Origin of the sequence: Paraburkholderia sp. BL10I2N1 (genome assembly GCF_004361815.1) — a bacterium.
In the GTDB taxonomy this organism is placed as follows: Bacteria; Pseudomonadota; Gammaproteobacteria; order Burkholderiales; family Burkholderiaceae; genus Paraburkholderia.
Map to the genome: position 1 here is coordinate 1255102 of NZ_SNWA01000001.1, position 56675 is coordinate 1311776.

At 64.6% G+C, this 56675-nt stretch carries 56 protein-coding genes and 1 riboswitch (2 of these 57 only partly in view); of the genes, 22 read left to right on the forward strand and 34 right to left on the reverse strand.

Translation table 11 applies throughout. From position 1 onward, the window contains the following. From B0G77_RS05940 to B0G77_RS05970, 7 genes are all read right to left on the reverse strand, one after another. On the reverse strand, window positions 1-55 hold the beginning of the coding sequence (locus B0G77_RS05940) for an ABC transporter permease subunit (protein WP_133661272.1). The gene continues 956 nt to the left of window position 1, outside the view; 55 of the gene's 1011 nt are visible here — the first part of the coding sequence; its start codon is at window positions 53-55; its stop codon lies off the left edge, out of view. Between the two features lie 129 nt (window positions 56-184). Further along, window positions 185-1816 carry an ABC transporter substrate-binding protein gene (locus B0G77_RS05945; RefSeq protein ID WP_133661273.1) on the reverse strand — a complete coding sequence of 544 codons (1632 nt, stop codon included), beginning with the start codon at window positions 1814-1816 and terminating at the stop codon, window positions 185-187. A gap of 374 nt (window positions 1817-2190) precedes the next feature. Next, window positions 2191-3021 carry a methylenetetrahydrofolate reductase [NAD(P)H] gene (metF, locus tag B0G77_RS05950; protein WP_133661274.1) on the reverse strand — a complete coding sequence of 277 codons (831 nt, stop codon included), beginning with the start codon at window positions 3019-3021 and terminating at the stop codon, window positions 2191-2193. Window positions 3022-3054: 33 nt separating this feature from the next. Beyond that, entirely contained in the window at window positions 3055-3408 is a 354-nt protein-coding gene (locus B0G77_RS05955; protein ID WP_133661275.1) for a phage holin family protein, read from the reverse strand. A gap of 256 nt (window positions 3409-3664) precedes the next feature. Beyond that, window positions 3665-5086 carry an adenosylhomocysteinase gene (gene ahcY, locus B0G77_RS05960; RefSeq protein ID WP_133661276.1) on the reverse strand — a complete coding sequence of 474 codons (1422 nt, stop codon included), beginning with the start codon at window positions 5084-5086 and terminating at the stop codon, window positions 3665-3667. A 31-nt stretch (window positions 5087-5117) separates the two neighbouring features. Next, a riboswitch (S-adenosyl-L-homocysteine riboswitch) is annotated at window positions 5118-5251 on the reverse strand. A gap of 92 nt (window positions 5252-5343) precedes the next feature. Further along, window positions 5344-6066 carry an LrgB family protein gene (locus B0G77_RS05965; RefSeq protein WP_133661277.1) on the reverse strand — a complete coding sequence of 241 codons (723 nt, stop codon included), beginning with the start codon at window positions 6064-6066 and terminating at the stop codon, window positions 5344-5346. A 42-nt stretch (window positions 6067-6108) separates the two neighbouring features. Further along, complete coding sequence (locus B0G77_RS05970) at window positions 6109-6555, reverse strand: CidA/LrgA family protein (protein WP_133661278.1); 447 nt, start codon at window positions 6553-6555, stop codon at window positions 6109-6111. 114 nt (window positions 6556-6669) lie between these two features. Between B0G77_RS05970 and B0G77_RS05975 the strand changes: the two genes are divergently transcribed. From B0G77_RS05975 to B0G77_RS05985, 3 genes are all read left to right on the forward strand, one after another. After that, window positions 6670-7635 carry a LysR family transcriptional regulator gene (locus B0G77_RS05975; protein WP_133661279.1) on the forward strand — a complete coding sequence of 322 codons (966 nt, stop codon included), beginning with the start codon at window positions 6670-6672 and terminating at the stop codon, window positions 7633-7635. A 476-nt stretch (window positions 7636-8111) separates the two neighbouring features. After that, on the forward strand, window positions 8112-9788 hold the full coding sequence (locus B0G77_RS05980) for an isovaleryl-CoA dehydrogenase (RefSeq protein ID WP_133661280.1): 1677 nt from the start codon (window positions 8112-8114) through the stop codon (window positions 9786-9788). 83 nt (window positions 9789-9871) lie between these two features. Next, complete coding sequence (locus tag B0G77_RS05985; protein WP_133661281.1) at window positions 9872-11311, forward strand: coniferyl aldehyde dehydrogenase; 1440 nt, start codon at window positions 9872-9874, stop codon at window positions 11309-11311. A gap of 29 nt (window positions 11312-11340) precedes the next feature. Here the strand turns inward: B0G77_RS05985 and B0G77_RS05990 are convergent, their stop codons facing one another. The 5 genes from B0G77_RS05990 to fliE form a co-directional block, all read right to left on the reverse strand. Then, on the reverse strand, window positions 11341-11697 hold the full coding sequence (locus tag B0G77_RS05990) for an EscU/YscU/HrcU family type III secretion system export apparatus switch protein (protein WP_243750940.1): 357 nt from the start codon (window positions 11695-11697) through the stop codon (window positions 11341-11343). After that, window positions 11694-13142 carry a flagellar hook-length control protein FliK gene (locus B0G77_RS05995; RefSeq protein ID WP_133661282.1) on the reverse strand — a complete coding sequence of 483 codons (1449 nt, stop codon included), beginning with the start codon at window positions 13140-13142 and terminating at the stop codon, window positions 11694-11696. The genes B0G77_RS05990 and B0G77_RS05995 overlap by 4 nt, the downstream gene beginning before the upstream one ends. Before the next feature lie 79 nt (window positions 13143-13221). Next, on the reverse strand, window positions 13222-13551 hold the full coding sequence (locus B0G77_RS06000) for a flagellar protein FliT (protein ID WP_133661283.1): 330 nt from the start codon (window positions 13549-13551) through the stop codon (window positions 13222-13224). Beyond that, window positions 13548-13982, reverse strand: coding sequence for a flagellar export chaperone FliS (gene fliS, locus B0G77_RS06005; RefSeq protein ID WP_133661284.1), 435 nt, complete (start codon window positions 13980-13982; stop codon window positions 13548-13550). Before fliS ends, B0G77_RS06000 begins: the two co-directional genes overlap by 4 nt. Window positions 13983-14237: 255 nt before the next feature. After that, a complete protein-coding gene (fliE, locus tag B0G77_RS06010) occupies window positions 14238-14573 on the reverse strand; it encodes a flagellar hook-basal body complex protein FliE (RefSeq protein ID WP_133661285.1) in 336 nt (111 codons plus the stop codon). 236 nt (window positions 14574-14809) lie between these two features. Here fliE and fliF point away from each other — a divergent pair, with 236 nt between their 5' ends. The 13 genes from fliF (at window position 14810) to fliR (ending at window position 27291) form a co-directional block, all read left to right on the forward strand. Then, the gene (fliF, locus tag B0G77_RS06015; protein WP_133661286.1) at window positions 14810-16579 is read left to right on the forward strand and encodes a flagellar basal-body MS-ring/collar protein FliF; all 1770 of its coding nucleotides are present in this window, start codon (window positions 14810-14812) and stop codon (window positions 16577-16579) included. Further along, on the forward strand, window positions 16569-17564 hold the full coding sequence (gene fliG / locus B0G77_RS06020; protein WP_133661287.1) for a flagellar motor switch protein FliG: 996 nt from the start codon (window positions 16569-16571) through the stop codon (window positions 17562-17564). Before fliF ends, fliG begins: the two co-directional genes overlap by 11 nt. Continuing rightward, window positions 17557-18225 (forward strand): flagellar assembly protein FliH, encoded by a 669-nt coding sequence (fliH, locus tag B0G77_RS06025; RefSeq protein WP_133661288.1) that lies wholly within the window; start codon window positions 17557-17559, stop codon window positions 18223-18225. The genes fliG and fliH overlap by 8 nt, the downstream gene beginning before the upstream one ends. Next, on the forward strand, window positions 18219-19760 hold the full coding sequence (gene fliI, locus B0G77_RS06030) for a flagellar protein export ATPase FliI (protein WP_133661289.1): 1542 nt from the start codon (window positions 18219-18221) through the stop codon (window positions 19758-19760). Before fliH ends, fliI begins: the two co-directional genes overlap by 7 nt. Before the next feature lie 11 nt (window positions 19761-19771). Further along, window positions 19772-20221: a flagellar export protein FliJ gene (fliJ, locus tag B0G77_RS06035; protein ID WP_133661290.1), complete on the forward strand. Its 450-nt coding sequence runs from the start codon at window positions 19772-19774 to the stop codon at window positions 20219-20221. Window positions 20222-20275: 54 nt separating this feature from the next. Further along, window positions 20276-21802 (forward strand): flagellar hook-length control protein FliK, encoded by a 1527-nt coding sequence (locus tag B0G77_RS06040; protein ID WP_133661291.1) that lies wholly within the window; start codon window positions 20276-20278, stop codon window positions 21800-21802. 922 nt (window positions 21803-22724) lie between these two features. Further along, window positions 22725-23237 (forward strand): flagellar basal body-associated protein FliL, encoded by a 513-nt coding sequence (gene fliL, locus B0G77_RS06045; protein ID WP_133661292.1) that lies wholly within the window; start codon window positions 22725-22727, stop codon window positions 23235-23237. 55 nt (window positions 23238-23292) lie between these two features. Continuing rightward, window positions 23293-24291 (forward strand): flagellar motor switch protein FliM, encoded by a 999-nt coding sequence (gene fliM / locus B0G77_RS06050; protein WP_133661293.1) that lies wholly within the window; start codon window positions 23293-23295, stop codon window positions 24289-24291. Next, complete coding sequence (fliN, locus tag B0G77_RS06055; RefSeq protein ID WP_133661294.1) at window positions 24284-24751, forward strand: flagellar motor switch protein FliN; 468 nt, start codon at window positions 24284-24286, stop codon at window positions 24749-24751. Before fliM ends, fliN begins: the two co-directional genes overlap by 8 nt. Beyond that, complete coding sequence (gene fliO, locus B0G77_RS06060; RefSeq protein ID WP_133661295.1) at window positions 24748-25332, forward strand: flagellar biosynthetic protein FliO; 585 nt, start codon at window positions 24748-24750, stop codon at window positions 25330-25332. Before fliN ends, fliO begins: the two co-directional genes overlap by 4 nt. Continuing rightward, complete coding sequence (fliP, locus tag B0G77_RS06065) at window positions 25333-26190, forward strand: flagellar type III secretion system pore protein FliP (protein WP_133661296.1); 858 nt, start codon at window positions 25333-25335, stop codon at window positions 26188-26190. It begins immediately after the preceding gene. Window positions 26191-26215: 25 nt separating this feature from the next. Beyond that, window positions 26216-26485, forward strand: a complete 270-nt coding sequence (gene fliQ, locus B0G77_RS06070) for a flagellar biosynthesis protein FliQ (RefSeq protein ID WP_133661297.1) — start codon at window positions 26216-26218, stop codon at window positions 26483-26485. 23 nt (window positions 26486-26508) lie between these two features. Continuing rightward, window positions 26509-27291 (forward strand): flagellar biosynthetic protein FliR, encoded by a 783-nt coding sequence (gene fliR, locus B0G77_RS06075; RefSeq protein ID WP_133661298.1) that lies wholly within the window; start codon window positions 26509-26511, stop codon window positions 27289-27291. Between the two features lie 112 nt (window positions 27292-27403). Here fliR and flgL read toward each other — a convergent pair whose 3' ends face one another. From flgL to flgB, 12 genes are all read right to left on the reverse strand, one after another. Then, complete coding sequence (gene flgL, locus B0G77_RS06080; RefSeq protein ID WP_133661299.1) at window positions 27404-28624, reverse strand: flagellar hook-associated protein FlgL; 1221 nt, start codon at window positions 28622-28624, stop codon at window positions 27404-27406. Window positions 28625-28638: 14 nt separating this feature from the next. Continuing rightward, entirely contained in the window at window positions 28639-30639 is a 2001-nt protein-coding gene (gene flgK / locus B0G77_RS06085) for a flagellar hook-associated protein FlgK (RefSeq protein WP_133661300.1), read from the reverse strand. Between the two features lie 238 nt (window positions 30640-30877). Continuing rightward, a complete protein-coding gene (locus B0G77_RS06090) occupies window positions 30878-31642 on the reverse strand; it encodes a flagellar brake protein (protein ID WP_133661301.1) in 765 nt (254 codons plus the stop codon). 281 nt (window positions 31643-31923) lie between these two features. Next, window positions 31924-32850 carry a flagellar assembly peptidoglycan hydrolase FlgJ gene (gene flgJ, locus B0G77_RS06095; protein ID WP_133661302.1) on the reverse strand — a complete coding sequence of 309 codons (927 nt, stop codon included), beginning with the start codon at window positions 32848-32850 and terminating at the stop codon, window positions 31924-31926. A 9-nt stretch (window positions 32851-32859) separates the two neighbouring features. Next, on the reverse strand, window positions 32860-34077 hold the full coding sequence (locus B0G77_RS06100; protein ID WP_243750941.1) for a flagellar basal body P-ring protein FlgI: 1218 nt from the start codon (window positions 34075-34077) through the stop codon (window positions 32860-32862). A 2-nt stretch (window positions 34078-34079) separates the two neighbouring features. Continuing rightward, window positions 34080-34790, reverse strand: coding sequence for a flagellar basal body L-ring protein FlgH (flgH, locus tag B0G77_RS06105; RefSeq protein ID WP_133661303.1), 711 nt, complete (start codon window positions 34788-34790; stop codon window positions 34080-34082). A 38-nt stretch (window positions 34791-34828) separates the two neighbouring features. Next, a complete protein-coding gene (gene flgG / locus B0G77_RS06110) occupies window positions 34829-35617 on the reverse strand; it encodes a flagellar basal-body rod protein FlgG (RefSeq protein ID WP_133661304.1) in 789 nt (262 codons plus the stop codon). Window positions 35618-35658: 41 nt separating this feature from the next. Continuing rightward, window positions 35659-36417, reverse strand: coding sequence for a flagellar basal-body rod protein FlgF (flgF, locus tag B0G77_RS06115; protein WP_133661305.1), 759 nt, complete (start codon window positions 36415-36417; stop codon window positions 35659-35661). 23 nt (window positions 36418-36440) lie between these two features. Continuing rightward, complete coding sequence (locus B0G77_RS06120) at window positions 36441-37946, reverse strand: flagellar hook protein FlgE (protein WP_133661306.1); 1506 nt, start codon at window positions 37944-37946, stop codon at window positions 36441-36443. 33 nt (window positions 37947-37979) lie between these two features. Then, window positions 37980-38690 carry a flagellar hook assembly protein FlgD gene (gene flgD / locus B0G77_RS06125; protein WP_133661307.1) on the reverse strand — a complete coding sequence of 237 codons (711 nt, stop codon included), beginning with the start codon at window positions 38688-38690 and terminating at the stop codon, window positions 37980-37982. A gap of 11 nt (window positions 38691-38701) precedes the next feature. Then, a complete protein-coding gene (gene flgC / locus B0G77_RS06130) occupies window positions 38702-39127 on the reverse strand; it encodes a flagellar basal body rod protein FlgC (protein ID WP_133661308.1) in 426 nt (141 codons plus the stop codon). A 99-nt stretch (window positions 39128-39226) separates the two neighbouring features. Beyond that, window positions 39227-39718, reverse strand: coding sequence for a flagellar basal body rod protein FlgB (gene flgB / locus B0G77_RS06135; protein ID WP_133661309.1), 492 nt, complete (start codon window positions 39716-39718; stop codon window positions 39227-39229). A 233-nt stretch (window positions 39719-39951) separates the two neighbouring features. On the opposite strand from flgB, the gene flgA reads away from it, so the two are divergent. The 5 genes from flgA (at window position 39952) to B0G77_RS06160 (ending at window position 43359) form a co-directional block, all read left to right on the forward strand. Next, the gene (gene flgA / locus B0G77_RS06140; protein WP_133661310.1) at window positions 39952-41307 is read left to right on the forward strand and encodes a flagellar basal body P-ring formation chaperone FlgA; all 1356 of its coding nucleotides are present in this window, start codon (window positions 39952-39954) and stop codon (window positions 41305-41307) included. A 140-nt stretch (window positions 41308-41447) separates the two neighbouring features. Then, a complete protein-coding gene (gene flgM, locus B0G77_RS06145; RefSeq protein ID WP_133661311.1) occupies window positions 41448-41804 on the forward strand; it encodes a flagellar biosynthesis anti-sigma factor FlgM in 357 nt (118 codons plus the stop codon). 95 nt (window positions 41805-41899) lie between these two features. Beyond that, the gene (locus B0G77_RS06150) at window positions 41900-42349 is read left to right on the forward strand and encodes a flagellar protein FlgN (protein WP_133661312.1); all 450 of its coding nucleotides are present in this window, start codon (window positions 41900-41902) and stop codon (window positions 42347-42349) included. Between the two features lie 249 nt (window positions 42350-42598). Further along, window positions 42599-43075 (forward strand): hypothetical protein, encoded by a 477-nt coding sequence (locus B0G77_RS06155; RefSeq protein ID WP_133661313.1) that lies wholly within the window; start codon window positions 42599-42601, stop codon window positions 43073-43075. After that, complete coding sequence (locus B0G77_RS06160; protein ID WP_133661314.1) at window positions 43072-43359, forward strand: type II toxin-antitoxin system RelE/ParE family toxin; 288 nt, start codon at window positions 43072-43074, stop codon at window positions 43357-43359. The genes B0G77_RS06155 and B0G77_RS06160 overlap by 4 nt, the downstream gene beginning before the upstream one ends. A gap of 72 nt (window positions 43360-43431) precedes the next feature. Here B0G77_RS06160 and B0G77_RS06165 read toward each other — a convergent pair whose 3' ends face one another. From B0G77_RS06165 to flhF, 3 genes are read right to left on the reverse strand one after another with little or no spacing between them, the layout of a single operon-like run. Then, window positions 43432-44166 carry an RNA polymerase sigma factor FliA gene (locus tag B0G77_RS06165; protein WP_133661315.1) on the reverse strand — a complete coding sequence of 245 codons (735 nt, stop codon included), beginning with the start codon at window positions 44164-44166 and terminating at the stop codon, window positions 43432-43434. A gap of 30 nt (window positions 44167-44196) precedes the next feature. Beyond that, window positions 44197-45066, reverse strand: coding sequence for an AAA family ATPase (locus tag B0G77_RS06170; RefSeq protein WP_133661316.1), 870 nt, complete (start codon window positions 45064-45066; stop codon window positions 44197-44199). Then, the gene (gene flhF / locus B0G77_RS06175; RefSeq protein ID WP_243750942.1) at window positions 45059-47254 is read right to left on the reverse strand and encodes a flagellar biosynthesis protein FlhF; all 2196 of its coding nucleotides are present in this window, start codon (window positions 47252-47254) and stop codon (window positions 45059-45061) included. Before flhF ends, B0G77_RS06170 begins: the two co-directional genes overlap by 8 nt. A gap of 480 nt (window positions 47255-47734) precedes the next feature. Here flhF and B0G77_RS06180 point away from each other — a divergent pair, with 480 nt between their 5' ends. Then, window positions 47735-49036, forward strand: coding sequence for an IS110 family transposase (locus tag B0G77_RS06180; RefSeq protein ID WP_166656119.1), 1302 nt, complete (start codon window positions 47735-47737; stop codon window positions 49034-49036). A gap of 173 nt (window positions 49037-49209) precedes the next feature. Here B0G77_RS06180 and flhA read toward each other — a convergent pair whose 3' ends face one another. The 7 genes from flhA to B0G77_RS06215 form a co-directional block, all read right to left on the reverse strand. Beyond that, complete coding sequence (gene flhA / locus B0G77_RS06185) at window positions 49210-51306, reverse strand: flagellar biosynthesis protein FlhA (protein WP_133661318.1); 2097 nt, start codon at window positions 51304-51306, stop codon at window positions 49210-49212. Next, window positions 51303-52511 (reverse strand): flagellar biosynthesis protein FlhB, encoded by a 1209-nt coding sequence (gene flhB, locus B0G77_RS06190; protein WP_133661319.1) that lies wholly within the window; start codon window positions 52509-52511, stop codon window positions 51303-51305. The genes flhA and flhB overlap by 4 nt, the downstream gene beginning before the upstream one ends. A 178-nt stretch (window positions 52512-52689) precedes the next feature. Next, complete coding sequence (locus B0G77_RS06195) at window positions 52690-53943, reverse strand: DUF3443 domain-containing protein (protein ID WP_133661320.1); 1254 nt, start codon at window positions 53941-53943, stop codon at window positions 52690-52692. A 25-nt stretch (window positions 53944-53968) separates the two neighbouring features. After that, on the reverse strand, window positions 53969-54523 hold the full coding sequence (locus B0G77_RS06200) for a DUF2844 domain-containing protein (protein ID WP_133661321.1): 555 nt from the start codon (window positions 54521-54523) through the stop codon (window positions 53969-53971). A 157-nt stretch (window positions 54524-54680) separates the two neighbouring features. Further along, window positions 54681-55391: a protein phosphatase CheZ gene (gene cheZ / locus B0G77_RS06205; protein ID WP_133661322.1), complete on the reverse strand. Its 711-nt coding sequence runs from the start codon at window positions 55389-55391 to the stop codon at window positions 54681-54683. A gap of 1 nt (window position 55392) precedes the next feature. Next, window positions 55393-55788, reverse strand: a complete 396-nt coding sequence (cheY, locus tag B0G77_RS06210) for a chemotaxis response regulator CheY (RefSeq protein WP_133661323.1) — start codon at window positions 55786-55788, stop codon at window positions 55393-55395. A gap of 72 nt (window positions 55789-55860) precedes the next feature. After that, on the reverse strand, window positions 55861-56675 hold the 3' portion of the coding sequence (locus tag B0G77_RS06215) for a chemotaxis response regulator protein-glutamate methylesterase (protein ID WP_166656120.1). Its footprint extends 274 nt past the window's final position; the window shows 815 of its 1089 coding nt (coding positions 275-1089); its start codon lies off the right edge, out of view — the gene reads right to left on this strand; its stop codon occupies window positions 55861-55863.

The window sequence follows — 56675 nt, forward strand, 5'->3', positions numbered from 1 at the left end:
TGCCGATGAAAGTCGGTATCACCATTCCGATGCGACGCAAAACGAATCGGAACATGGTTCGTCCCTCTGGTCGTGACTCTTGGATGAATGGAAAAAACGCAACCGGCGACGAGGGCTCGTGACCCCGGTCGCCGGACCATTTCGACCAGTTTTCTAATGGTACGAAAAGCTTACTGCGTCAGTATTACTTCACGCTAACACCATCAAAGCGCGCATAGCCGAGCGGCTCGATGCGCATGTCGACAACCTTCTTGCTGACCGGTTGGTACACCGTCGAGTGAGCCATCGGCGAGAACGGCAGTTCCTGCGCGAAGATCTTCTGTGCTTCCACATAGTGCTCCGTGCGCTGGGCGACATCCGACGTCGTGCGGCCCTTCTGGATCAGCTCGTCGAACGGCTTGTAGCACCACTTCGAGAAGTTGTTGCCATTGACCGCTTCGCAGCCGAGCAGCGTGCCGAGCCAGTTATCCGGATCGCCATTGTCGCCAGTCCAGCCGATCAGCATCGTGTCGTCTTCGCCAGCGTGCGCGCGCTTGATGTACTCGCCCCACTCATACGTGACGATCTTCGCCTTCACGCCGATCTTGGCCCAGTCGGCCTGGATCATTTCGGCCATCAGCCGTGCGTTCGGGTTGTACGCGCGCTGCACGGGCATCGCCCACAGCGTGAGCTCGAAACCATTCGCATAACCGGCCTTCGCGAGCAGGTCCTTCGCCTTCGCCGGATCGTACGGCAGGCTCTTCAGATCCTTGTAGAACGACCATTGCGTCGGCGGCATCGGATTGGTCGCCGGCTGGCCTGCGCCCTGGTACACCGACTCGATGATCGCCTTCTTGTTGATCGCCATGTCGAGCGCCTGACGCACTTCGAGCTTGTCGACCGGCTTGTGCGTCACGTTGTACGCGAGATAGCCGAGGTTGAAGCCCGGTTGCGACGGCATCGCGATGTTCGGCTCAGCCTTCAGCGGCGCGATGTCGGCCGGACGCGGATAGCTCATCACCTGGCATTCGTCGCGCTTGATCTTCTGCACGCGCACGCCGGCGTCCGGCGTAATCGAGAAGATCAGCTTCGAGATCTGCACGGCGCCCGGCTTCCAGTAGTCCGGATTGCCGTCGAAACGGATCGTCGCGTCCTTCGTGTAGCTGCGGAAAATGAACGGGCCCGTGCCGACCGGAGACTGGTTGATGTCGGCAGCCTTGCCGGCCTTCAGCAACTGGTCCGCATATTCCGCCGACAGGATCGACGCATATTCCATCGCCAGATTCTGGATGAACGGGGCGTTGACTTCCTTCAGCGTGAACTTGACCGTGTACGGGTCGACCTTTTCGACGCTGGTGATCAGCTTGTCGAGGCCCATATCGGTGAAGTACGGGAACTGCACCGGGTACGCCTTGCGGAACGGCTGGTTCGGATCCAGCATGCGCTGGAACGAGAACACGACGTCGTCCGCGTTGAATTCGCGCGTCGGTTTGAAGAACGACGTGGTCTGGAACTTCACACCGTGGCGCAGATGGAACGTATAGGTCTTGCCATCAGCGGAAACATCCCACTTTTCGGCGAGGCCGGGTTCGACCTTGGTGCCGCCGCGTTCGAATTCGACGAGGCGGTTATAGACGGTGAACGTGTTGGCCGTGAAATCCACGCCCGTGGTGTATTGGGCCGGATCGAAACCCGCGGGACTGCCTTCTGAGCAGTAAACCAGGGTCTTGTTCGGAATCCCGGCTGCGCCCGCAATATTGGACACGGCCATCGATGCCGCTGCGGCAGCGACGAGCGTGGTCAGACGCGCGGCGCGCAACAGTTTGTTTTGCTTCATGTTTCCTCCAGGTTCGGAACCGGCTCCCGCCGGTGTAGCGCGATATTACTTGAGCAAGGCTCACCCGAACAAGCGGAGGAAATTCCCTGTGTTCACGATCGGAATCACCGCTTGACACCGGTTGCTGCACTGCCGCAGCAGCCGGCATGAAGATTAGTGTGCGCCTTCGGAACAATAAAGGTCATTTTTTCACTTCAGGCCGACCGCCCGGAATTGTGCCGGCCCAAACGGATCGATCTTGAACGCAGCGATTAGCCTCTGCGCGAGTGAGTCCAGCCACCATGTGGGCTGCTGCGGGCGACGTTTCACCGGGCCGCAGCAGTCAGTCAGGGCGCATCGAGCAGCCATTGCGGCGCGACCGTATGCCTGGGTGTCTAGACGCCCAGGCGTTCGCAGATGGCCTTGGTGGCCGCCGCGCCATTGAGCGTATAGAAGTGCAGGCCCGGCACTTTCGCATCGACGAGCCGCTGACACAGGTTCGTCACGACATCGAGGCCGAATGCGCGGATCGCATCGCGGTCGTCGCCGAAGCTTTCCAGCCTGCGCGCGACCCAGCGCGGTACTTCGGCGCCGCACATCTCGGAGAAACGCATCAGTTGCGAGAAGTTCGTGATCGGCATGATGCCGGGCACGATCGGCACATCGACGCCCAGCTTGCGTGCGTCGTCAACAAAACGGAAGTACGCGTCCGCATTGAAGAAATACTGCGTGATCGCCGAATTCGCGCCGGCCTTCACCTTGCGCGCGAAGTTCTCCAGATCGGCCTTCGGCGAACGCGACTGCGGATGGTATTCCGGATAGGCGGCCACTTCGATACGAAACCAGTCGCCAAACTCGGAGCGGATGAAGCTCACCAGATCCGACGCGTAACGAAGCTCGCCCACTTCGCCCATGCCGGAGGGCAGGTCGCCGCGCAGTGCGACGATATGGCGGATGCCATGCGAGCGGTACTCGTTGAGGATCGCGCGCAGGCTTTCCTTCGACGAACCGATGCACGACAGGTGAGGCGCGGCTTCGATGCCGTCCTTCGCGATGTCGAGCACGGTATCGAGCGTGCCCTGCTGCGTCGAGCCGCCCGCACCGAACGTGCAGGACACAAACTTGGGCTTGAGCGGGGTCAGTTGCGCGCGGGTGGCTCGCAGCTTGTCGACGGCTTCCTGCGTCTTCGGCGGGAAGAATTCGAATGAGAGTTCGATCGGGTTCATGATTTACCAGGGTTGCCCGTCTTCAGGACGCCGTCAGCCGATGCTGCGGTTACCGAAGATCAGCGCGGACAGCAGCCACGAGACTATGCTGTACAGGATCGAGCCGAAAAATGCCGACCAGAAACCCGACACCTCGAAGCCCTTCAGCAGCGACGCGCACAGCCAGAAGCACAGCGCGTTGACGACCAGAATGAACAGTCCGAGCGTGATGATCGTGACGGGCAGCGTGAGCAGGATCAGCACCGGTCGCAACACGGCGTTGATGAGCCCAAGCACCAGCGCAATGATCAGTGCCGTGCCGAAACTGCGGATGTGAATCGACGGCACCAGATACGTGATGATCAGCAGGGCGAGCGCATTGATCAGCCAGGTCAGCAGCACAGTCATGTAGAGCTCCTTGTCAACGGGAAGTCCGGGATGAAATCCGGACTGGGCGGATTCGTGGGTCGCGCGAGCCGTGCTCCATGCGTGGGGTTCAGCGCCCATCACGCAGCGCGTCTTTTACGATGCGCGCTGCGTAATGGGACGCCCGGGACGCCCGGGACGCCCGCCGGCCGCATGCGTTCGAACTGCATTCAGCACGCGGCGGGCGGCGGCGGACTGAACCGCCGCATCCGCCATGGCGGCCGGCGCTTCGGGCCGCTTAGTAGCGATAGTGGTTCGGCTTGAACGGACCGCTCTTGTCGACGCCGATGTAGCCAGCCTGTTCGTCGGACAGCACGGTCAGGTTTGCGCCGATACGCGCCAGATGCAGACGCGCGACCTTTTCGTCGAGCTGCTTCGGCAACACGTACACCTTGTTCTCGTACTTGTCGCCCTGCGTGAACAGTTCGATCTGCGCGAGCGTCTGGTTCGTGAACGAGTTCGACATCACGAACGACGGGTGGCCCGTCGCGCAACCGAGGTTCACGAGGCGGCCTTCAGCCAGCAGGATCACGCGCTTGCCGTCCGGGAAGATGATGTGATCGACCTGCGGCTTGATGTTGTCCCACGTGTACTGACGCGTCGATGCAACGTCGATTTCCGAGTCGAAGTGACCGATGTTGCAGACGATCGCGTTGTGGCGCATCGCCTTCATGTGGTCGTGGCCGATCACGTGGTAGTTGCCGGTCGCGGTCACGAAGATGTCAGCCTTGTCGGCGGCGTATTCCATCGTCACGACGCGGTAGCCTTCCATGGCAGCCTGCAGCGCGCAGATCGGATCGATTTCCGTGACCCACACCGTCGCGCCCAGACCGCGCAGCGACTGCGCACAGCCCTTGCCCACATCGCCGTAACCAGCAACAACCGCGATCTTGCCGGCGATCATCACGTCGGTCGCGCGCTTGATGCCGTCGACGAGCGATTCACGGCAGCCATACAGGTTGTCGAACTTCGACTTCGTCACCGAATCGTTGACGTTGATCGCCGGGAACGGCAGACGACCTTCCTTCTCCATCTGGTACAGGCGGTGCACGCCGGTCGTGGTTTCTTCGGTGACGCCCTGGATGTGCTTGAGGCGCGTCGAGTACCACACCGGATCGGCATCCAGATGACGGGCGATCGACTTGTACAGCGCCACTTCTTCCTCGTTGGTCGGCTTTGCGATCACCGAGCGGTCCTGCTCGGCCTTCGAGCCGAGGATCAGCAGCAACGTGGCGTCGCCGCCGTCGTCGAGGATCATGTTGGCGAATTCGCCGTTCGGCCATTCGAAGATGCGGTGCGAGTATTCCCAGTATTCGTCGAGCGTTTCGCCCTTGTATGCGAACACCGGCGTGCCGCCCTTGGCGATCGCCGCGGCGGCGTGGTCCTGGGTCGAGAAGATGTTGCACGATGCCCAGCGGACGTCGGCGCCGAGCGCCTTCAGTGTCTCGATCAGCACGCCGGTCTGGATCGTCATGTGCAGCGAGCCCGCCACGCGTGCGCCCTTCAGCGGTTGCTGCGCCTTGTACTCGTCACGGATCTGCACGAGGCCGGGCATTTCCGTCTCGGCGATGTTGAGTTCCTTGCGGCCCCAGTCGGCGAGCGACAGGTCGGCAACGATGAAGTCCTTGGAATCTTTGGAATCGTAAACTGCGGCGTTCATCACGCCCTCCTTTCTAAAATTGACTAGAAATTTGACGTGAGCGCGGTTCGATGCGGTGGATGGAAAGCGCGTGGCGCATTCTAGCCGTCCGATTGAAGCCTCCGAGCCTGGCGGGCGGCATGCGAACGCAGATTCGCTGTGCCCGTCGCAACGCTCCTCGAAGACGAACGGCGATTGTAGCAAATCGAGATGGATTCGGGATGTCTGAAATGCGGGGGGAACGCGTGGCTTATTGCGCTGCCGCAACCGACGCTTCGTCAGACTGGCAAAAAGCCCAGCGCCGGCGCGAGCAGCACCATCACGACACCAGCGATCATCATCGTCAGGCTGGCGACGACGCCCTCCTCGCTGCCCAGTTCGCGCGCCTTCGCCGTGCCCACACCGTGGGCCGCCGCGCCGAACAGCGCGCCGCGCGCGAGGCGCGTGCGCAGCGGCACGAGCGCCAGCACGATTTCGCCGAACAGCATCCCGCAGACGCCCGTCGCAATCACGAAGAGCGCCGTCAGGTCCTTCGGCGCGCCGATCTTGTCGGAGACTGCAAGAGCGAACGGCGTGGACACCGAGCGCGTCATCAGGCTGCGCTGAAGTTCAGGGGACAGGTGCAACAGCCTGGCCAGCGCAAGCGACCCGCCCACCGCGACGATGATCCCGACCGTCACGCCGACCGTCAGCGAAATCCAGTGCCGTTTCATCAGGTCGCGGTATTCGTAGATCGGCACCGCGAACGCGACCGTGGCGGGGCCGAGCAGCCACATCAACCAGCGCGTGTCCTCGAAATAGACCGGATACGGAATATGCGCGGCCAGCACGATCACTGCCAGCACCACCGGCACGGCGAGAAGCGGCGTCAGCCAGGGCCTCCTGAAGCGCGCGTACAGGCGCTTCGAGGCGAAATAGAGCGCGACCGTCAGCACGAGGCAGCCGGCCGCGATCAGCGGTGAAGCGTCATCAGCGAAAAGGGAGGAATAGAAGGCGTTCATGAGCGGGACTGTAGGCGTCACATCACGTCACATCACGCCACATCAGGCGCGAGCGGCGTGGCGCGTGACCAGCACGCGACGCAGCGCAAGACGGCGTTCGAGCCGCGCGGCCTGCTCGACGGCGAACGCCACCGCCACCATCACCATCAGCGTGCCCGCGACGACCACCACGGCGAGACGCCAGCCGTCTTCCTTGAAGAGGCCACCGTATTGCACCGCCGCGACCGCTGCGGGAATAAAGAAGAGCAGCATGTCGGACAGCAGCCAGTCGGCGCCGGCCTTGATCCAGCGCGACGGCAGGCCGCCGCAGAACAGCAGCGCGAGCAAGGCGGCGAGGCCGACCACGCCGCCCGGTACCGGCAATCCAAGCCGACGCACCAGCAAATCGGCGACGTACCATACGCCAGCCAGCGCAGTACTCTGGAGCGCGATCCGGGCGACACGGACCACGCCCGCGGACGCAGCTTGAGTCGAAAAACGTGTCGTCATGGCAATCCCCAGGTGGACTTTTGATGAAAGTGAGTATAGGTTGCACCGCAACATAAATATAATGACTTAACATCATTCACTTCATTCCAATCTGGAATCGAGGAGCCGTTGACCGTGGAACTGCGCGCCCTGCGTTATTTTGTTGAAGTCGTTCGTCAGCAAAGCTTCACCGTCGCGGCCGAGCAGATGTTCGTCACGCAGCCGACCATCAGCAAGATGGTGAAGTCGCTGGAAGACGAAATCGGCTCCCCGCTGCTGCTGCGCGATGGCCGCCAGATGGTCCTCACCGACGCCGGCCGGATCGTCTACCAGCGCGGTCAGGACGTGCTGGCCGCACACGCGCAGTTGCAGGCCGAGCTGAACGATCTCGGCACGCTAGGCAGCGGCGAAGTGACCATCGGTATTCCGCCGATGGGCGGCTCGCTTTTCACGCCCGCGATCGCCGCCTTCCGGCAGCGCTACCCGAAAATCGACCTGAAGCTGTTCGAGCAGGGTTCGCGGGCGATCGAAGCCGCACTGATCAGCGGTGAACTGGAACTGGGCGGCGTGCTGCTGCCCGTCGATCCGGAGATGATCGACGTGCTGCCGGTTACCCGCCAGGTGCTGTGGCTCGTCGCACGCCACGCTTCGCGCTGGGACGACCTGCGCGAGGTGCCGCTTGCAGTGCTCGCGATGGAGCCGTTCGTGTTTTACGGCGAAAGTCTCGCGCTCAACGACGTCGTGCTGAACGCCTGCCGGCAGGCCGGCTTCGCGCCGACCATCGTCGGACGCAGCGGACATTGGGATTTCATGGCGGCGCTGGTGCAGGCGGGCGTCGGCATCGCGCTCTTGCCCGCGCCTTACTGCCGGCGACTCGACGCGACGCAGTTCACCTGCCGGCCGGTCGTCGAACCGGAAATTCCGTGGGAAATGGCGATCGGCTGGCGGCGCAACGGCTATCTGTCGCACGCGGCACGCGCGTGGCTCGACGTCGCCCGCGAGACGCTGCCGGGCCAGGCCGGCAGCGATTTCATGCATGCGCCAATGCCCGATAATGCCGAACCAGCGGCGAGCCAGCTAGCCGATCACACGCCCAAATGAAACATGCCGCCCGGCTCAGGCCGACCGGCATGTTGACGAACAGGTTGCGTTCCGTGTGAGGGCCAACCTCGATCAGTGCGATCGAGGCATCGGGACAACTGTCCGCAAGCCGGCCTGCCCAGCGCACAGCCGCCTGAGCCCTGCACCGACAATGATGTAGTCGTATTGCATCCGCTCCTCCTTAGGCGGGTCGCGTTGTTCGCGAACCCTGTCTCGTGCACACTCGTCCACGTGTGCTGACGCGCATTGTAGGGACGCGATCGCGCGCGAAACGGCTTCGCATCAGAGCGATCCCTCTAAACGAAACCCGCGCCGCACCCTATGATAAAAAGTTGTCGCCTGCCTTCAGGCTGAGAGCGTGACCTTCAGACGTAGCGGAAAGCGTGGCGCAAAACGCGCCGCCCATCGTTGCGCGACACAGCAGGCGCCGATAAAACAAACCATGCCGGCGCGCATCCGGTGAATGGAGACAGCAGATGGAATCGCACTGCCCCGGCAAGACGCATGACGTGACCAACCAGGTCCCGCCGCTTGCGGACTACAACCTGTTCGAAAGCGATGCCGCTCTCGCCGCCGCTGTCGATCGCGACGGCGCGGGCTGGCACCGCGACGCATTGCAGCGCTACGGCGCCGCGCTCACGACGCCGGACATCCTCGCCCTCGCCGACCTCGCAAACCGTCACACGCCCGAACTCTTCACGCATTCACCGCGCGGCGAACGCATCGACGCGCTGGAGTTTCATCCTTCATGGCATACGTTGCTCGCGTTGCTGCGGCGCGAAGGGCTGCTTGCGCTGCCTTTTTCAGATCCGCAGCGCGGCGCGATGGCCGCGCGCTGCGCTGGCTACTATCTGCATGCGCAGCTTGAATCGGGTTCGCTGTGTCCGCTAACGATGACCTTCGCCAGCATTCCGGTGCTGCAACGTGAGCCCGCGCTTTTTGAAACGTTGCGCGACAAGCTCTACACCCGCCAGCACGATCCGCGCGACCTGCCGCTTGCGCAGAAAGCGTCGATGATGATCGGCATGGGAATGACCGAGAAACAGGGCGGCTCGGACGTGCGCAGCAACCAGACCCGCGCGTTCGCGGCGGGCAACGGCAGCGGTCGTGGCGCGCCATACCGGCTCGTCGGGCACAAATGGTTTTTCTCGGCGCCGCAGTGCGACGCGCATCTGGTGCTTGCGCGCACCGGCGATCACGAAGGCCTGTCGTGCTTCTTCGTGCCGCGCTTCGCGCCCGACGGCAGCAAAAACGCGGTGCAGATCCAGCGCCTCAAGAACAAGCTCGGCAACCGCTCCAACGCAAGCGGCGAAGTCGAATTTCTCGACGCATACGGCATGCTGATCGGCGACGAAGGACGCGGCGTGCCCACCATCATCGAGATGGCGAACTACACGCGGCTCGACTGCGTGATCGGCAGCGCGGGGCTCATGCGCGCCGCGCTCGTGCAGGCGATCCATCACGCGCGGCATCGCAGCGCATTCGGCCGGCATCTTGCCGACCAGCCGCTGATGCGCAACGTGCTGGCCGACCTCGCGCTCGAATCCGAAGCGGCGACTGTCCTGTTCATGCGCCTCGCTCGCGCCTTCGAAGACGCCGCGAACGCGCCCGAAGAGCGTGCGTGGCGGCGCATCGTCACACCGGCGGCGAAGTACTGGGTGTGCAAGCGCGCGCTCGAATTCACCGGCGAAGCGATGGAGGTCTGGGGCGGCAACGGCTACGTCGAAGAAGGCCCGATGGCGCGCTTCTATCGAGAAGCGCCGGTCAATTCGATCTGGGAAGGCTCGGGCAACGTGATGTGCCTCGACGTGCTGCGTGCGATGGAGCGCGAGCCCGAAGCGGCACAGGCGCTCTTCGCCGCGTGGCGCAGCACGGCGCAGGTGCATCCCGCTCTGGGGGCGGCGCTCGACCGGCTTGCCGCCGCACTCAGCAGCGCACCCGATCTGCGCGAGGCCGCAGCGCGCCGCATCGCCCAGTCGATCGTTCTCATCGCTCAGGCGACCTTGCTCGTTGAGCACGCACCGGCGCAAGCCGCGGATGCTTTCATCGCGACGCGGCTCGCCGACGGCTGCGGCGAAAGCGGGCGCGTATACGGCACGCTGCCGGCCGCGTTCGACCACGCGATGATCATCGCCCGCGCGTTTGCAGCTTGATCGTCCGCGTCGCGCGTAGTGTCGACGCAGGTTCAGATACGGCAAACGCGACCATACGCGTACTGACTCCAGGATGGGGGCTCATGAAAAACGATCTACCTGACGTGGCCGCGCTCGAAGCGCTGCTGCGCGAACAGCGGAACGCGTACCTGCGTGCGCCTTATCCGTCGTGGGAGACACGCGCCGCGCATCTGAGGGCGCTGCTCAGGATGCTGCTCGATCACCGCGACGCGCTGGCCGATGCCATCAGCGCGGATTTCGGCAATCGCGCGAAGCAGGAGGTGTTGCTCGCTGAATTCCTGCTCGTGAAGAATGAGATCGACGGCGCGCTGCGTCACGGCAGGCGCTGGATGAAGGCGCAGCGACGCAGCACCAACAAATGGCTGTTGCCGGCGCGTGTGAAAGTCGTGCCGCAGCCGCTTGGCGTAGTCGGCATCATCGCGCCGTGGAATTATCCCGTGCTGCTCGCCGCCGGTCCGCTCATCAGCGCGCTCACGGCAGGCAACCGCGCGATCATCAAGATGTCGGAGCTGACGCCGCGCACCTCGGCGCTCTTCGAGCAACTGATCGCACAGACCTTCGCGCGCGATCATGTGGCGGTCGTCAACGGCGACGCCGCGTTTGCCGCCGCCTTCAGCACGCAGCCATTCGATCACCTGCTCTTCACCGGTTCGACGCAGGTGGGCCGTCACGTCATGCGCGCCGCCGCCGACAACCTCACACCCGTCACGCTCGAACTGGGCGGTAAGTCGCCGGCGATCGTCGGACCGCACGCGCGCTTCGACTACGCGGTGGCGAACCTCGTCACCGGCAAGACGCTCAACGCGTGTCAAACCTGCGTGGCGCCTGACTATGTGCTGGTGCCGCGCGGCAAGGAGCAGGCGTTCATCGACCGCGCCCGCGTGCAGATGAAGAAGCTGTACCCCGACTTCGCCCGCAACCGCGATTACACGACGATCATCAGCGCGCGTCATTTCGAGCGCCTGCAGCGGCTCGCCGAGGAAGCGCAGGCGTGCGGCGCACAGCTGCATCCGCTAGCCGACCTTCCCGGCGCACCCGGGAGCGGGCTGTGCGATCCCGACACGCGCCGCTTTCCGCTCGTTGCCATAACGAACGCACCCGACGAATCGGCCCTGATGCAGGAGGAAATCTTTGGTCCGCTGCTGCCTGTCGTCCCCTACGACACACTCGATGACGCGATCGCCTACATCAACGCGCGGCCGAGGCCCCTCTCGCTCTATCTCTACGACGACGACGCCGCGACGATCGAACGCGTGACGCACGAAACGGTTGCGGGCGGCATGGCCGTCAACGAAACGCTGATGCATCTCGCGTGCGAGAGCCTGCCGTTTGGCGGCGTCGGCGCGAGCGGGATGGGCGCGTATCACGGCCACGAAGGCTTCGTGACGTTTTCGAAGATGAAACCCGTGTTGCAGCAGGCGCGCCTGAACGCGCGCGCCCTGGTCGCGCCGCCCTACGGCAGGGTGTTCAACGTGCTGATCAGGCTGATGATGCGGTTCTAGTCCGCGCAGGCCATGCCGCGCGGCCCGGGTTAGCGCGCCGCGCCGCCGCTTCCGCTTTCCGGTGTGCCCGATGTCGTTTCGACGACAGTTGCAGGCTCGGCGCCGGGCGCATCGTCGGCCGCGCCGCTTTCCAGCCGGTGCAGCCACGCCAGCAGTTCCGCGACCGCCTGATACAGCTGCGGCGGAATCCTCGTGTCGAGGTCGACCTGCATCAGCAACGACACCATCTCCGGCGCCTCGTGCACATACAGGCCGGCCTCTTTGGCCCGCTGCACGATCATGTCCGCGACGAGACCGTAGCCCTTCGCCACCACGCGCGGCGCAGCGTCGCCCAACTGCGAATCGTAGACGAGCGCCGCCGCGCTCCGGCGATGCGTGCGGCTCATGACAGGTCCCAGTCGTAATCTGTGGCGCCCTGCGTGCCGGCCCCCCCTCTATGCCGGGCGGCGGATGCGGCTGTCGCTTCGTCGCCGGCGGCGGCCGAGCGTGCATAGGCCGTTGTGGCCTGCGCCGCCGCTGCCGCCGCAGACGTCCCGACTGCCGGCGCACCACCGCCGATTTCGCGGATCGACAGCCCATTCAGTTCGATGCCGGCTGCGGCAAGCCGCTGGCGAAACGTTTCGCCTTGCGCCGCGAGCCGCGCCGCGCCGCCCGGGTTCGCCTGCACCCGCACCGCGAGTTGTGTGCCGGTGAGCGTCAGTTCGGCGTCGACGGTGCCGAGCGATGGCAGCGACAAGGTCAGCCGCGTGCGCCACGGATACGGCTCGTCCGTCTCGACACCCTTCCCGCCACGATGCCACTCGTCGCCTTCCTGCTGGATCGTCCAGTCGAGCCGCGCGCCGGGCCAGGCTTCGCCAGTCCAGCGGAATTCACCGGTGGCAAGCAGATCGAGTTGCTGCCGCACAAGCGGAACCGTCGCCGGATGAATCGCGGGCGCGGCAGACTGCTGCGGGGGTGCATCATGAGTGTCGAGGCCGAGCGGATCGCTGGCGGCCCCATGCACCGACGAGCGGGACGACGAGGAGCCTGAAAACGCCGTGTTGCCCACGGAATTGACTGTCGCAAAGCGTGCTGCCTGCGACTGCGGACCATCCGGCGCGCCTCGGACGTTCGCCGTACCAGCGGCAGCCGGATTCTGACCGAGTCCGGCTGCCGCCCTCGCCTGGGACCCCGCACCGCTTGACCATGGCTGCGCCGAAGCATCCGCATCGGCATTCCAGTCGAGCGGCAATTGCGCCGCCGCGTCGACCAGACGGTTTTGCGGCTCGCCGGCGAGCGACGCAGGCGTGCGCTGCCCCGACAGCCATTGCGCGAGATGCGATTCGTAGAACAGTCCGCTTTCGACGACCGTCTGCCTAAGTGCCGCAGCCAGCGCCACGACAGGCAGCGGCGAAGCCACCACGCTGGTCGCCGCCGCGCCTGCCGCCGCACTCATGGCCGCCCCGGCCTGCGGCGCTGTGCCTGCCGTTGCCGTTGCTGAAGCGTCGGTCGTCAGCGTATCGAAGAGCGGCAACGGCTCGGCCAGCGCGACATCCAGCGCCGGCGCCGCCGGCCACACCGGTATCTGGCCGACGACGGCAGGTGTCGCATCGCCACCAGAGCGCACGATGGCGTCAAGCGTCAGGGCGACGGCGGACAGCGCGGTCTGCGCGGAAGCGGGTGGAGTGGAAGATGTGTCAGGCAACGCCCCGCCACGGGCGACGGGCGTATCGACGCTCAGCGCGGAAGCGCCCGTCTGCGACGCCGTGGCATCAGCGCGCGCGCCGATCGAGAGCAGGCTGTCGACGCGGCTTGTCAGCACAGAAGCCACCGCCGTGTCGATTCCGTTCATGCCGATTCCTCTCGCGCACGATTCGCGCGTGTCCACCGGCGGCGGACTGGCCCCGATGATGCGGGTCGAAAAAACGCGCTCAGCGCGCCCGATAAAGTTCCTTCAGCACGCAGGCGGGACGGGACGCCGCGAACAACGCCGACAGCTTCGCCATGCGCGGATTCGCCAGGTCGCGGATAGCGGCGTCGTCGGCGAGAATCTGGCGGATCAGGTCAAACTTGCGCGCCCGTTCCCCATCGTCCAGCTTGACGCAGGCTTCCGCGCTCTTGAGCGCCTCAACCAGGTGGCGATACTCGTCCTGAAGCCCGACCAGATCGTTCCAGAGGGCGTTGCGGGCTGCCACCAACATGCGGCCGGAAATCACTGCGATCGCCTCGTAGCGGGCGAAATATTCTGCGTTCGAAGTCATCTCATGCTTTCCGCGGACGACTGTGTCGCCATCCGCGCGATCTCCGGGGCAATCCCCATCCAGGCTTCTTCGAGCGTGGCCAGCAAGCCGTCGACTTCGACGAGCATGGCCTCGCTCTGTTTCAGGTTGGCCTCGAACAGGCGCCGCGTCATGTATCTATAAAGCGCGTCCAGCCGCTCCGCGATTTCGCCGCCCACTTCCACGTTCAACGCCTCCTGCAAACCGCCCCCGATGATCTGGATCGCCTTGGTGATCGCCTCCCCGCGCGCCGCGATATTGCCCTGCTGCAGGTGCATGCGCGCCAGAGCGATGGCCTTCCGGGCGCCCTGATACAGCATCGCGATCAGACGATGCGGACTCGCGCCCATCACCCCGGTCTCGACTCCGACGCGTGCGTAGGCATTGGCTCCAGAGTGGGCTGCGGAAAACATCGGCGCTCCTCCTGTTTGATGCAGATTGCGGGTTGGTTAGCGGGCCGCTGGTGCGCGTTGCCGTGCATCAGCATGCATGCCTGTATCCCGGTTATCGGAAAGCTCGCGCAAAGCTTTAGCCCGCAGGAGGAATGGCTCAGTGCGTAACAGGGCGAGCGGCCGGCCTGGCGGCCCCCTGGGCCGCTGCACCCTGGTGGCGCAGGCGACTTGTGGCAACGCCGCCGCACACGCAAAAACGCGCAGCGCGCAACTGGCTCAAACGGCCGTCTGCATGATCTCGTTGTAGGCCGTGACGAGCTTGTTGCGCACCTGCAGGCCGAACTGGAAGCCGAGGTTGGCCTTCTGCATATCGACCATCACGTCGTTCAGCGACACGTTCGATGCGCCGATTTCGAACGCGTGCGCCTCGCCGAGGGAGGTTTGCTGGTCGTTGCTGATCTTGTCGATCGAGGTTTTCAGAGCCGAGGCAAAGCCGCCAGCCGTCGCCGCGCCGGAGCTGGACGCCGCCGGGGCGGTTCCGCCGGCAGCCTGCGCCGCCATTGACTGCATCTGCGCAAGCGCCGACGAAAGCGCATTCACGGGCAAAGTCATGTTGTCTCCATAAGAGGGAAAAGCGACGCGGCAAGGCCTGCCGATCTGGACGAAAGCATAGCAGCGGGCATTTTTCGAAAGACTTGAAAGTAGGGGTGAAACCCCGCTCTATTCGACCAATCAGGTTGCATCCTGGTGGGGATAATCCCTAACGTGAAAGTGTCTGCTCCTGCGCCCGTCGGCCTGACGCGGCGGCCGGCAGCAGAACGCAAGGCATCCCCGGAGATACCCGACGCATGGATTCGTCAGCCAACTCTTTGATCAACCCCGACGCCCGCATGGGGCTCGCCGGCGCGCAAACTGGCGCGGGCGGCGCCGGCCAGCCTGGTGCAGCGGACCTCGGTGGGGGTTTTGGCCAGCGCCTGTCAGCGTTCCCAAGCTCGCTCACGCAGATGCGCGGCAATCCGCGGGCGCCGCTGATCTTCGCCGTCGCGCTGCTGGTTGCGATCGTCGCGGGTCTCGTGCTCTGGTCGCGCGCGCCGGACTACAAGGTGCTCTACAGCAATCTGTCGGACCGCGACGGCGGCGCGATCATCACCGCGCTCCAGGCTGCCAACATCCCCTACAAGTTCAGCGATTCCGGTGGCGCGATCCTCGTGCCCGCCGAACAGGTTCACGAAATGCGCCTGCGGCTCGCCTCGCAGGGGCTGCCCAAAGCCGGTTCCGTCGGCTTCGAGCTGATGGACAACCAGAAGTTCGGCATCAGCCAGTTCGCCGAGCAGATCAACTACCAGCGCGCCCTCGAAGGCGAACTCCAGCAGACCATCGAGTCGATTTCCGCGGTGAAGTCGTCGCGCGTGCACCTCGCGATTCCGAAGCCCTCCGTGTTCGTGCGCGACCACGAAGCGCCGTCGGCCTCAGTGCTCGTCAACCTGTACCCGGGCCGCACGCTCGACGAAGGCCAGGTGGTCGCGATCACCCATATGGTTTCGTCGGCGGTGGCCGACATGCCGGTGCGCAACGTCACGATCGTCGACCAGGACGGCAACCTGCTGACGCAGACCGCGTCCGGCACCGGTCTCGACGCGAGTCAGCTCAAGTTTGTCCAGCAGATCGAGCGCAACACGCAGCAGCGCATCGACGCGATCCTCGCCCCGCTGTTCGGCGCCGGCAACGCGCACTCGCAGGTGAGCGCCGACGTCGATTTCGCCAAGGTCGAGCAGACGTCCGAAAAGTACGGCCCGAACGCGACGCCGGACCAGGCTGCGATCCGCAGCCAGCAAACCAGCACGGCCACGGAAATGACGCAGGGCGGCGCCTCGGGCGTGCCGGGCGCGTTGTCCAACCAGCCGCCGCAGCCGGCATCCGCGCCGGTCGTCGCGAGCGCCAGCGGCGCGAGCAGCGTGGCCACGACGCCGGTCAGCGACCGTAAGGACCAGACCACCAACTACGAGCTCGACAAGACCGTGCGCCACTATGAGCAGCCGATGGGCGGCATCAAGCGGCTGTCGGTGGCGGTGGTGGTCAACTATCAGCGCCAGGTCGACGCCAGGGGTCACGCGACGATGCAGCCGATGTCCGCCGACAAGCTCGCGCAGGTCAACCAGTTGGTGAAGGACGCAATGGGTTACGACGCGAGCCGCGGCGACTCGGTGAACGTGGTCAACAGCGCGTTCACGACCGAGGTCGACCCGAATGCCGACCTGCCGTGGTGGCGCACGCCGGAGATGATCGCGCTCGCAAAACAGGTCGCGACGTATCTGGGCATCGGTGCGGTGGCCCTGTTCCTCTACTTCGTGATGGTTCGCCCGGCGCTGCGCCGCGCGTTTCCGCCGCCGCAACCGCCTGTCGCCGCGCTGCAGTCGCCGGACGAGCCGATGCTGCTCGACGGCCTGCCCTCGCCCGACAAAACGGTCGCCGAAGTGGAAGAGGAAAACAACCTGCTCTCGTTCGAAAATGAGAAGCATAAATATGAGCGGAACCTGGAATTCGCACGCAACATCGCGCGCCAGGATCCGAAGATCGTAGCGACTGTCGTCAAGAACTGGGTGTCCGATGAGCGCTGAAGGCGTAGTGAAAAGCGCGCTCCTGCTGATGTCGATCGGCGAGGAGGAGGCCGCGCAGGTGTTCAAGTTCCTCGGCCCGCGCGAGGTGCAGAAGATCGGCGTCGCGATGGCGGCCCTGAAGAACATCACGCGCGAGCAGATCGACGAGGTGCTGCAGGAATTCGTCAAGGAAGCGGAACAGCACACTGCGCTCTCGCTCGATTCGAGCGACTACATCCGCTCGGTGCTGACCAAGGCGCTCGGCGACGACAAGGCCGGCGCGATCATCGACCGGATCCTGCAAGGCAGCGACACGAGCGGCATCGAAGGCCTCAAGTGGATGGATTCGGCCGCGGTCGCCGAACTGATCAAGAACGAGCACCCGCAGATCATCGCGACGATTCTGGTCCACCTGGATCGGGATCAGGCTTCCGAGATCGTTGCCAACTTCACCGAGCGGCTGCGTAACGACGTGCTGCTGCGGATCGCGACGCTCGACGGCATCCAGCCGGCCGCGCTGCGCGAACTGGACGATGTCCTGACAGGCCTGCTGTCCGGTAGCGACAACCTCAAGCGCAGCCCGATGGGCGGCATCCGCACGGCGGCGGAAATTCTCAACTTCATGTCGAGCGGCCACGAGGAATCGGTGCTCGAAAACGTCCGCCAGTACGATACGGAACTCGCGCAGAAGATCATCGACCAGATGTTCGTGTTCGAAAACCTGCTCGACCTCGAAGACCGCGCGATCCAGTTGCTGCTGAAGGAAGTCGAGTCCGAATCGCTGATCATTTCGCTGAAGGGCGCGCCGCCTGCCCTGCGCCAGAAGTTCCTGTCGAACATGTCGCAGCGCGCCGCGGAACTGCTCGCGGAAGACCTGGACGCGCGTGGCCCGGTACGCGTCTCGGACGTCGAGACGCAGCAGCGCCGCATCCTGCAGGTCGTGCGCAACCTGGCCGAAAGCGGCCAGATCGCGCTAGGCGGCAAGGCGGAAGACGCATATGTCTGATCAGAACTCCACGCGCAAGGAGAGCCACTCGGCCTACCAGCGCTGGGAGATGGCCTCGTTCGACCCGGTGCCGGAACCGGAACCGGTCGACGAAGGCGCTTTCGAAGCCGAACTGGAGCGCCTGCGCGACGCCGCGCACGCGCAGGGTGTCGCATCCGGCCATGTGGCGGGTCAGGCGCTCGGCTATCAGGCGGGCTACGAACAGGGTTACGCGCAGGGTCTCGAGCAGGGCCGCGTCGAAGCGCGCGCGGAAGGCATGCGCCTTGCCGCGATTGCCGACACGTTCTCGGCCGCACTCGGCGGCGCACAGGGCGAGATCGCCGACACGCTCGTGGCGCTGGCGCTCGACATCGCGCAGCAGGTGGTCCGTCAGCACGTGCAGCACGACCCCGCCGCACTGATCGCCGTCGCGCGCGAGGTGCTGGCGACCGAGCCCGCCCTCGTCGGCGCACCGAGTCTGATCGTGAGCCCGGCGGACCTGCCGGTCGTCGAAGCCTATCTGCTTGAGGAGCTTCAGGCCCGCGGCTGGACCGTGCGCACTGATCCGATGGTCGAGCGCGGCGGTTGCCGGGCGCATGCCGGCACCGGCGAAGTGGATGCCGGCATCGGCACCCGCTGGGAACGCGTCGCCGCGGCACTGGGCAAGGTGAGCACGTGGTGAAGCCGACCCTTCAGGAGATCGAAGCCAGCGACCTGACGCCGCTCGAACGCGAGCTGGCGCTGGCGTCGTTCGGCGCGCCCGAAACGCTGCCGCCCGCGAAACCCGCCGCCGCCGCGGCAAGTCGCGAGTCAGCGCCGGTTTTCAGGCCGGATCCCGCGCTGCTGCAGAATCCGCATTTTCAGGCCTGGCGCGCGCACCTCGACGGCCTGCGCGCCCGCAACGCCATCGCGCGGCCGCTGCGCGGCTGCGGGCGCCTCACGCGCGCCGCCGGGCTCGTGCTCGAAGCGGTTGGCCTGCGTCTTTCAGTGGGCGCGGAAGTGATGATCGAACTGCCGCCCGGTAGTCCGATCGCCATGGCCGAAGCGGAGGTCGTCGGCTTTGCGGGCGACAGGCTGTTCCTGATGCCGACCACCGAAGTCCACGGCCTGTTGCCCGGCGCGCGCGTCTATCCGCTTGAAAGCGCGCCGATCGCCGATCCGATGGCGGGCGCGAAGCGTCTGCCGGTCGGCTGGGAACTGCTGGGGCGTGTCGTCGATGCGGCCGGCCGGCCGCTCGACAGTCTCGGCCCGCTCAGCGCGGCGGCCGATGCGCCGCTGTCGGCGCCGTCGATCAATCCGCTGCGCCGCGAGCCGATCCACAAGGTGCTCGACGTCGGCGTGCGTGCGATCAATGCGCTGCTGACCGTCGGCCGTGGCCAGCGCATGGGTCTCTTTGCCGGCTCAGGCGTCGGCAAGTCGGTGCTGCTCGGCACGATGGCCCGCTATACCAGCGCCGAAGTGATCGTGATCGGCCTGATCGGCGAACGCGGCCGCGAAGTGAAGGAATTCATCGAACAGATTCTCGGCGAGGAAGGTCTCGCGCGCTCGGTCGTGGTTGCCGCGCCGGCCGACGTGTCGCCGCTCCTGCGCATGCAGGGCGCGGCTTATGCAACGTCGCTCGCCGAATACTTTCGCGATCAGGGCAAGCACGTCCTGCTGCTGATGGATTCGCTAACCCGCTATGCGATGGCGCAGCGCGAGATCGCCCTCGCCGTCGGCGAACCGCCGGCAACTAAGGGTTATCCGCCGTCGGTGTTCGCGAAGCTGCCGGCCCTCGTCGAACGGACCGGCAATGGCCCGGAAGGTGGCGGCTCCATCACCGCTTTCTATACTGTACTGACTGAAGGCGACGACCAGCAGGATCCGATCGCCGATTCGGCACGCGCGATCCTCGACGGCCACATCGTGCTGTCACGCACACTCGCCGAAGCCGGCCATTATCCGGCCATCGATATCGAGGCCTCGATCAGCCGCGCGATGACCGCGCTGATCGACGACGCGCACCTCGACCGGACGCGTCTTTTCAAGCAGATGCTGTCGCGCTATCAGCGCAATCGCGACCTGATCAACGTCGGTGCCTATTCGAGTGGTCGCGACGCGGTGCTCGATCGTGCAATTGCGCTGTATCCGAGGATGGAAGCGTTCCTGCAACAGGGCTATCGCGAAAGCGCTGGCTTCGAGTCGAGCGTAGCCATGCTTGACTCGCTGTTCGAATAAGGAGTGGACAGATGTCGAAGCATTTTCCGATCAAGACGCTGATTGGTCTCGCGCAGGACGACGTCGACGTCGCCGCCCAACGGCTCGCACGTGTGCAGCGCGAGCGCAACGACGTGGAAGCGCAGCTGAATTCGCTGATCCAGTATCGCGACGAGTACCACGCGCGCTTTACGGCCACCGCCCAATCCGGGATGCCTGCCGGCAACATGCGCAACTTCCAGGCGTTCATCGACACGCTCGATGCCGCCATCGACCAGCAACGCAAGCTCCTCGTCACCGCGACGGCACGGGTCGAAGCGGCCAGGCCCGAATGGCAGCGCCAGAAGCAGAAGCTCGGCTCGTTTGAAGTCTTGCAGGCACGCGGCGAAGCCGTTGAAGCAAAGCAGACCGCGCGGCGCGAGCAGCGCGACGCCGACGAACACGCGGCAAGAATTCTCCGGATGCGAGTGGAAGGCGTCTGACGCGCCCGCGCATGACTGACTGATACGAACGGATACACGAACGAGAGATAAGGTATGTCGCCTCTTTCACTGATCAACTCGCTGCTCGGCACGGCCAGCGGCACGTCGTCCAGCGGCTCCCCGGCGAGCTCAAGCGCGCTGCCGTTTGCGCAGACGCTGCAACAGAGCATCGATTCGCAAAACAACGCGGCACGGGCGAGCGCCAGTGCGTTGCAAAACGCGTCGTCCTCGTCATCATCGTCGGCGGCTTCGTCTTCGGATTCGTCGCCGGATTCGTCGAGCGTGCACGATGTGTCGTCGCCGGACAACTCGTCGAACAGCGCGGACGCGGCCGGCAGCAAGCAGTCCTCGGACAGCACGACGGCGGCGAACCCATCGACGGGCAGCACGCAGCAAACCTCCGGCAACGACAGCGGCAACCCGGCTGGCGGCACGACGTCGAAGCCGCAGCAGGATGCGAACACGCAGGCGACAGCGCCCACTACGGCTGCTGCGGCGGCAACCGCAGCGGCGGCGGCTGCCGCACAGGCACAGGCGCAGGCGAGCGCCGCGGCAACCACGGCGGCCACGGACGCATTGCCGGCCGACCCGGCTGCGACGGCTCCGGCCACCACGCCCGTCGCATCGACTCCGGTCAGCGGCACGAATCTCGGCAAGAAGATCGCGTCACTCGATCCGAAAGCGGTTCAGGACGGTTTGCAGGCAGCGCTGGCGGCGCTGGCGAGCGGCCAGGGCGCAGCGGCGACGCCAGCGACCACCGCCGCTACGGCGGGCACTGCGACGGCTGGCAGCGCGGACGCGACGGGGCTTGGCGGGCGCGGTGCTGGCGCGAGCGCGGGCCTGACACCGGGCGCGAAGCTTGCCGATGGAAAGGGCGGGTTGGGCGACAACGTGAAGTCGACGGTATCGAACGCCGCTGTGGCGGCGACGCCTGATGCACTCGGCGGGGGCAACGCTGGCGAGGCGCTGGCGGCCGCGAATACCGGCAATGGACAGGCCAGTTTTGCGACGCTGAAGGACGCCGCCGACTCCGCGCAAGCGGCGCTCGCCGCGACTCAGGCGGCATCTGCGGCGGCCGCCTCGAACGCCGTGTCGCCGACGACCAATCCGAACGCCATCGCGGCGGCCAGCACGACGCTGACCCCACAGGTCGGCACGCCCGACTGGGACGAAGCGCTGAGCCAGAAAGTCGTGTTTCTTTCGAATGCACACCAGCAGACGGCCGAACTGACCTTGAACCCGAAGGATCTCGGACCGCTACAGGTCGTGCTGCAAGTTGCCGATAACCATGCACATGCGTTGTTTGTTTCGCAGCATCAGCAGGTACGGGAGGCGGTGGAAGCTGCGCTTCCGAAGCTTCGCGAAGCGATGGAGCAAGGGGGGATTGGGCTTGGCAGCGCGAGTGTGAGTGATGGGTTTGCGAGGCAGACTGCCCAGCAGGGGCAAGATGGGGGTTCTGCTTTCTCCTCGCGGGGCGGTAGGGGTGGTGCTGGCGGCGCCAGTGCGGGTTCTGATGGCGCTGTCAGTGTTGCTGATGTGCCTGTTCGGCGAACTGTTGGGTTGGTTGATACTTTTGCCTGATTTTTTTGCTGTATTTTTAGTTTGTGTTTTTTTGGTTGTCTACCTGGTTTGTTGGCCTTTCCCTGTTTTGCTTTTGGTTTATTGGCGTCGCCCCTGTGCGGGGTAGCACCTACTTTTCTTTGTCCCCCAAGGGGACTTCCTTCGGGGCGTCTTCCAAAGAAAAGTAGGCAAAAGAAAGGCGCTTCGAAAATTTATCTGTTCCCGGTGTGTGACTCACGGGGAACGGCAACCCATGAAGTGTCGCCCTCGCAGGGGACGCGACATTGGTCCGACGCCAGACCGTCCCTCGCGCAGTGCCGCTTGTGACAAAGGGCTCGTTCATCCCGCTCCGCACTACGTGCGTCACGGATGGGTTCTTCCGGCAGGGTGCCGTTTGCACCCCAGCGGTTTGCCCCGCTCCGCGTCGAGTTGGTAGGGAAGCCTGACGAAGTGGCGAGGCGGCAAGGCGGGGGTTATGCCGGTCGGCGACGCGCGTAGCGCGGAGTCGGATGGATGAATGCTTTGTCACACGCGGCACTGCGCGAGGGACGGTCTGGCGTCGGGCCAATGTCGGGTCCCCTGTGAGGGCGACACTTCATGGAGTGCCATTCCCCGCTAGCGACACACCTTGACGAGGTGAGTTTTCGAAGCGCCTTTCTTTTGCCTACTTTTCTTTGGAAGACGCCCCGAAGGAAGTCCCCTGGGGGGACAAAGAAAAGTAGGTGCCGCCCCGCACAGGGGCAACGCCAATAAACCAGAAGCAAAACAAGGAAAGGCACCACCCCAAGCAAACAACAACAAACAAAAACAACAACAAACAAAAACCCCCGCCGGCAGGCTCAAACACATGAGCTAACCAGAATAACCCCTTCTTTTCGACCCATCGCAAACCCGTAAGAAACCTGAGAATTCACCTTACAGAATTGAGGCAATCAAAAACCCCATGGCAACCACGACCGCAAACCAGCAAGCCAGCGCGCAGCCGTCCTCACCGGGCCTGATGAAGCGCATCATCGTGATCCTGCTGATCGTACTGGTCGCCGCTGGTGCGGCCGGAGCGGCCACCTGGTTCTTCATGTCCAGAAGCGCCCCGGCGCAAGCCGCCTCCACATCGCCGGCAGCACCGGCGCCCAGCCCGATCCCGGTGTTCTTCCCGCTCGAGCCGATGACCGTGAATCTCCAGTCCGACGACGGCCAGCAGCACTATCTGCGCATCGGCCTCACGCTCAAGCTCAACGATCAGCAGACTCAGCAACACCTCGCCGAACACATGCCGGAAATCCGCAGCCGTGTCCTGCTCGCACTGTCGAACAAACATCCGGAAGAACTCGCGCCGCTCGAAGGCAAGCACGCGCTCGCCAAAGAACTCGAAACGCTGATCGAGCAGCCGACCGAAACGGGCGCTCAGCCAGTACACGTCGCCGATGTGCTGTTCACCGAGTTCGTCGTGCAGTGACGCCGGTTCACGCGACTGCCATCATTAACCGACACGGGACGCACGAGGAATAGGAATGGGCCACGAAGAGTTCATGTCCCAGGAGGAGGTCGATGCCCTCCTCAAGGGCGTTACCGGTGAATCGGACGCCGAATCCGATGCGAGCGACAGGTCCGGCATCCGCCCGTACAACATCGCCACGCAGGAACGCATCGTCCGTGGCCGGATGCCCGGCCTCGAAATCATCAACGACCGTTTCGCGCGTCTTTTGCGCGTCGGTATCTTCAACTTCATGCGGCGCACGGCGGAAATCTCCGTCGGCCCGGTGAAGGTGCAGAAGTACAGCGAGTTCACCCGCAACCTGCCCATCCCGACGAACCTGAACCTCGTCCACGTGAAGCCCCTGCGCGGCACGTCGCTGTTCGTGTTCGATCCGAACCTCGTGTTCTTCGTCGTCGACAACCTGTTCGGCGGCGACGGCCGCTTCCACACACGCGTCGAAGGCCGCGATTTCACCGCAACCGAACAACGCATCATCGGCAAACTGCTCAACCTCGTGTTCGAGCACTACGCGACATCGTGGAAGAGCGTGCGCCCGCTGCAGTTCGAATTCGTGCGCTCGGAAATGCACACGCAGTTCGCCAACGTCGCCACGCCGAACGAAATCGTCATCGTCACGCAGTTTTCGATCGAGTTCGGCTCGACGGGCGGCACGCTGCACATCTGCATGCCGTATTCGATGATCGAACCGATTCGCGACATCCTGTCCTCGCCGATCCAGGGCGAAGCCATGGATATCGACCGCCGCTGGGTGCGCGTGCTGTCGCAGCAGGTTCAGTCGGCGCAAGTCGAGCTGACCGCCGATCTCACGCAGGTGCCGGTCACGTTCGAACAGATCCTGAACATGCGCAAGGGCGACGTGCTGCCGCTCAATATCCCCGAGCACATCACGGCGAAGGTCGATGGTGTGCCGGTGATGGAATGCGGCTACGGAATTTTCAATGGTCAGTACGCGTTGCGGGTCCAGAAGATGATCAGCGCAGCGGACACGATGAAGGAAGGTGGATATGAGTGAGCTGAACCCCACGCCGGAGAAGGAACTCCCGGTCGGCGAGCCGCAACCGGCCGCCACGGAAGCCGCAACTGAAGAAGATGAGATTGCAATGGACGATTGGGCAAGCGCGCTCGCCGAGCAAAACGATAACCCCGGAGTGAACGCGGCGACGGCAGGTGTGTTCCAGCCGCTGTCGAAGGTCGAACCGACCACCACGCGTAACGACATCGACATGATCCTGGACATCCCCGTCCAGATGACCGTCGAACTCGGCCGCACCAAGATCGCAATCCGCAACCTGCTGCAACTCGCGCAGGGCTCGGTCGTGGAACTCGATGGCCTCGCCGGCGAACCGATGGACGTGCTCGTGAACGGCTGCCTGATCGCCCAGGGCGAAGTGGTGGTCGTGAACGACAAGTTCGGCATCCGCCTGACCGACATCATCACGCCGTCCGAGCGCATCCGGAAGCTGAACCGATGAAACGCGTGACAGGCCTCGCCGTGCCCGAACGAAGCGGCGTGCCGTTTCGTCTGCGCACGTGCCTCGCCTCGCTGGCCGCAGTGATCCCGGCGGCGCTCGCCGCCACCGTGGCGCGTGCCGCCGACATCAACGCAGTCAACCACGCCGCACAAATCGCTTCGGGCGTGGGCGCGGGCTCCGCGGTGCCGGCGCTCGGTATCGGCGCGGTGCTGCAAACGCTCGTGGGACTACTCGTCGTGATCGGCCTCGTGTTCGGTTGCGCATGGCTCGCCCGGCGCCTCGGCCTTCAGCCTTCGCAGCGCAGCGGACTCGTGAAGACGATCGGGGGCGCGTCGCTCGGCGGCAAGGAGCGCGTTGCGGTCGTCGAGATCGGCGATACGTGGCTCGTGCTCGGCGCCGCGCCCGGCAACGTGCGGCTGCTTCATACCATGCCCGCCGGCCCGGCCGGCGCGGACCTCATGCCCGCGTGCACACCGGCTGCGCCCGGCGCGCTGCCCGGCACTTTCGGACAACGCTTTCGCGACGCGCTCAAAAACGAAGCAGGCAAACGTTTTCAGCGACGCGCGAGCGGAGAACAGTAAATGCAGTTCAATCATCGTGAAGCGCAGGATGCCGGCGCGCCGGCCAACCACGCGCTGAAAAACGCGCGAGCAGGCGCACTGCCGCGCTCAGGCAGCCGTGTCGGCACGGCATTGCGCCGCGTCGCGCCGCTTGCGGTTCCTGCACTGATGCTCGCGCTGCCGACGCTCGCATTCGCGCAGACGGCCGGCCTCCCCGCCTTCAACACAAGCCCCGGCCCGAACGGCGGCACGACGTATTCGCTGAGCGTGCAGACGATGCTGCTGCTCACGATGTTGACGTTCCTGCCAGCAATGGTACTGATGATGACGAGCTTCACGCGGATCATCATCGTGCTGTCGCTGCTGCGCCAGGCGCTCGGCACGACTACGACGCCGCCGAACCAGGTGCTCGTCGGTCTGGCTCTGTTCCTGACGCTGTTTGTGATGTCGCCGGTGCTCGACAAGGCCTATACAGACGGCTACAAGCCTTTCTCCGAAGGCACGCTGCAGATGGACCAGGCGGTCTCACGCGGGCTTGCGCCGTTCAAGACCTTCATGTTGCGGCAAACGCGTGAAACCGATCTCGCACTCTTTGCACGGATCTCTCACGCCGCGCCGATGCAGGGCCCGGAAGATGTGCCGCTGTCGCTGCTCGTGCCGTCGTTCGTCACCAGCGAACTGAAGACTGGATTCCAGATCGGCTTTACGATCTTCATTCCGTTCCTCATCATCGACATGGTGGTGGCCAGCGTGCTGATGTCGATGGGGATGATGATGATTTCGCCCGCGACGATCTCGCTGCCGTTCAAGCTGATGCTGTTCGTGCTCGTCGACGGCTGGCAGCTGTTGCTGGGTTCGCTCGCGCAGAGCTTCGTGTGACCGCCGCAAACAGGGAATATCGATCATGACGCCCGAAGCAGTCACCACACTCGCGCATGAAGCGATGTATGTCGCCCTGATGCTCGCTTCGCCGCTACTTCTCGTGGCGCTGGTGGTCGGGCTCGTGGTGAGCCTGTTTCAGGCAGCCACGCAGATCAACGAAACGACGCTGTCGTTCATTCCCAAGCTGGCGGCGATCATCCTCACGCTCGTCATCATCGGCCCGTGGATGCTGTCGACGATGCTCGACTACATGCGTCACATGTTCACGAGCATCCCGTCGTTCGCGACCTGACCCTCGCCCGCTACGCACGTTCGATGTTTTCCGTCACCTACGCGCAACTGAATGCCTGGATGACCGCCTTTCTCTGGCCGTTCGTGCGCATTCTCGCGCTCGTCGCGAGCGCACCCGCGTTCGGTGACAAGTCGGTGCCGACGCGCGTGAAGGTGGGTCTTTCGGGTTTCGTGACGATCATCGTCGCACCGACGCTCGGCGCCATGCCGCAAGTCACGGTCTTCTCGTCTGACGGCTTGTGGATTATCGTCAACCAGTTCCTGATCGGTATCGCGCTCGGCTTCACGATGCAGATCGTGGTCGCCGCGGTCGAGGCGACCGGCGAAATCGTCGGGCTCGGCATGGGTCTCGGCTTCGCAACGTTCTTCGACATTCACGCGAGCGGCTCGAGCGCGGTGCTGTCACGCTACATGTGGGCCATCGCGATGCTCACGTTCCTCGCGTTCGACGGCCATCTGCAGATGTTGAATGCGCTCATCGCAACGTTCCAGTCGGTGCCGATATCGGCCAGTCTGCTGGGTGCGAACGCCTGGCGCATGCTGGCCGCGTATGGCGGCACGATTCTCTCGGCCGGACTGCTGCTGTCACTGCCTGTCGTCACCGCCTTGCTGATATGCAACCTCGCGCTCGGCATTCTCAACCGCGCAGCGCCGCAGATCGGCGTCTTCCAGGTGGGCCTGCCGCTGACGATGATCGTCGGTCTCCTGCTCGTACAGCTGATGCTGCCGAACATGATCCCGTACTTCTCCCGGCTGTTCGACAACGGTATCGAGGAAATGGGACGCGTAGCGGCGGCCTTCCGGTAGCGGCGAACAGTCCGACCGACGCCAGACGGACTTCAGATACGGACCGAAAGAAAGCCCGGGTCCTTGCGGCCCCCGGGCTTTCTTTTCAAACCGCCAGTATTGCCGGTGCCGGTCAGTTGCTGATGTAGTTGAACAGCGACATCTTCTGGATCATCGTGAAGCCTTGCTGCGCCGCCTGCAGCGAGTACTGGGTCATCGTGTACTTGCTGACGACCTTCGTCATGTCGATATCCGTGAAATTGGCCAGGTTGCTTTGCGTCTGCAGCGAGTTGCTCTGCGTGACCGACTGCAGTGCCTGAACTTCGTTTTCGCGGCCACCAACCGAAGCCTGCACCGTGACGACGTTGTTCAACGTATTGGCGAGCTTGCTCATGCCCGTCGTCAGTGCGTTGTTCAGGGTCGCTGCCGCCGCCGTCGAGCTTCCTACGGGAACCTGCAACGCGGCCACAACTGCATCGAGGTTAGCGAACACGTCGGTGCCGGCCTGCGTCGCAGGCGTGACGCTGAACGAGTCGCCGGTGGCCGGCGCCCCCGAAATCGCGACGGTCTGGCCGCCGCCGAGCGCGATCGCCGAGCCTGCGGTGTACGTCCCGGCTACGGCAGGCGTGCCCGCGGTAACGTTGGTTACCGTATAGGTTGTCGGACTCGTGAACGCAATTGAGAACTGATCCGCATTGGTCGCGCTCCCGGCGTTGGTCGTGCTTACCGGGCTGATCGTCCCGCTGCCGGTATTCCCGGCCGCTCCCGAAGGAATTGAACTCGTGCCCGCCGCCCCCACGCTGAGGAATACCTGCGCGCCGGTGTCGCCGGTCGCGATGGTCCGCGTGCCGGTGACCTGCACGCTCTGTACGCCGTTATCTCCGGTGTACTGCACAGCGCCGCTCGAGCCGACGCTGAACGGCGCGTTAGCAGACTGGAAACCTGCAAACAGGTAATTGCCCGATCCGTCGGTGCTGTTCGCGAGCCCCATCAGCTGCTTGCGCAGACCCTGCAATTGCGTCGCGATGGCGCTCCGGTTGCTGTCGTTGAGCGAGCCGTCGCCGGCGCGCACGAGCAGCGTGTTGACGTTGGTCAGCACGCTGTTGACGCTCCCCAGCGTCGAGTCTTCCGCCTGCAGCGACGAGAGCGCAGTATTCTGGTTGGTGGAATACTGCGACAGCGTCGATGCCTGCATGCTCAGCTGGACAGCCTGGGCGGCGCCCACCGGATTGTCCGACGGCGTGCTGATGGCCACGCCGCTGGAGAGCTGCTGGTAGAGTTGCCCGAGCGTCGCCTGCTGGTCGTCCATCGTCTGGACGTTCATGCCGAAATACTGGCTCGTAGAGATGCGCATATGCGTTCAACGCCTCACTGGAAAATGCCGAGGATGGTCTGGAACAGCGTGTTGGCGGTCTGGATGACCTTGCTGTTCGCCTGATACAGCTGCTGATACTGCAGCAGGTTGGCCGCTTCCTCGTTGATGTTGACGCCCGACACCGCCTGCTGTGCGGTCGTGATCTGCGTGACGAGCGAACTCTGTGCCGTGTTCGCCGTCTGCACCTGGTTGGTCTGATTGCCGATGTTGTTGACGTAGTTCGCGTACGCGTCAGTCAACGTGACGGAGCCGCCGTTCAGCTGCTTCGCAGTCACGAGGTTTGATATTGCCTGCGCGTTGCGGCCGTCCTGGCCGCCGCCGGTGTTGGTCGCAATCGCGAACGTGTCGCCATTCGAGGGCGCACCGCTGATCGTCACGGTCACACCGTTCATGGCGCCACCTGCCGGCACGGTAGCGCCGCCATTGATCGTCAGGGTCGCGCCCGAAGCGGCGCTGTACGGCACCGGTGTCGTGCCGGCTGCGTTGATCGTGTACGTGGTGGCTGGCGTCCCCGCCACGGTCACGACCGAGTACGGCGGAAAGCCCGTCAGCTGGCCGCCGGCCGTCGAGCTATAGGTGAGTGTCGTCGTCGACGAAGGCAGCGAGTAACCTGCAGTGACCGTGCCCTGTGTGATCGTCGCCGAGCCGGCGTTCGACGTCCCAACTGTCGCGAGCACCGGTGAAGATGCGGCGATTGCCGAGCCGCTCGTGGTCGTCAGCGCGAAGTTGTTCAGTGCGGCGCGCGTCGGCTCGACCGTGAACGAGTCTCCCGCCGCCATCGAACCTGTCAACGTGAACTGCAGCCCGCCGATCGGATTGGTCAGGCTGGTCGCCTGGCCGACGATGCTGCCCGTCGCCTTGTCGGTCAGCGTGTAGTTGGTGCCGTCGAAGGCGAGCGTGTAGTCGCTCGTCGTCGGCTGGGCGGCGTTCGCGAACGAGACGCCCAGCGTCGCACCGCCGGTGTTTTTCGGGTTGGTGTAGACAGTCGGGCTACCGACTGTGAACAGCGCGCCGCCCGCGTTGCCGGACAGGTCGATACCCAGCGCGTTCTGCGCGTTCACCTGGGCGGCGAAGCTCGTCGCGATTGCGCCCAGCTGGGCTTCGGCTGGATCGAGTGACTGGCTGCGGAACGTCAGCAAGCCGCCAAGCTGGCCGCCCACATCGGTGCTGTCCGGGATGGCCTGCGGCGTCGGTGCTGGATTCTGACCGGCCAGCCCTGCGTACGCCACCGCGAGTTCCGTCGGATCCGACGGCGAAGTCATGGTGGTGAGGTTGAAGCTCTTGTCGCTCACCACGAGCGGCTGGCCGTTGCCCATGAACACGCTATAGCCGCTGCTGCCCTGCACGACCTGCACGCCGACGAGTTTCGACAGGTTCGACACCGCGAGATCGCGCTGGTCCAGCAGCTGGTTCGGCGGCTGGCCCGACGAGCTGGCGGCGGCGATCTGAACGTTCAGCTGCGCGATCTGCGCCGAGTACGTGTTGACCTGCGCAACGGTGTTGGTGAGCTGCGTGTTCACGCTCTGGCGCAACTGGTCGTACTGGTCGCCCGCAGCGTTGATCTGGTCGGCGAGCGACTGCGCGCTGCTCACCGCGGTCTGGCGCATGGCCTGATTGGATGCGCTGTTGGCGACGTTCTGCAAACCCGTGAAGTAGCTTGTGATCGCGCTCGAAATACCCGTCGTCGGACTGCCGACCGCGTTATTGAGCTGCGCGATCATCGTGTAGTAGGACGTCAGCGAGCCCGACTGCGACTGCGCCGTGTTCAGTTCGCTGGTCAGGTACTGGCTGTACTGGCGCTGCACGGTCGTCGTCGACACGCCCTGCGGCAGATAGCCCGATCCCGTGTACTGCCCGCTCGTTTCCGAATAGACGGGACGCTCGACCGAATAGCCGGCCGTCGCCTGGTTGCTGATGTTCTGACCTGTCGTCGTCAGCCCCCACTGGGCTGCGTTGAGTCCACTAAGGCCGATATTGAAAAGGGTACTGGACATGCGTCATCCTGAATGGCGACCGGCAGCTGCCGCCGAGTTGACTGAACACCATGTATATCGGCCAACCCGCAAAAAGATTGAGGGCCAATTGCGGATCGGGACGCCCTTTTTAGCGGGATATTTCGTGTTCTGCGGGCGTCGGTCGGGTGTGCAGCGCACGCGATTATCGCGTGCGTGCCTTAGGCGTGCTTTTGAACTGACTGCGGTCTGCGGCTGACCTGCTTACGGCCTGTTTCCGTCAGGCCCGAACGAGCGAGCGGCGCTTCATTTCAAGCTGCGTGATGAGGCGCTGCAGCGTGTTCTCCGCGTTGCCCGGCAGCGTGACGAAGCGAAAACCAAGCTGATAACGCTGCATGCCGTTCGGCTGCGCGGCCGCGCGCGTCGAAACGAGTTCGAGGTCGACCGTCAGCTTGCCGAGCGCGCCGAGACTCAGTTCGGTATCGGGCAGAAGCGCGCCCAGCTGTAGCTGTGCGACGCGCTCATCCGTCGTGCGCATGCCGACGCCGCCCAGCGACAGGTCCTGCACGTCGAAGCGGAATGGCCCGCCCTCCGGCAGGCGGCCGCTGCAGATATACGGATCGAGTATCGGCCCCTCGACGCGGAAATACTCGCGGCGCTGCACGTAGAAGAGCACTTCCGGGAAATCCGACTCGAATGCCGGCCGGCCTTCGTACTGGGTCGCGCGGGGCGTCGGCGTCGCGAATTCGACGCGCACGCCATCCGGCGACGCGTGGAAATGGCTGCGCTGCGCGGCGAGCAATCCCTGGTTCTGCTCGGCGAGCGCGCCCCAGTCAAACGTAAACGTTCGGCTGCGGACATCGACGTCGAGGATTTTCGTAACGAGCTGTCCGCCCTTGTACTGAACAGTCAGAAAATCGCCACGGTTGACGAGATTGCGCAGCTGAACGCCGATTTCCAGCGGATTGCGACGACCGAAATCGTGGCCGCTTTCAGCGTCGTTCGCCGGGCTGTTTTCGACGCCATTTGACTGGGTGGTATCCATGAGCTTGCCGGTATGCCTGTTCTTGCGGGCACGTCCTGCGGGTGGGGACGGGGAGCCGTTTTGCAGGCCTCGTCCGTTGCCTTCAGACGCGCGTTCAACCGGAGTTGCTTACTGCGCCTTTCCGGTATCGGGTCTATCTGATTAGCGGCAGCGGATCCCCAAAGTTTAGGGCCGTCTCGCGAAATATTTTCCGCAAACGTTCAACCCGCGCGGGACCGGCAGCGCGGCGCAGTGCAGCGAAAAGAGGAGAAGTCCGGCGTGAACTTGCGAGGCGGGCCGCGTCAGCCCATCTTCTGCATGATCGAGATGAGCTTTTTCGCGTAGTGCGGGTCGGTTGCGTAGCCGGCGCGTTGCATGCCGTGCGCAAAGCCGTTTACATCGTGCGACGAATTCAGCACCTGGGCGTAGCGCGGATTCGCTTTCAGCATGCCTGCGTAATCGGTCATCGCCTGCTCGTACGAGTCGTAGGCGCGGAACTTCTCGACCTTGCGCTGCGGCTTGCCGTCAACGTATTCGGTCGTGACCGTCGACACCGTCTTGCCGGTCCAGTCTTTCGTCGCCTTGATGCCGAACACGTTGTGGCTCGTCGAACCGTCGATCTTCCTGATCTCGCTCTTGCCCCAACCCGATTCCAGTGCCGCCTGGCCGATGATGAAACGCGCCGGGATGCCCGTCGCCTGGCTGGCGGCCTGGGCCGGCGCGGCGAGCTTGTCGACGAACGCATCGATCTTCGGCGACGAGCCGTCGCCTTTCATCGGCGGCGTCAGTGCGCTGTTCGCCGAATAACCCTTACCCGACTGCAACGCACCGTTGTTCGCAGGGTTCGCATAGGCCTTTGCGAGCGCGTTGAGTGCGGCGCTGTTGCCATTCGCGTCGCCGGCCTGCATGCCGGAATTGAGCATCAACTGCTTGAGCATCGCATCGGCCACGCCTATGCCCTTGTTCGACATCTGCTGCGCCAGTTGCTGGTCGAGCATCGACGTAAACGTCGCGCTGTCATGCGAATCGAACGGGCCGTCGGAGGGCGTCGCTTCGCGCATGCTTTTCAGCATCATCTGCGTGAACACCGCGTCGAACTGCTTCGCGGCGGACTTCATCGCCTCCTGCGGCGCGGCCTTCGCCTGGGCGCGCATGGCGTCGAAGCCCTGCACGTCGAGCGCGAAGCGCTGCGACAGGTCGGGTGCGTTGAGTGTCGAATCGGAATTCATCGCTGTTCCTTAGATGATTTCGAGGTCGGCGCGCAATGCGCCCGCTGCCTTCATCGCCTGGAGGATCGACATCAGATCCGCCGGCGTCGCCCCAAGGGCGTTGAGTGCCTTCACCACGTCAGCGAGATTCGCTCCAGCACTGACGAGCTTCAGCGCTCCGTTCTCCTGCTTCAACTGGATCTGCGACTGTTGCGCAACCACGGTCTGGCCGTTCGAGAACGCGCCCGGCTGGCTCACCACCGGCGTCGTATTCACCACCACCGACAGATTGCCGTGCGCGACGGCACAGTTCTGCAACGTCACCATCTGGTTCATCACGATCGAGCCGGTGCGTGCGTTCAGGATCACCTTCGCGGCCGCCTGTGCCGGCTTCACGTCGAGATTCTGCAGTTGCGCCATGAATGCGACCTGCTGCGCCGGATCGGCCGGCGCGCGCAACTGGATCGTGCGGCCGTCGAGCGCGACGGCAGTGCCGAAGCCAAACGCATTGTTCACGGCCGCGGTGATGCGTTGCGTCGTGTCGTAATCCATGTCGTTCAGTTCGAGCTGCATCGTGCCCGCTTGTGAGATCGACGTCTGCACGGCGCGCTCGATGAGTGCGCCGCCTGCGATGCGACCCGCGGCAAGCTGGTTCACCTGCACCTTGCTGCCGTTGGCGCTCGCGCCTGCGCCGCCCACCGCCATGTTGCCCTGCGCAAGCGCGTACACCTGGCCGTCGGCGCCCTTCAGGGGGGTGAGCAGCAGCGTGCCGCCGCGCAGGCTCTTGGCGTTGCCAAGCGACGAGACGGTCACATCGATCGCTTCGCCGGGCCGCGCGAACGGCGGCAACGTCGCCGTCACCATCACGGCCGCGACGTTTTTCAGCTGGATGTTCGACAGCGAAGATGAACCGCCGCTGCTGCCCGCATTGGCCTGTGCGTTGTTGATCGAGATGCCGAGGTTCGCGAGCATGTTCGCGAGGGTCTGCGTCGTGAACGGCGTTTGCGTGGTCTGGTCGCCCGTGCCGTCGAGGCCGACGACCAGGCCGTAACCGATCAGCGGGTTGTCGCGCACGCCCTGGATCGACACGAGGTCTTTCAGGCGTTCGGCATGGGCCACCGGCGTGGCGACGGGCAGCGCTGCGCACGCCAGTGCGAACAGGGCGAGCGCACGGCAGACGGAGCCGAAGCGGCCGTGCGGGCGGCGGATACGGGCGAAGCCGGCGCGGCGGCAAATTGCGAGTCCCATGATCACCACGGTGAAACGTTGAGGAAGAAGCGTTGCAGCCAGCCCATGTTCTCGGCCTCGTCGATATAGCCTTTCGCCGAGTATTCGATCTTCGCGTCCGCCACCTGGGTGGAGTACACGTAGTTCGCGCCGGAAATCGTGTTCGGATTGACGACACCCGAGAAGCGCACGAACTCGTTGCCCTGGTTGATCAGCATCTGCTTTTCGCCGCTGACGATCAGGTTGCCGTTCGGCTGCACGCCGGTGACAGTGACGGTAATCGTGCCGTTGAAGGTGTTGGCCGCGCTCGCGCCGCCCGTGCCCTGGAACTTGTTGGCGCCGCTCGCGTCGAGGTCGACCCGGTTGAACAGACCGCTGAGAAAGCCGGCCGTCGGCACGCCGAATTTCGTGCTGCCATTGCGGTTAGCTGCCGCCTGCGACGACTTCGTCGCGTTGATGTTTTCGGCGATGACGATGGTGATGATGTCGCCTACATTGCGCGGCCGCTGGTCTTCGAAGAGCGGCCGACCTGCGTAGCCCGGGTTGTAGATCGCGCCCGGCGACGAATTCACCGGCGGCACCGGGGGAGCGGCCGTCATCGGCTGCTGGACGATCGGCTCCCTCGGCACGAGCGCGCAGCCGCCAAGGCCGGCCATCAACGTGCCGGCGAACGCGGCGAACCACACCGCGCGCGCGCAGCCCGTTTCTTTCGGGAGTCGGATGGAGTGCGACATCTTGATTACCGCCTGTCTGTTTCTAAACCGTCAAGCCGTCAGACCGGCATCTGGCTGAGGGTCTGCAGCATCTGGTCGGAAGTCGTCACGGCCTTGCTGTTGATTTCATACGCACGCTGGGTCTGGATCATGTTCACCAGTTCCTGCACGACATTCACGTTCGATGCCTCGACATAGCCCTGATTCAGCGAGCCAGCACCGTTCAGCCCCGGCTGCGAGACGTTCGGTGCACCCGACGACTGGGTTTCGGAGAACAGGTTTTCGCCCTTCGCTTCGAGGCCGGCCGGGTTGATGAACGTCGCAAGTTGCATCGAGCCTACCTGCTGCGTCGCGGTCGAGCCGGCCGTGGTGATCGACACGGTGCCGTCGCTGCCGATCGTGAGCGACGTCGCATTGACGGGAATCGTGATCGGCGGCGTCACCTGATAGCCGCTCGACGTGACGAGCTGGCCCTGGGCGTTGGTCTGGAAAGAGCCGTCGCGCGTGTAGGCGGTTGTGCCATCCGGCATCTGCACCTGAAAGAAGCCGTTGCCGTTGATGGCGACGTCTTTCGAATTGCCGGTCTGCTGCAGGTTGCCCTGCGTGTAGAGGCGTTCTGTTGCGACCTGCTGCACGCCGGTGCCGAGCTGGATGCCCGACGGCAGTTCGGTCTGCTGCGTCGAGTTCGCGCCCGGCTGGCGGATGGTCTGATACAGCAGATCCTCGAACACGGCGCGCGAGCCCTTGAAGCCATTGGTGCTGACGTTCGCGAGGTTGTTCGAGATCACGTCCATCTGCGCCTGCTGCGCATTCATGCCAGTCGCGGCGATATAGAGTGAGCGGTTCACGATGTATTTCTCCTGGAGCGCAGGCGTGCCTGCAGCCGGTATTAACTGAAGTCGAGCAGCTTGTTGGCCGACTGATCGTTCTGATCGGCGGCTTCGAGCATCTTCGTCTGCATCTGGAACTGCCGCGCGTTGGTGATCATCGACACCATCGCCGCAACCGGATTCACATTGCTGCCTTCGAGCGCCCCCCCGATGACGATCGCGTTCGGATCGGCATCGGCCGGGTTGCCGTCCGAGGTGCGATAGAGACCGTCGTCGCCATGCACGAGCGTTGCCGGGTCGGGGTTCACGATCTTCAGCTGGTCGACGACCACGACGGCGGTGGGCGGATCGCCCGGCGTCAGTGCCGACACGGTGCCGTCTTTGCCGATCGTGATCTGGGCGCCCGGCGGCACCGAAATCGGGCCGCCCGTGCCGAGCACCGGCTGGTTCGTCGCCGTCACCAGCTGGCCGTTCGGGTCGACGTGCAAGGCGCCAGCGCGCGTGTACGCTTCGTTGCCGTCGGCGGCGAGCACGGACAGCCAGCCCGGGCCCTGCACGGCGACATCGAGCGGATTGCCGGTCTGCTGGATCGGGCCGGGCGTGTAGTCCGCGCCCGGCGTCGACGACAGCACGAAGGTCCGGGTCGTGGTGTTGTTGACGGTGCTGCCGTCGCCGAACGCCATCGGCACGGCGCGGAAAGTCGCGAGCTGCGCGCGGAAGCCCGTCGTCGACGCGTTCGCGAGGTTGTTCGCGATCACAGCCTGCTGATCGAGCGCCTGCGTGGCGCCCGACATCGCGGTGTATATGAGCCGGTCCATGATGGTGTCGGTGAGTGCTGCGCTTACAGGTTGATCAGCGTTTGATCGACGGCCTGCTGGGTCTTGATCGTCTGCGCGTTCGCCTGGTAGTTGCGTTGCGCCGTGATCAGGTTCACCAGTTCGCTCGTCAGGTCGACGTTCGAGTTTTCCAGCGCGCCGCCCTGCACCGTGCCGTGGTTCGTGCTGCCCGGCGTCGAGATCTGTGCGACGCCCGAAGCCGCCGTTGCCTGAAACTCGTTGTTGCCCAGGTTGATGAGGCCGTTCTGGTTCGCAAAGTTCGCGAGCACGACCTGGCCAAGGGCAGCCGTCTGGCCGTTCGAATAGTTGCCGGTGAGCGTGCCGTCGGTGCCGACCGTGAAGTTGGTCAGCTGGCCGGCGGCGAAACCGTCCTGGTTGAGCGAATTGGTGCCGTCCTTGCTGCCGTACTGCGTCGTGCCGCCGATCTTCAGCAGCAGGCTTTGCGGTGTGGAAGAACCGTCGGTGTTCGGAATCGAGAAATTGAACGCGAGCGGCGTGGCGGTCGCAACGCCGGCGGCGTCGGTCGTGGAGAGCAGGTTGCCCGACGTGTCGAACTGCGCCGTGCCGATCTTGCTCGCCGTGCCCGTCGATGAGCCCGCATAGACGTCCCACGAGCCTGCAGCCGTCTTCACGAAGTACATGTTGACCTGCTGCTGGCCGCCGAGCGAGTCGTACACCGGCACCGACGTCGAGTAGCTGTAGGTCGACGAGTCGGTCTGGTTGAACGCCGGGCGGTTGGGCGTGACGGTGACCACGTCGCCCGTCACGGCGGCGCCGGTGAGGGTCACCGTTTCGCCGGTGCCCAGGGTGATTGCCTGGCCTGCGGTGTACGTGCCTGTTGTGGTCGTGGTGCCGTCGGACAGGCTATAGCTGTTCGCACCGGTAAAGGTGATCGTGTAGGTGTTCGCGTTGGTGCCCGCTGCGCCATGGGTGATCGTCGCACCGCTGCTTGCCAGCGTCGAGCCAGCGTTGACCGTCGGGAACGCAACCGTCGGCGTGCTGAGCACGAGATTGTCCTGGGCGTTCAGGTTGAGACCGGCCGTGATGGTCGCGGTCGCGGTCGGCGCGATGTTCGCCGTCGGAACCTGCAGCGGCACCGTGCCTGCCGAATTGATGATGCCGTTCTTGTTGGCGGCGTAACCCATCAGTTGCAGGCCGTCCGCGTTGACGATATAGCCGTTCTTGTCGAGCTGGAACACGCCGTTACGCGAATACGTCAGCGAGCCGTTGTTCGACATCTGGAAGAAGCCCTGGCCGTTGATCGCGACGTCGAGCGCCTGATTGGTCGTCGTGATCGTGCCTTGCGAGAACTGCTGCTGCACCGACGCGAGGCGCGAGCCGATACCGATCTGGTTGTTGACGGCAGTGGCCACCGAATTGGCGTACATGTCGGCGAATTGCGCCGTGCCCTGCTTGAAGCCCACCGTATTTGCATTGGCGATGTTGTTGCCGATCACGTCGAGATCGCTCGACGCGCCTGCCAAACCGCTCAACCCTTGCTGGTAACCCATGACGGTCTCCGTGTCTGATGTATCTGGATGCAGTTAGATGATGGCGGCGACAGTCGACAGACCGACCGTGCTGCCGTTCGACAGGACGAGGCCCGCGGTGCCGTCGGTCTGCTTGATGACGCCCTGAACCGTCGCGGCGGACAACGTCGTCGCGGTCGCCGCCTTGCCGCCGACCGTGCCGGTCGCGGTGATCGTGTAGGTGCCGTCCGGCAGCGCATTGCCTGCCGTGTCGACCGGCGTCCAGCCGACCGGAATCGTGCCCGCCGACTGCTTGCCGAGGTCGATCGTGTTGACGATCGTGCCGGCCGAGTTCTTGACGACGACCTGCAGGTCCGACGCGGCGTTCGCGAGCGTCACGCCGAAGCCGGTGGCCTTGCCGCTCGCGACGGAGAAGGTGCTGCCCGGAGCCAGCACGGTCGTGCCGATCAGGTTCGCGGCCTGGGTCTGCTGGCCGGCCGTCAGTTGCGTCGACAGCGACGTGAGCGACGTGTTGAGCTGGCCGATACCCGTCACCGTATTGATTTGCGCAAGCTGCGAAGTCATCTGCGAGCTGTCCATCGGGCTCGTCGGATCCTGGTTCTTCATCTGCGCGACGAGCAGTTGCAGGAAGGTGTTCTGCAGGTCGGTTGCCGTGTTGCCGGTCGATTGCGTGCTCGACGTGCTGCTGTTCGTGCCGTTCATCGTGTCGAGCAGCGACTGCGAAACGGTCGTGCCGTTGCTGCCGATAGTGGTGTTGGTCGTCAAGGAAATGCTCCTCAGGTTCCGATCGTTAGCGTTTTCAGCATCAGCTGTTTCGCGGTATTCAGGGTTTCCACATTCGCCTGGTACGAGCGTGAGGCCGAGATCATGTTGACCATTTCCTGCACGGGGTCGACATTGGGCAGCGTCACATAACCATCCGCGTTGGCCGACGGATTGCTCGGGTCGTAGGCTGTCTTCATCGGCGTCGGATCGTCGACGACGCCCGTCACCTGAACGCCGCCGATCTGCTGGCCGGAACCGGTGCGCGCGCCGCCGATCGGGTTCACGGCGAACACGACCTGCTTCGCCTTGTACGGCTGGCCGTCGGGGCCGGTCGTACTGTCCGCGTTGGCGAGATTCGACGCCGTGACGTTGAGCCGCTGCGACTGCGCGGACAACGCCGAACCGGCGACGTTGAAAATGTTCATCAGGGATGGCATGGCTTGCTGACCTCTCTTGCCGGTGTGTCCGGCTTCTAGTCCCGTAGCGTGTGGTTTCTGGCGGTGCTCAAGGGTGGTGCCTTGCAACTGCGTGCTGCGTTACGAGCCCGACGTGATGGCCGAGAGCATCGTCTTGATCTGTTGCGACAACACGGTCATGCCCGACTCGAAGTGCAGCGAGTTGTCGGCGAACTGGACACGCTCGGCGTCGAGATCGACGGTGTTGCCGTCGAGCGCTGGCTGGGTCGGGATGCGGTAAGCGACGGTGCCGAAGTCGTCGGTCGGGCCGCCGGTCGCCTGCAGGGTGGCCTTGCCCGCCATGTGGCCCCGCTCGGTGGACACCATCGACATGCCGCTCGTCACGCCGGCCGGCTGCGTCATCGCCAGCGACGAACTGTTCGACGCGCCGGGCGTGGCGCCGCCACTCTTCTTCAGCGCGCCGGCGAGCGACGACGCGAAATCGACATCGCGTGCCTTGTAGCCTGGCGTGTCGGCGTTCGCGATATTCGACGACAGCAGTTCCTGGCGGTAAGCGCGCACATCGAGCGCCTGACGGCCAAAGGCGAATTCGGCATCGAGTTTGTCCAGCATGTTCTCTCCGGATGACGGTCCGAGGCTTCCTGCGCCGGCCTGCTTCCGTCTCCCGCGAGACGAAAGCGTAGCTGGCGGCCAGGAAGGCCTTTTTGCATGAGGTGCATCTTATGGGCGCAATGCAAGCGGCAATCGGACGAATAACCGGGGAAGCCGGCCTCTATTCAACGTTTGCGCAACGGGTGGCGTCTCTAGAATGCGATTCGTACTGATGCATTCGATGGAGAGTCACGATGGCCCTGTCCGCTTCCGAGGTCCCCCGCACAGCGCGCCGCGCCCGCGCCGGTGCCGCGCGGACACTGGCGGCATGGGCAATGTTCGCCATCGGCGGCGTTGCCATCGTGCTGCCGGTCAGCACCCGCGCACAGGAAGCGGGCGGACCGATCGTGATTCCCGGCCCCGCTGAAAAGAATCCCGCCGCGCTGGCTGCGCTGGCGGAGCGTGTGAACGCGCCTGCTGCCGTCGCTGCCCCGCCGGCAGCACCGGCCGCCATGCAGGTGCCGGTGGCGGCGCCTTCAGCAGGCGAGCGTAACAATGGGGATCGCTTCGCCAGCGCGGCAAAGGCGGACGGCGCGATTGTGATCCCCGGCGCCGGCGAAGCCGCGGCACCCGTTCAACAGCCCGCGCTGACGCGCGTGAGCCAGCAGACAGCAACCCGGCAAGTGCTGCCGGTCGTGGTCGCGCCGGCCCGGGCGGGCGGGCTGCAGCCCGCAGCGGCGCAGTCCGTTGCGATGAATCAACCGGATGGTTCGGGCGCCTCGCTCGACCCGCTCGCGTCGCGCGGCGAGCCGCCGCAGTTGCGCTCAGGGAGCAACTCAGGCACTAACTCAGGCAGCAACACGGGCGTACCGGCCAACGACATCGGTCGGGTAGTCCCGGCCGCGCAAGTCCGGCTTCAGGCTCAAGCCCAGCAAGGCAGCGTTGCCTCCCAACCGGTGGCCCAGCCCGTGCAGCCCGCGCCCGCCGGGCAGCAGGACGCCGAATCGATCCGCCGCGCCGCGCTCGCGTTTCTCCAGCAGCAGGCGGCCGGTCTGCCAGGCAAGATCGACATCACCGTCGCGCCGGTCTTTCCGCGCGGCCTCGCGGCCTGCACGGCGCTCGCGCCGTTCATGCCTACCGGCACGCGTCTGTGGGGCCGTACCACGGTCGGTGTACGCTGTGCCGGCGAACATCCGTGGACGCTTTACCTGCAAGCGCGGATTGCGCTGCACGCCACCTACTACCTTGCCTCGCGCGCCATCGCGCCGGGCGAAATGCTGACTGCCGCCGATCTCGTCGCCCGTGACGGCGATCTGACCAATATGCCGCAGGCGATCGTCACGGATCCCTCGCAGGCAGTCGGCTCGGTCGCATTGATGCGCGTCGCGGCAGGCTTGCCGCTGCGTCAGGACATGCTGCGCAGCGCTTCCTCGGTAACCATTGGACAGACGGTCAGGGTCGTGGCCCAGGGCCCCGGCTTTGCGATTTCGTCGGAAGGCAGCGCGATGAACAACGCGGCGCCAGGCCAGCCGGTACGGGTCAAGACAGCCGCAGGACAGATCATCCAGGGTGTCGTGAAGGACGGCGGGACCGTCGAGATCCAGCTTTAGGATTCGAGGTGAAAGGCCTCGGGGCGACGGCGCGAAGGTGAAATTCCGGTGAGATCAACCCGAAAAAGGGCCGTGACGATTGAGCTAAAGTTTCGATTGGTGATTGCCGTTATCACATTCAAATCATCAGGAAGCCAATCGTGAAAGTTGATTCCACCACCAGTTCAGGTCTGCAGACGTTGAAGGACGGCCTGCAGCGTACGCAGCAAGGCGATGCATCGACCAGCGGCGCCGGCACGACCGGTGCGGGCGCGGCGGCGCCGACGTCCCGCAGCACGTCGGGCGGTGACGCGAACGTGAGCCTTTCGGGTCTCTCCGGGCATCTGCACGGCCTCGCAAGTTCGGGCGCTGCCGACATCGATACGGCGCACGTCGACTCGATCAAGCAGGCGATCCGGAACGGGTCGCTGACGATCGACTCGGGCAAGATCGCCGACGGCGTGCTGGAAACGGCGCGCAACCTGTTGCAGAACAAGAGCCAGTCGACCGGCAACTGATCGACGCACCGATGCAAGGTGCGCCAGGTGCCGGGCGGCATTTGTGAAACAGGGTCCGCGTGCAACGCGCGGACCAGCGTGTTTAGCGAGTTGTGATGAAAGACGCCCTGCTTGCCACCGTCATCGACGAGTATTCGACTGTAGAGGCGTTCGCCTCGGTTCTGGCCCTGGAAGAAAAGGCCCTCACGGCGATAGAGCCGCTTGAAACGCTCCCGCCGATCGTCGAGAAAAAAACCGAACTGATAGGAAAGCTCGCGACGCTCGAGAAAGTGCGCGATACGCAGCTGGCCGAACTGGGTTTCCCCAGCGGCTGGAAAGGCATGGAACTGGCGGCGGGCAGCGATACGCGGATCGCCGCGCAGTGGTCGCTGCTGCAAAAAGCCGCCGAACGCGCGCAACGCTCCAACACGCTCAACGGCTCGCTGATCCGCACGCGCATGGAATACAACCAGCGGGCGTTGACTGCGCTCAACGTCGCGGTCACGACGGAAAAGGTCGGATTCTACGGTCCGGACGGACGGATTCCGGCCTACAGCAGCCTTTAAGCGCCCGCGGCTCGACTGGCCGTCCGGCCAGGTGTCCGACGAACGCATTTTGCCTTCCAATGACGTTGAAGTTGCCCGGCATCGCGGCTTGCGCCCCGACCGGGCAGCTGCCTGCCTTTTCTTCGAGGATGAGCGCCATTGGACACCGCAATCACGACACCGAACCACACCACGAATAGCTGTATTTCGTGGACTGAAATGCTACACTCCATCGATCAGGTCGTTGCTGACCCTCGCCTTGGAGTTCTTATGACCCTCACCACGTTTGATGTCGCCCAAGCCACTGCTGCCGTGAACTCCGGGGGGGTCGTGTCGGCCGTCCTGCGCGCGGACGGGAACAGTTTCTACATCGAATTCGAAACGCGCGAGCGGGGAGCAGCCGAACTGGTGACGTCGAACGGCCGGCAGCGCAGGGCGTTCCGCGATCCGGTGCAGGCGTTGAAGGTACTGCGGGAACTGGGTCTCACGGAAGGACGTTTCGCGCTGGCGGAGTGGAATCCGGATGCGCCCCGGCGGGCGTGGAGCCGTCCGGATTCGGCGGCGGAGATGAAAGCGAAGCACGAGGCCGCGGCGGAACATGCGGCGTTCATCGCCGATATCGAAGCGGGGCTGGCGGAAGCCGGCAACCCGTCTGAGCCTGGCATCGATCACGCCGACGCGATGGCCCAGCTGGAAGCGCGCCTCGCCGCCTATGTGAGCGCCAGTAAACGGAAAGCAGCCCGATGAGGGTAGTCTGGCGGCCGCGCGCGCTGGAACAGTTGCTGGAGATTATCGACTTCATCGCTGCCGACAGTCCGCACGCCGCAGCGGAATTCGGCGCGCTCGTGCGCAGCAGGACCGACGTCCTCGCCGCGCATCCGCGTCTGTATCGGGAAGGACGCGTCGCTGGCACGCGGGAGATTGTCGTCGCGGCGAACTACGTGATCGTCTATCGCGTCGCTGACGAAGAACAGCGGGTGGACATACTGCGGGTTCGCCACGCCCGCCAGCAACCGGTCGCCCAGGTCTAGCCCGCGGGCCTCGCGCCCAACGGAACGCCGGCCTCGACCTGCCTTCAGCTCATCCTCAGTTCCACCCTCAGCTCAGCTCACCTCGGCCCCTGCCCAGGCCATCTCGCGCAGACGCGTACGCAGGCGCGCGACCGCCTGACTGTGCAACTGGCAGACACGCGATTCGCTGACTTCCATCACTGCACCGATCTCGCGCAGATTCAGGCCGCGCTCGTAGTACAGCGACATTAACAGCTTCTCCCGTTCCGGCAGGCGTTCGATCGCTTCGACCAGCGCCGAACGCAGGCTCTCGTCGAGCAGTGCCGACAACGGATCCGCACGATCGACACAATACCGGTCGAGGAACGGTTCGTCGTCAGCGGAACGATCGAAGTCTTCGTAATAGATCAGCTGGCTGCCGTGCAGGTCCTGCAACATCGACTGATACTCGTCGAGCGGCATCTTCAGCTGCTCGGCGATTTCCGCCTCGCTCGCCGAGCGCCCAAGGTTCTGCTCGACCTTGTGCACGGCCGTCTCGACCTCACGCGACGTGCGCCGCAGGCTGCGTGGCAGCCAGTCGTTGCTGCGCAGTTCGTCGAGCATCGCGCCGCGAATCCGCTGGCTTGCGTAGGTCTCGAACTGCGCACCCTGATCTTCCTTATATCGGCTCGCCGCATCCAGCAGGCCGATCATGCCGGCCTGGATCAGATCGTCGAGATCGACGCTCGCCGGCATTTTGGCGACGAGCTGCAGGCCGAGGCGCCGCACCAGCGGTGCATACTTTGCCAGGACGTCGGCCTGGGAAATCTTTCCCTGAGCGTTGTACATCGTGCTCCCCTTGTCTGCGTGCCCCGCCCCTCAGGCGTGCTGCGCAGACGGTTGGTCGGCGTGTTGCGCCGCTGTTACAGTCGCTGAAGCCGCTCCGGCCGCGCGCGACGACATCGCTGGCCGCATCGGCCAGTACTGCAGTTCCGCGGCGACGTGCCGGTAGTCCCGCGCGGCCGGTGTCGACGGAAAGGCATCGACGACGCAGCGCGACAGCTCCACAGCCCGCACCATCCTCGGATCGGCTGCAATGCAGCCGGCGTTCTCGAGCGACACTGTCAGGTAGCGCCCCGCCACGCCCGCCAGATTCTCGAAGGCGGCGGTCGCATCGGACACGCTCTGAACCTGGTTCACCAGCACGCGAAACTGCGGAATTGCCTGGGCGTAGTGCAGACGTTTCATGCAGGCGTACGCGTCAGTGATCGCCTGCCCCGCCACGCGCGTGACGATCATCACGTCGTTCGACTGCATCGCGAGCGCCGACAGCGAACCGTCGCGATCCAGCTGGGCGTCGATCAGCACGATGTCGGCCGGTCCGCTCAACAGGATGGCAAGCTGCTCCGGCGTGCATCCTTCGCAATTGCCCCGCGATGCGGCCAGCACGGCGAAACCCAGTGCATGTCGCCCGACGGCTTCTTCGAGCGCCATTTCGCCGCGTATCACGGCCGAGAAATTGCCAGCGCCGCGCACCCCGCCGATCTGCGCGCTTACCCCGTTTTCACCCGGGCATTCGTCGATCACCAGCACATCCTTGCCCTGCTCCGCGAGCGCGCTCGCCAGATTCACAACCGTCGTCGTGCGGCCGACGCCCACCGAGCCACCCGTCACGGCCACCACGCGCGCGCCTGAGCGCGCGAGCAGCCGCCGCAGACCTTCCGCCTGGTCCAGCACGAATTTATCCAAAGCGAACCTCGTGCAGTTCCGCGGTCGAACGGGCCGACAGGGCCGAGAGCAACGCCGGGATATCGTCGTCGTGCGGCACGAACGGCGAACCGTCGCGCGGAATGCAGAACGCGCTCTTGATCAGGAATTTCTTTGTCGCAACGTAGAGGTTTTCCGGCACCTTCTGGCCGGTCGACACGTAGTGCACGGGCAGTTTGTAGCGGATCACGGTGTCGAGCACGCTGCCGAGGTTGGTCGCCTCGTCGAGCTTGGTCAGGATGACGCCAGCGAGCGGCTCCTTGCCCGGCGAAGCCTGATAAGCCTGCACGACTTCGTTGAGCGTGTCGCCGTGGCTTGTCGCGTTCAGCAACAGCAGACGCTGCACCGGCTGGCCGGCGCCGCACAACATCGCGATCTGGTCGGACACCGAGCGGTCGCGCTGGCTCATGCCGATCGTGTCGATCAGCACGATGTGCTTGTTGCGCAGCTCCGTCAGCGCCAATTGCAGGTCAGCGCCGTCTTTCACCGCATGCACCGAGACGCCGAGGATCTTGCCGAAAATGCGCAGTTGCTCGTGGCCGCCGATCCGGTAGCTGTCGGTCGTGAGCAGCGCGACCTTGCTCGCGCCGAAGCGCATCACGCAGCGCGCTGCAAGCTTCGCCGTCGTCGTCGTCTTGCCGACGCCCGTCGGGCCCGTCAGCGCGAATACGCCGCCTCGGTCCATCAGCGCGTCTTCGTTTTCGATCACCGGCAGGTTCGATTCGAGCACGGAGTGAACCCACTCCATACCCGCTTCCATGTTCTCGACCTTCGGCAGGTTTTCGACCATCATGCGCACGAGCTGCGCGGAAAAGCCGGCGGCGAACAGATGCTTCGTCAGCGCAGCGTGCGTCGGGCTGCGGCGCTGGTGATCGGCCCAGAGGAGACCGGTGAACTGCTCTTCCATCATGCCGCGCATCGACGCCAGCTCGTTCATCACCGTTTCGTTGACGATCTGCTCCATGCGCGCCTTGATCGACTCCGTCACGGCGGCCGCCGCGCTTGCCGGCAGGCCGGCAAGCGGGGTCGCCCCACCCTTGCGGGCATCAGGCGAGGCGTTGACGTCGGCCTGCACTGCTGGCGCGACGCGCTGCGTGGCGCGGCGTGCGGCCAGCTGGGCAGCCTCGCGCGCCCAGTCGGGCGTGGCCTCGTCGTCGACGGATTCCTGCCGGTCGACCGTCACGCCAAGGCCGCGAGCCATCGCTGCAGACGGGGTCATCGTGGGCTTTGCCGTATGCACGACGTCCTGCGCAGCAATGCGGCGTGCGTGATCGATCAGCCACGGATTCGTTTCGGCCATCGTGCGCGGACGGGCCGGCGCCGACGGGACAGCGGGCGGCGGTGCGGTCACCGGCCTGTCGATGCGGATGTCGCTGCGGGTATCGGGTCGCGCTTCGAAGCGTGGTTCCGGTCGTGCCTCGGGCCGCATCTCGGACCGAACTTCGATACGCGCGTCAGGGCGACTTTCCGGCCGGGCCGCAGGAGCGTCGAGGCGCGCGCCAGCGCGGCCTTCGAGACGCGCGTCGAAGCGGATTTCCACGCGTGCGTCTTCTCCCGATCGCGACGCGGATGCGCCTGCCGCCGCGGCATGCTGCGATGCTCCGACGGACAGCGTACCGGCCTCCCGCGAACCGCCGTCCATATTGCTGGCCGACATCCGTTCCGTGCCGGCTTCCGGGCTCGCGCCGAACACCGACGAGAACACATCGGGCATGCCGCCGCTTGCGTACGGATTTGCCTGCATCGGTGGCGCGGCCGGACGCGTCAGCGGCGCTGCGCTCGCGCCGGTGCCGGTCGTGAGGCTCGTGCCCTCTCCCGGATTCGCACTGCCCGCACCGTAACCTGAGTTGCTGCCGATGCCGAAGCTGCTGCTGAACCCGCCGCCTGTCGCGTTGGTACCGTGATTGCCGCCGTTGTTGCCGCCGTTGTTGCTATCGCTCGCGCTGTTGCCGTTGCCGCCCGCCCCAGCGCCGAAGCCGCCGCCAAAGCCCGCGCCTTCTTCGCCCTTGGGCGAGATTGCAGCGAGATCGCTGTCGGCGAGCGCGACGATTTCAACGGTGCCGTCCTCAATCGCCCGGTTCGACAATACGACTGCATCGGAGCCCAGTGCCTCACGGACAAGACGCAGTGCGTCACGGCTCGTTGAACCGACGAATTTGCGAATGTTCAAGCTTGACTCCCGATGAGCTTAACGGACCGGCAACATACCGCTTCCCATTGAGAGCAATTATTGCGAAAGACATCCAGCCGCCATCGGTGGATAAGGAAGGAGAAAGGGAGGCAATTCGGGCATTCGGAGGCGCGGTACGAACCCGGTAGGCGGTCCGTTAAACTGCGTCGCATGCTCTCCCGGTTCCCCGGGAGCCTCCAGTTTTTCCAAAAACCGCACACGGACCATGAACCGGGGATCGTCTATCGTCACATAACGCGTGGCGGTTTCTGGCAGCGTAGCTGAGGTCCCTCTGGTGCATCGGACAACTGTCGGATTGCCCGTGCGGGAGAATAGCTCTGGTCGCGGTCAGTCGCACATTCTGGTGAGCACTGCATCCCGCTGGAGAGATTTGTTTTTCATATGACGTGACCGGGCCAGGGCCACCGCGCGCATTGGGGTACCCAAATGCGGAGGTTCATCATGTTACAGACACTCCCCATGCTCGATCCGTTAGCCGCGTTCGTGGACATCGGCAGTGAACACATGCATGTTTCGGTGGGCGGCAACAGGCCGGAAGTGTTCGGTACCGTCACGTCGCAGCTGCACGCGTTGCGCGACTGGCTGCTCGCACAGGGCGTGCATTCGGTAGCCATGGAAGCGACCGGCGTCTACTGGTTACCGTTGTATGGTGTGCTGGAAAGCGCCGGTCTGGAAGTGCGCATGGTCAATGGCAGGCAGACGCGCAACCTGCCGGGCAGGAAGACCGATATGGCCGACAGCCAGTGGGGGGCCACGCTGCACATGCATGGTCTGCTGCACGCCGGCTTCGTGCCACCGGCTGACATCCGCCGGCTGCAGGACTACCTGCGCCTGCGTGCCGATCACGTGGCGGCGGCAGCGGGTTGTGTGCAACTGATGCAAAAGGCTTTCGAGCGCATGAACATCAAGCTGCATGATGTCATCTCGTCCCTGGCCGGCGTCAGCGGCATGGCGGTGACGCGCGCAGTCGTGGCCGGCGAGCGTTCCCCTGAGGCACTGGTGGCACTGTGCGACGTGCAGATCCGGCGCAAAAAGGAACAGGCCGTGATCGAGGCCCTGCGGGGCACCTGGGCCGACGAGCACATCTTCGCGCTGGGCCAGGCACTGCAATCGTGGGACCACTACCAGAAACTCATCGCCGATTGCGACGAGCGCATCGCCACAGTGCTGCCGCCGCACGATGACACACAGCCGCCGCTGCCCAGGTCCACCCGGCAGACCGGCATCAACGCACCGGAAATTTCCAGGCTGCGTGAGATCCTGGCCCAGATGTGCGGCGGACGGGATCTGACCAAGCTGCCCGCGCTGTCGTCCTATGGCGTGCTGCAACTGATCAGTGAGGTGGGTACCGACCTGAGCGTCTGGCCCACTGAAAAACACTTCACCGCCTGGACGGGACTGGCACCGGGCAGCAGCGATAGCGGCAAACGCAGGAAAGGCGTAAAGCGCGGCCGCAACCGGACCGGACGGCTGTTCTGCATGATGGCGCAAAGCCTGGTACGCAGCAGGGATATTGCGCTGGGCGGTTTCTACCGCCGTCTCGCGGCACGCCGCGGCGGGCTGGTGGCGACCAAGGCGCTGGCGCGCAAGCTGGCCGCCTGGTTCTGGCGCGTGATGGTCAAGGGTGACGACTACGTTGAAAAGGGACTCGCGCGCTATGAGGAACAGGTCCGTAAAACCAGGGAACAGGCCCTCAGGCGGTTAGCCAGGGAGCTGGGGCGCGAGCTTGTTCCGGTCCCTGTCGTCCCTGAAACACCCTGAAAAACCGCCCAACGCGACAGGTTCATGGAGAGAGAGGGAGTCCAGAATCGCGCCGACGGCGCACGGCGCCTGAAAAGCAGACCGGCGCCCCGGACGGGCCGGTTGCAACCGGCGGCGCGACGCCGCGGGCTACCGGTTGCAGACGGGGAAGAAACGGAAAGGGAACGGCGGCGTCAGGCGCCGATCACGTTGACAACGCGAACATGCCGCGTGTCGGGTACTTCCGCGTACGAGAGCACTTTCAACTGCGGCAGGCTGCGGCGCAGGAAGCGCGCGAGCATAGGACGCAGCGCGTGCTGGACGAGCATCACCGGCGCGAGGCCAAGGTTCTGCTGACGCGTCATCGCTTTCTGCGTTTCCGTGAGCAGCGTGTTCGCGAGGCCCGGTTCGAGGCCGGGATTGGCGCCCGTGGAGAGCGCCTGCGACAGCACGCGCTCGAGATTCGCGTCGAGTCCCATCACCTGCATGTCGCCGGTGCCCGGGAACCACTGCTGCGTGATCGCGCGGCCGAGTGCGAGACGCACCAACGCCGTGAGATCGTGCGCATCGGGGACCTTCGGGGCGGATTCGGAGAGCGCTTCGAGAATCGTGCGCATGTCGCGGATCGGCACGCCTTCTTCAAGCAGGTTCTGCAGCACCTTTTGCAGCGTCGTGAGCGACACCGTCTTCGGCACCAGGTCGTCAACGAGCGACGGCGTGGATTTCTGCATCCGCTCGACAAGCGACTGCACCTCCTGGCGGCCAAGCAGTTCCGACGCGTGCGTCACGACCAGGTGATTCAGGTGCGTCGCCACCACCGTGCTCGAATCGACCACCGTGTAGCCGTACACCTGCGCCTGTTCCCGCAGGTTCGTATCGATCCAGACCGCCGGCAGGCCGAACGCCGGATCCTGGGTCGGCGTGCCCGGCAGCGCGGCCGTCACCTGGCCCGGATTGATGGCGAGCCACTGCCCCGGATACGCTTCGCCGACTCCCACTTCGACGCCCTTCAGCGCGATCCGGTAACCATTAGGCCGCAGCTCCAGGTTGTCGCGAATATGGATGACCGGCGGCAAAAAGCCGATTTCCTGCGCGAACTTCTTGCGGATGCTCTTGATACGCTTGAGCAGTTCACCGTCGGAGTTCTTGTCGACGAGCGGAATCAGGCGGTAGCCCACTTCGAGACCGAGCGTGTCGATCATCGTCACGTCGTCCCAGCTGGCCTCTGTGGTTTCGGCCGGCGTAAGCGCCGCCGGTGCGACGTCGACGAGTGCCGCGGCCGTCCTGCTTTGCGCCGCACGCTTTTTCATCACGCGGCCCCACTGGATCGCGCCGCCGCCCAGCACCAGGAACGCAAAGTGCGGCATGCCCGGGATCAGACCCATCAGGACCAGAATGCTGCCGGTGATCAGCAGCACGCGCGGATTGGCGAAAAGCTGGCCAGTCAGTTGCGTGCCGATGTCTTCGTTGGTCGCCACGCGCGACACAATCACACCCGCCGCCGTCGAAATCACGAGCGACGGGATCTGCGCGACGAGACCGTCACCGATGGTCAGCAGCGTGTAGTTCTTGCCGGCGGCCGCGAAATCCATGTTGTGCTGCACCATCCCGACGATCAGGCCACCGATGATGTTGATCACCATGATGAGCAGGCCCGCTATCGCATCGCCGCGCACGAACTTGCTCGCACCGTCCATCGACCCGTAGAACTCGGCTTCCTGCGCGATTTCGAAGCGGCGCTTGCGCGCCTGTTCCTCGTTGATGAGACCGGCATTCAGGTCTGCGTCGATCGCCATCTGCTTGCCGGGCATCGCGTCGAGCGTGAAGCGCGCGGACACTTCGGCGATCCGGCCCGCACCCTTCGTGATCACCATGAAGTTGATCACCATCAGGATGATGAAGACGACGATACCGACCGCGAAGTTGCCGCCCACGAGGAAATGACCGAACGACTCGATCACCTGGCCCGCAGCGTCCGGGCCGGTATGGCCTTCGAGCAGCACGATACGGGTCGAGGCGACGTTCAGCGACAGGCGCAGCAAGGTGGAAAACAGCAGCACGCTCGGGAAGGCCGCGAAGTCGAGCGGCTTCATCGTGTACATGCTGACGAGCAGCACCATCACCGACAGCGCGATGTTGAACGTGAACAGCAGATCCAGCAGGAACGGCGGCAACGGCAGGATCATCATGCCGAGGATCATGCAGATCAGCACCGGACCGGCGAGCGCGCGCAGGTTGGTGCCGCTCAGAGCCTCAGGTCGTCGGGAGAGAAACCCCACGCGTGCGTTCATGCTGAGGCTCCCTTGCCTTCGTCGTCATCGCCGAGCGCGTCGGCGGCTTCCTCATCTGCTTCTTCGTCCGGCACGCCGCCCTTGTCGAGGTCGGCGGGGACATCGAGTTCTGTCGGTGCAACAGGTTTTTCGCCGCCGTCTTCCCTGAAGCGGCGCAACTGATAAACCCAGGCGAGCACCTCGGCGACTGCGCCGTACAGCGGCCCCGGGATCTCCTTGTCGAGTTCCACGTTGTGATAGAGCGCGCGGGCGAGCGGCGGCGCTTCGAGCAGCGGCACGTTGTGTTCGGCGGCGAGTTCGCGAATGCGTGCCGCGACGAGGTTGACGCCCTTCGCGATGACCTTCGGCGCTCGCATCTCGCCGTCCGTGTACTGCAGCGCGACAGCAAAGTGAGTCGGATTGGTCACCACGACGTCCGCCTTCGGCACCTCACGCATCATCCGGCGCCGCGCCATCGCACGCTGCTGCTGGCGGATACGGCCTTTGACCTGCGGATCGCCTTCGTTTTCGCGATGTTCGCGTTTCACATCTTCCTTGGTCATGCGCAACTTCTTGTGGAACGTCCAGATCTGGTACGGCACATCGAGCGCTGCGACGAGGAACATGCCTGCCACCGTCATGCCGCAGCAGACCGCGATCAGATGGAACGCGTTGGACAGTGCCGCCAGCAGGGGCTGGGTGGCAAGCGCAAGGATCTCGTCGCGACGCTGCCAGATCGCCGTCGCGCCAATGACGCCGACAACCAGCGTCTTCGCCACCGACAGGCCGAGCTGGATCGGGCCGTTGATCGAAAACATACGGCCGAGTCCGGCAACCGGGTCCAGCCGGCTGAAGTTCGGCCCCAGCGACTTCGTGGAGATCAGCCAGCCGCCCAGCGCCAGCGGCGCGAGCAACGCCGCGGCGCCGGTCAGGGCGAGGATCGGCCACAGGGCAGACAGCCCTTCGCGGCCCGCCACGCCGGCGCCGATCAGCATCCGGCGCGTCTCGAACACGGTCGTATGGTCGAACGTGAACGCAGTGCGCAGCATCGTCTGCATGTGATAGCCGATCGTGCCGGACAGACCCCAGACGCCGTAAAAACCCGCGGCGAGGAGCGCGAAGGTCGATAGCTCCCTCGAACGCGCAACCTGCCCCTCTTCCCGCGCCTTGTCGAGGCGCCTGGGAGTGGCTGATTCGGTTTTTTCGAGGTCGCTATCCTCTGTCAAGACGCTCTCCGGGTGATCGGGGCAACATGCCCTTTTTCAGTGAGAGCGATTATTCCCGCAGAAGTCGAGCGACGATCGGCGGATAAAGCCAGGGAAAGGGGGGTATTTCGGCGGATGGAGCGGGAGGCGGGGACGCCCACTGGACAGCCGCCTGGCGTGCGCCCCCCCCCCGGCGATCTCAGAACGCGATGAACGGCGCCGGGCCGCTGCTCGCCCGCTGGTCGATCCCGTAGTACACGTAGCGGCCGAAGAAGAACGGCAGGCCGAAGTCGACCGAAGTCCCGTTGACGCCGGGACCCGCCAGGGTGTTGAAGGCGTAGTTGCTGCCGTTCGACACCAGCGTCGCCGCACTCACGATGCTCATCGTGATGGTTGCCGTCGAGCTGTTGCTGCCGCGCACGGTTGCGGGACGGGTCTGCGCGGTCGCCGGGCAGTAGAAGCCGGGCTCGTTGCTGCCGCAGACCGGGAGCGACGTGTCGTTGAAGAAATAGCCGTTCGAGCCGGTGTCGAAGAACGCCGACACGGTCACGTTGTTGAACGTGCTATTGACGAGATCGCCGGCCGCGTTCGAGGTGAACGTCTGCGCCGCCGCCAACGGGTTGTTGCTCTGGGTACCGATGCCGAACACCAGCGTCCCTGTCGCCGAAGGTGCGCCGGTGTTCGGTACCGGTGGCAGCTGGACGATCAGGCCATTGTTGTCGCCGGTGAATCTCGGCACCGGGTTTGCGACCTGCTGCGCGGTCGAAACCCCCACGGCCGTGCAGTTCCCGTTTACGCAGCCGAAATAGTTGCTGGAGGCCGCATTCTGGCAGCCGGCGCCGCAATCGTACGGCGCAACCCCCACGCCGAGTATCCCGTTCACGTGCAACTGGGCGACCGTGTTTTCGGCCACGCCCGTGCAGCCGGCGGGCACTGTCGTCAGATCGCCGACCACCTGGATCGGAATGGCACTCGCGAGCTTCTGGCCCACGATCACGTCGGCGCTGCGGACCGTGCCCCAGGTGAAGCCGTCAGCGAACTGCGTACACTCGGCGAGCTGCTGGGAGCCATTGACGGTGAGCGGGGTGAGTCCGGACGCGAGCGTTGCATTGAGCGCCGTGTTGAGCACGCGCAGTCCGTACGAACCGGTGTCCAGCTGGACGTGATCGATCGTCTGGCAGGTGCTCGTACCCGGCACGCACACGGTCACGCTGACAGTCGGAATGTTGATGAGGTTGCCAAGGCCCTTGTCGACGGTGATCGCAACGGTATTCGCGGCACCCACGGGGATCGGCTGCTGGGTCGGCCCGGCGGGCAATGAACTGATGCCGTCGCCGCTCGAGCTGGAATTGCCGCTGTCGCCCCCGCCGCCGCCGCACGCGGCGAGGATCAAGACCAGCGCGGCCACGCCCGCGAACTGCACCCATCCAATGAGCTTCGTTGCGAATCGCACGGTTCATCTCCCGGTTGTCGAGGGATCACTGAATGTCCTGACCGCTGACACCGGCCGGCAAGGCCTGCGGCAGCCACGCCTGACCTGCGAACGCCCCCATGTGGCCGCCGGAGCGCACGACGAGCGTGTCCTGATCGACGGCGACTGCGCCGCGCCGTCCATACGCCGCACGCGCGGCTTTCACGCCATCGACGTACTGCTGAAAATAACGGCCGAGCAGCGCCGACAGGTCTGGCATTTGCGGTCCCTGCCAGGCGATGCCGAAGACCGTCCCCGTCGAAGTGACGTACTCGCGCACGACGGTTCCGTTGCCGAGGGTCGTCTCGCGGATGGTAAAGCTGGCGGAGGTAGGGGGTGCCGCGCTCGAAGCGGAGGTAGCGGCTGGGAAAGCTGAAGAAGCGGAACGGCTGACAGCAGCAGAGGCCGCCTGCGCCGAACGCAAGGACAGGGTGGCGCTTGCGGGCGCTGTCATCGGACTGCCGCCCAGCTCCGCATGCGCGGACTGGATGGCCAATACAGATCCGCACAATGCAAGCACCGTCGACGTGACGGCGCGCGTGAGGCGACTCGAGCTCGACATTTCAGACTCCCCCTTTCGGCGGCCGCCACGGCACGCGATACGCGTGCCGTGGCGGCATTGGAATCCAGCCAGTGATCGCGCAGTGACTCGCGCGATCACGTCATGTCGTCGTAGTATGCCTGTGGTTTATTTCAAAGCACCTTGGGAACGTCCCGGATCAGAACCCGAGGCTTGCCAGCAGATCGTCGACCTGCCCCTGGTCCTGCATCACGTCGGCCTTGCCTTCCGGGTTGATCTGCGGACCGTTGAGGAGGCTGGCCGGACTGCCGGTCGACGAAGGCTCGGCAGCCAGCGCCGCGGCGTTCGCCGCAAACTGTTCGCGGCGTTCCAACGCGATGTTCTCGACCAGCACGCCAAGCAGTTGCTGCTCGATCAGGTAGACGACATCCGTGATCTTCTTGATGACCTGTCCGGTCAGATCCTGGAAGTCCTGCGCCAGCATGATTTCCAGCAGCTGCGCACTGGTTGCCGTGGTCGCCTCGGGCAGCCCGCGCAGGAACGTGCGCGTGTCGTTCATCAACGCGCGGACTTCGTCGCGCTCGATCGGCGCGGCATACCATTGCTCCCAGCGCGCGTCGAGCTCGCCCGCATCGCGCTGCAGTTGCTCCTGGATCGGCTTGGCGACTTCGATCGCACTCAACACCTTCTCGGCCGCCTGCTCGGTCATCGTCGCGATGTACTTGAGCCGGTCGCGAGCATCGGGCACGGCTTCGGCCGCACGCTCCACATGTTTGTCGAGGCCGAGTTCGCGCATCGAGTCGCGCAGCGTGCGCGTCAGTTGCCCGATACGGGCAAGAATGCGGTCGGTCGTGAGGTCGCCGCCGTCGTCTCTCGACTCGGCGACAGGCGCGTTAGTCGGCTCGTCCACATCAGCTCCCGGTCTTCGCCATCTTCTCGAGAATCTTGTTGAGCTTCTCGTCGAGGGTCGCCGCCGTGAACGGCTTGACCACGTAGCCGCTTGCACCAGCCTGCGCCGCCGCGATGATGTTCTCCTTCTTCGACTCGGCCGTGACCATCAGCACCGGCAGGTGCGTGAGGCTTGCGTCGGCGCGGATTTCCTTCAGCATCGCGAGGCCGTCGAGGTTCGGCATGTTCCAGTCGGAGATCACGAACTCGTAGGTGCCGCTGCGCAGACGAGCGAGACCCGCCAGGCCGTCTTCCGCCTCGTCGACGTTCGAGTACCCGAGTTCCTTCAAGAGATTGCGAACGATCCGACGCATCGTCGGGAAGTCGTCCACAACCAGAATCTTCATTCCCTTATCCATTTCAACTCCCTTTCGCTTATCCAGATGATGCGGCGCGTGTCCGCACGTTTTTCTTTCAATTTCAGCCGCGCATCATACCCGTTGCACGCGATCGCCCATCGATGCAAGACGCGCCATGACGCGCCGGCTCATCTCAGGCAGCGACACAATCTCGTCGGCAGCGCCGAGCGCAATGGCTTCGCGAGGCATGCCGAACACGATGCAGCTCGCTTCGTCCTGGGCAAGCGTATAGGCGCCCGCATTTTTCATGTCCAGCAGCCCCGCCGCGCCGTCGCGCCCCATCCCCGTGAGGATGACGCCAACCGCGTTCTTGCCCGCATGCTGTGCGGCCGAACGGAACAGCACGTCGACGGACGGACGGTGCCGGTTGACCGGCGGGTCGTCGGACAGGTGTGCAATATAGTTCGCGCCGCTGCGTGCAAGCAACAGGTGAGCATGGCCAGGTGCGATATAGGCATGCCCCGGCAGCACGCGTTCGCCGTGCTCTGCCTCTTTAACGGTAATCCTGCACAAACCATTAAGGCGTTGCGCGAAAGATTTCGTAAACCCGGGCGGCATATGCTGCGCGATCAGCACGGCGGGTGCATCGGGCGGCAGCGGCACGAGCACTTCGCGGATCGCTTCGGTGCCCCCCGTTGACGCGCCGACGATGATCAGCTTCTCCGTACTGACGAGCGGATTGTTGAAAAGCGGCGCGGGTGCGGGCGCTGCGTGCCCCGCCGGCGCGCCGGCATGGTGCACGGGCGCGGCCTGGCGCACGCGGGCGCGGGCCGCTGCGCGAATCTTGTCGGCCAGCTTTTCGGAGTAGTCGAGCATGCCGTCGCGAATACCGACCTTGGGCTTCGTCACGAAATCGACTGCGCCGAGTTCAAGCGCGCGCAGCGTGA

Bases quoted from the DNA above. Each gene is read 5' to 3' on its own strand.
- ahcY (WP_133661276.1), bottom strand. From the start codon at position 5,086: ATGAACGCCGCAGTTTACGATTCCAAAGATTCCAAGGACTTCATCGTT.
- fliO (WP_133661295.1), top strand. From the start codon at position 24,748: ATGAAACGCGTGACAGGCCTCGCCGTGCCCGAACGAAGCGGCGTGCCG.
- B0G77_RS06090 (WP_133661301.1), bottom strand. From the start codon at position 31,642: ATGGATACCACCCAGTCAAATGGCGTCGAAAACAGCCCGGCGAACGAC.
- flgA (WP_133661310.1), top strand. From the start codon at position 39,952: ATGGCCCTGTCCGCTTCCGAGGTCCCCCGCACAGCGCGCCGCGCCCGC.
- flhA (WP_133661318.1), bottom strand. From the start codon at position 51,306: ATGAACGCACGCGTGGGGTTTCTCTCCCGACGACCTGAGGCTCTGAGC.
- B0G77_RS05990 (WP_243750940.1), bottom strand. From the start codon at position 11,697: ATGAGCCGCACGCATCGCCGGAGCGCGGCGGCGCTCGTCTACGATTCG.
- B0G77_RS06120 (WP_133661306.1), bottom strand. From the start codon at position 37,946: ATGGGTTACCAGCAAGGGTTGAGCGGTTTGGCAGGCGCGTCGAGCGAT.
- B0G77_RS06100 (WP_243750941.1), bottom strand. From the start codon at position 34,077: ATGGGACTCGCAATTTGCCGCCGCGCCGGCTTCGCCCGTATCCGCCGC.
- B0G77_RS06160 (WP_133661314.1), top strand. From the start codon at position 43,072: ATGAGGGTAGTCTGGCGGCCGCGCGCGCTGGAACAGTTGCTGGAGATT.
- fliP (WP_133661296.1), top strand. From the start codon at position 25,333: ATGCAGTTCAATCATCGTGAAGCGCAGGATGCCGGCGCGCCGGCCAAC.
- B0G77_RS05985 (WP_133661281.1), top strand. From the start codon at position 9,872: ATGAAAAACGATCTACCTGACGTGGCCGCGCTCGAAGCGCTGCTGCGC.
- flgB (WP_133661309.1), bottom strand. From the start codon at position 39,718: ATGCTGGACAAACTCGATGCCGAATTCGCCTTTGGCCGTCAGGCGCTC.
- cheY (WP_133661323.1), bottom strand. From the start codon at position 55,788: ATGGATAAGGGAATGAAGATTCTGGTTGTGGACGACTTCCCGACGATG.
- B0G77_RS05955 (WP_133661275.1), bottom strand. From the start codon at position 3,408: ATGACTGTGCTGCTGACCTGGCTGATCAATGCGCTCGCCCTGCTGATC.
- B0G77_RS06155 (WP_133661313.1), top strand. From the start codon at position 42,599: ATGACCCTCACCACGTTTGATGTCGCCCAAGCCACTGCTGCCGTGAAC.
- fliR (WP_133661298.1), top strand. From the start codon at position 26,509: ATGTTTTCCGTCACCTACGCGCAACTGAATGCCTGGATGACCGCCTTT.
- B0G77_RS05965 (WP_133661277.1), bottom strand. From the start codon at position 6,066: ATGAACGCCTTCTATTCCTCCCTTTTCGCTGATGACGCTTCACCGCTG.
- flgC (WP_133661308.1), bottom strand. From the start codon at position 39,127: ATGCCATCCCTGATGAACATTTTCAACGTCGCCGGTTCGGCGTTGTCC.
- B0G77_RS06000 (WP_133661283.1), bottom strand. From the start codon at position 13,551: ATGACTTCGAACGCAGAATATTTCGCCCGCTACGAGGCGATCGCAGTG.
- flgK (WP_133661300.1), bottom strand. From the start codon at position 30,639: ATGTCCAGTACCCTTTTCAATATCGGCCTTAGTGGACTCAACGCAGCC.
- B0G77_RS06040 (WP_133661291.1), top strand. From the start codon at position 20,276: ATGTCGCCTCTTTCACTGATCAACTCGCTGCTCGGCACGGCCAGCGGC.
- B0G77_RS06180 (WP_166656119.1), top strand. From the start codon at position 47,735: ATGCTCGATCCGTTAGCCGCGTTCGTGGACATCGGCAGTGAACACATG.
- fliG (WP_133661287.1), top strand. From the start codon at position 16,569: ATGAGCGCTGAAGGCGTAGTGAAAAGCGCGCTCCTGCTGATGTCGATC.
- B0G77_RS05980 (WP_133661280.1), top strand. From the start codon at position 8,112: ATGGAATCGCACTGCCCCGGCAAGACGCATGACGTGACCAACCAGGTC.
- fliM (WP_133661293.1), top strand. From the start codon at position 23,293: ATGGGCCACGAAGAGTTCATGTCCCAGGAGGAGGTCGATGCCCTCCTC.
- B0G77_RS06150 (WP_133661312.1), top strand. From the start codon at position 41,900: ATGAAAGACGCCCTGCTTGCCACCGTCATCGACGAGTATTCGACTGTA.
- fliJ (WP_133661290.1), top strand. From the start codon at position 19,772: ATGTCGAAGCATTTTCCGATCAAGACGCTGATTGGTCTCGCGCAGGAC.
- fliN (WP_133661294.1), top strand. From the start codon at position 24,284: ATGAGTGAGCTGAACCCCACGCCGGAGAAGGAACTCCCGGTCGGCGAG.
- flgJ (WP_133661302.1), bottom strand. From the start codon at position 32,850: ATGAATTCCGATTCGACACTCAACGCACCCGACCTGTCGCAGCGCTTC.
- fliQ (WP_133661297.1), top strand. From the start codon at position 26,216: ATGACGCCCGAAGCAGTCACCACACTCGCGCATGAAGCGATGTATGTC.
- fliF (WP_133661286.1), top strand. From the start codon at position 14,810: ATGGATTCGTCAGCCAACTCTTTGATCAACCCCGACGCCCGCATGGGG.
- B0G77_RS05995 (WP_133661282.1), bottom strand. From the start codon at position 13,142: ATGAACGGAATCGACACGGCGGTGGCTTCTGTGCTGACAAGCCGCGTC.
- fliH (WP_133661288.1), top strand. From the start codon at position 17,557: ATGTCTGATCAGAACTCCACGCGCAAGGAGAGCCACTCGGCCTACCAG.
- B0G77_RS05970 (WP_133661278.1), bottom strand. From the start codon at position 6,555: ATGACGACACGTTTTTCGACTCAAGCTGCGTCCGCGGGCGTGGTCCGT.
- flgL (WP_133661299.1), bottom strand. From the start codon at position 28,624: ATGCGCATCTCTACGAGCCAGTATTTCGGCATGAACGTCCAGACGATG.
- fliS (WP_133661284.1), bottom strand. From the start codon at position 13,982: ATGTTTTCCGCAGCCCACTCTGGAGCCAATGCCTACGCACGCGTCGGA.
- B0G77_RS05945 (WP_133661273.1), bottom strand. From the start codon at position 1,816: ATGAAGCAAAACAAACTGTTGCGCGCCGCGCGTCTGACCACGCTCGTC.
- fliE (WP_133661285.1), bottom strand. From the start codon at position 14,573: ATGACTTTGCCCGTGAATGCGCTTTCGTCGGCGCTTGCGCAGATGCAG.
- metF (WP_133661274.1), bottom strand. From the start codon at position 3,021: ATGAACCCGATCGAACTCTCATTCGAATTCTTCCCGCCGAAGACGCAG.
- fliL (WP_133661292.1), top strand. From the start codon at position 22,725: ATGGCAACCACGACCGCAAACCAGCAAGCCAGCGCGCAGCCGTCCTCA.
- B0G77_RS06165 (WP_133661315.1), bottom strand. From the start codon at position 44,166: ATGTACAACGCTCAGGGAAAGATTTCCCAGGCCGACGTCCTGGCAAAG.
- flgF (WP_133661305.1), bottom strand. From the start codon at position 36,417: ATGGACCGGCTCATATACACCGCGATGTCGGGCGCCACGCAGGCGCTC.
- flgH (WP_133661303.1), bottom strand. From the start codon at position 34,790: ATGTCGCACTCCATCCGACTCCCGAAAGAAACGGGCTGCGCGCGCGCG.
- B0G77_RS06200 (WP_133661321.1), bottom strand. From the start codon at position 54,523: ATGTCGAGCTCGAGTCGCCTCACGCGCGCCGTCACGTCGACGGTGCTT.